The organism is Deltaproteobacteria bacterium, assembly GCA_040223695.1.
GTDB lineage: Bacteria > Desulfobacterota_D > UBA1144 > Nemesobacterales > UBA2774 > JAVKFU01.
In genome coordinates, this window is record JAVKFU010000013.1 from 57,672 (window position 1) to 115,342 (window position 57,671).

A 57,671-nucleotide genomic window follows, 5' to 3' on the forward strand; every position below is an offset into this window, starting at 1 on the left:
ATAATCTCCTCAAACCCGAGCTTTCTACGCATAATTTCAAAGTAACTCTCCCCGTAGCGTTTCTTGAAAGATTCAAGAATTTCCTGGGATATCTCACGCGGCATAAGAGCGCTTAAAGATTTGGCCAGCTTCCTCAGATTCCATAGCGCGATGGCCGGCTGATTGGAAAATGAGTATCTGCCGAAATGATCAGAGTGATTGGGTATGTAGCCGGGATCGTACTCCTCTACGAACCCGAAGGGGCCGTAGTCGATAGTGAGTCCGGTTATGGACATATTATCCGTGTTCATTACACCGTGGGTGAAACCGCAGGCCTGCCAGAGCGCGATCAGCCCGGCGGTTCTTCCGACCACTTCACCCAGAAAGAGAGCATATTTATCATCTTCTTCTACAAATCGGGGGAAATGATTTTCTATGACATAGTCAGCGAGCAGTTTTACATGCTCGTGTTTGTCCTCGTAGTAAAATGCCTCGAAAGAGCCGAAACGGACGTGGGTTTCCGCTACCCTGAGCATCATTGCCCCGGTCTCGGGAGTCTCGCGCTCCACCCTTTCGCTGCTCCCTATGATACAGAGCGCCCGCGTTGTCGGAATACCGAGACCGTGCATCGCCTGCGAGCAAAGATACTCCCTCACGGTCGATCTTAAAACCGCTCTTCCGTCAAAGACCCGTGCGTATTTCGTTCTTCCCGCACCCTTTAAATGAAGGTCCCATTTCTCCCCTTTTGAATTCCTTACCTCGCCGAGAAGTATCGCCCTTCCGTCCCCGATATCGGGATTGTATACGCCGAACTGATGCCCTGTGTAGTACATCGCTATGGGTCGTGACCCAGGGATTAATCTTTTACCGGAGAAGTAATCGACAAACTCCGGATCATACACCACCGACGGGTCGAGCCCGATTAATGACGCCGCGTCCGGATTGAAACTCACGAGATGAGGGGTCTCAAACGGCGTGGGGTTCACCGGCTGATAAAACTCTTCCGGCAGCCTGCTGTATGTATTGTCGAATTCAAGCTCGTGTAATTTTCGCATACGGTCAATTAATCCTTAGGATTAATATACATATTGAGGGCAAAAACAGTTAACGCCGCAGGACGGACAATTAGAAACCCGTCCGTAATCATTGTATATTTAAGTCCGCACGCAGGCCGTCAATGAATAAACCGCGGGCCAGGAATTGGTATCATATTCAAAAGATTAATATATGAAACACAGAAAGAATAAAATAAAACGCCAGCACAGCATAATTAAAGGGCTTCAAAATTTCCTGGAAACGAATGTTTCGCCGAATGAGTTTGTCGAGTCGGTAATTCCGGGTGAAATCAAGGTCGGAAAAACGACCGGCGAAAACCTGGTGGTTCGTTACAAGTACGCCACAGTGAGCGGGGCGAAATTAATCGCAAGAAGCGGGAATTCGGTGCAGGAGGTATTTGTTGTTACGAGTGAGCCCGAAAAGCTAAAAGAGATAATTGCGAATTCCCAGAAAAGGGGTTAAACGAATCTCAAGCAGTTTTTCCCCAACAGGCTCTCAACCTCACTAATAAAATTATCCTGGACATCTACACGCACGTCCCCTACCTCTAGAACCGCTTCACAGGTTTCCGTCGACAGGTGCAGATGGACCATGGAATCACCGGGATAGCTGTTAAAAATATCCCTCAACTGCAGGAACTTATCCTTCTTCGAGGTCTCAGATGTCAGATTTATATGAACAGTCGAGCCGTTTCTGAGCTCTCTTAATGAGAGAATCTCGGTTGCTCTCATCTTAACTCTGTCTTCACTGGGCTCGACCACGCCCTTTACAATCACAGGATCGACTTTTTCCTCCAGTATCGGAAGGGATTTCCTTAACAGGTCATTAAAAATAACTACCTCTACGGACCCTTTTAAGTCTTCGAGAACCAGATTGCCGAAAATGCCCTTACCGCTTTTCGTGTGCTTAACGGTAAGCGAGCGTACAACCCCTGCGACCGCAACTTCGCGCTTTTCTCTGATTTCGGAGAGGGACTCCGTATCGATGCTGTCAATCGACCTCCTTATTTCGGAGGCGTATTTAGCCATCGGATGGCTGGTGACATAAAAGCCGAGCACATCCATCTCATATCTGAGTAGCTGTTTTTCCTCCCACTCTTCCATTTCCTCAAGAGCGGGCATGGAAACGGAATCGTTCAGAGCGAAGAGCGAGTGCTGACCCTCTACGGAGCTCTTCTGCTTTATGGACGTAAAGCTGAGAAGCGTGTCTATGGATTCCATCAAACTCCCTCTGTTGACGCCGAGGGAATCGAACGCGCCGCTCTTTATAAGGCTCTCGAAAGTTCTCCTGTTAAGCCGTCTGGCTTCTACAAGCTCGCAGAAATTAAATATCGAATCGAAATTGCCTTTTTCGCGCCTGGCGTTAATTATTGCTTCGACCGTCCCCTCGCCTACATTTTTTATTCCCGAGAGTCCGAATCTTATGCTTCCGCCGGACGCGGTGAATCCGTCCAGGCTCACGTTTACGTCGGGGGCGAGTACCGGGATTCCCATTTGTTTGCACTCGGTGATGCTGGATATGACTTTATCCGTATTATTCGCTTCCACAGTCATAAGGGCAGCCATGAATTCGGCGGGGTAGTGTGTTTTGAGATATGCCGTTTGATAGGTTATCAACGCATAGGCGGTGCTGTGGCTTTTGTTAAATGAATATTCCGCGAATTTTTCCATGGCATCGAAAATTTCCTTTGCCTTTTTGTCCTTTATACCCTTTTGTTTAGCGCCTTTCAGGAACCTTTCCCTTTGGGCCTTCATCTCCGCGGGCTTTTTCTTGCCCATGGCGCGCCTCAAGAGATCCGCTTCTCCGAGGCTGTACTCGGCAATGGCGCTCGCCGTCTGCATTATCTGCTCCTGATATACGAAGAGACCATATGTATCCTTTAGAATTTCTTGCAGGTCCGGCAGGGGATACTGTATCTTCTTCCTCCCGTGTTTACGGTCAATGTATTCATCGACCATTCCGCTGTCGAGGGGCCCCGGGCGATAGAGGGCGAGCACGGCGATTATGTCTTCAAAGTCTGTCGGCTGAAGCTTCATCAGGAGCTCTTTCATGCCTGAAGATTCAATCTGGAATATTCCGCGCGTCCTGCCGCTAGAGAGCAGGGCGTAAACCTCGGGGTCATCGAGCGGTATTTTATTTATATCGAAATTTTTTCCGCCTTCTTTTCCGTAGTTCTCATGAATGAGCTTAATCGCCTTGTCGATCACAGTCAGGGTCTTGAGACCAAGGAAATCGAACTTAACGAAACCCAGCTCTTCGATCGTGTTCATGTCGAACTGGGTTACGATTTCATTCTTCGAGCCTTTGTACAGTGGGATGTGGTCCGCTAAAGGTTCATTGGCTATGACGATCCCGGCAGCATGGGTCGAGGAGTGCCTCACCATATTTTCGAGAGGCCGCGCAAGCTCGATCATCTCCTTTAGCCGGGGGGAGCCGTCGATTAGCTCCTTTATCTGGGGAACGCTGGAAATAGCCTTTTCGATACTGAAAACTTTACCCCTGAAGGACGGTATCAATTTAGAAATCCTGTCCACATCGGCATAAGGTATCCCCAGAACCCTGCCCACATCCTTTACCACGGCCTTTGCCGACATGGTTCCGAATGTCCCGATCTGGGCGACTTTATCGGCGCCGTACTTCTTCGTTACATATTTGATTACCTCGTCCCTTCCCTCGCCGCAGAAATCGATATCGATGTCCGGCATGCTTATACGCTCGGGATTCAGGAACCTCTCGAAAATCAGTTTATACGGGATGGGATCGACTTCGGTTATGCCGAGGGCGTAAGCGACAAGGCTCCCCGCGGCGCTTCCCCTGCCGGGACCTACGGGGATGCCGTTTGATTTCGCGTAATTGATAAAATCGGCCACGACAAGAAAATATCCGGAAAAACCCATTTTCTGTATTATCTCTATTTCGGTCTCAAGCCTTTCCTCGTAAACTCCGATTTTCTGGTCATTAATGCCGTTTTCATCGATTCTTTCCCCGAGCTTTTCTCTGGCGTGCTCAGCCAGGTACTCATCCAGAGACATATCCCCCTCAATCTCGAACTCGGGAAGCTTGTATCCGTTTCGTTCAAACTCGAAATTGCATCTATCGGCAATCTCCGCGGTTTTCTGTATAGCGTCTTCAAACCCCTCAAGGTCCCTTAGCATTTCCCCTTCGGACTTGAGATAGTACTGATCTCCCTGAAATTTGAACCGGTTTTCGTCCTCTAGGGACGACCCTGTCTGTATGCAGAGAAGGGCGTCATGGGGCCTCGAGTCCTCTTTTCTGAGAAAGTGGCAGTCGTTCGTAGCTACAATGGGGATGCCCAGCTTTTCACCGATTTCTCTTACTTTCTTGTTAACCCTTTTCTGCTCCGGAAGCCCCGTGGCCTGTACCTCCAGATAATACCTGTCGCCGAAAATTTCCCTGTACAATGAAGCTACATTGAGGGCGGCTTTGATATCCTTACTGAATATCGCTTTTGAAAGCTCGCTGTTTAGACAGCCGCTCAGCACGATGAGTCCTTCGTTGTGTTCGCCCAGGAGCTCGTGATCTACCCTGGGCCTCCTGTAAAAACCGTCGAAGTAGGCTTTTGTGACGAGTCTCGAGAGGTTCTGATAACCTGCCCTGTTCATTGATAAGACCGTAATGTGGTGTGTCTTCCCCTCGGCGGGGTTCTCAGGGTTGATTTTGGGTGTTACATACAGCTCGCAGCCGATTATAGGTTTAACGCCCGTATCCTTCGCGTTCTTGTAAAAATCGTAAGCGCCGAAGAGGTTTCCGTGATCGGTCAGCGCGACCGCCTCCATGCCGAACTCTTTTGCCTGGGGAAAGAGGTCATCGAACTTTATCGCACCGTCGAGCAGTGAGTACTGTGAGTGGAGATGGAGATGGACAAAACCTTTGGACATCGGTTTTATTATATCCAAGAAGATTCGGGCAGTTCAAGTGGCCGGAAAACATTGTTTATTTCGTGATGGTTACAATAACAATCCTAACAAATTTGTCACAATCAACTGAAAAAACGCTAAAAATTAAGATGTTGAAAAGAATTCTCTGAAAAGTATATTAACTTTATTAATCGAACATCTGCAAAATAGAGTGTATTTTATCCCGTTATGTTATCTTTATTTGTTTACGAATAATATGAAATTACAATATCATGCAAGTATAAAGTTTATTCGTTTCTCTTCGGAGTGACACAGGAGGCCTTACAAGTAATGGAAGAAATATTATCGGTATTTAACACTATTCCCAGTCCGTATTCGGACCTGGCGGCGGTAGCTGTAATATTCGCAATCATAGCTCTGATTTCTTTGGTTATCACCTTCCTGTTCGAAGAAAAACCGGCAAAAGAGGCTCCCGAGGGGGAAAAGGAACAACCGGTCCAGTACGAGGCTGAGGGGATTAAGGAAGCGGAAGAGGCTGAAGGGATTAAAGCGCCTCCGAGCGAAGAATTCCAAGCGCCGCGTGAAGAAGCAGGAATCGAGGAAATAGCGGAGCCCGAAATCAGGGAAGTTGAAACAGAAGAAATAGATGACATAACGGGGGCGGAATTACCGGAAGAGAGCCCTGCGGTTCAGGCAGCGGAAGAATTGAGAGAGGAACAGCAGCCGGTCGAAGCGGTAGTTGAGGAAATAGAAGAAACAAAAGAGGGGCTCTTCGCGAGGCTCCGGAAGGGTTTATCCAAAACCCATACGGGACTTTTCGGCAGGCTCAACGAGGTGCTTTCGAAGGGGGAAATAGACGAGAGCGTATGGGACGATTTCGAAGAGACCCTTATAATGGCCGACCTGGGAGTAAGCACGACAATGAAGCTGAGGGAAAAGATAGAATCCGATTTGGAGAAGAACTCCCTGAGCGACACAAGCTCTATTACAGGCGGGCTTAAAGGAGAAATACTCAGGATATTAAAGAATGCTGAAGGAAATCCGATCACGGCAGATGAAAAACCGTTTGTGGTAATGGTGGCCGGAGTCAACGGTGTCGGTAAAACAACCACAATAGGAAAGCTGGCAAACAAGCTTAAAAAAGAAAACAACAAGGTTATGGTGGCCGCGGGGGACACATTCAGAGCGGCAGCGACGGAACAGCTTGAAATCTGGTCCAAAAGGGTCGGAACGGATTTTATCAAGGGGCAGAGCGGAGCAGACCCTTCGTCGGTTGCTTTCGACGCCGTCAAAGCGGCTTCGGCACGGGGAATGGACATTCTAATTATAGATACCGCAGGCAGACTCCATACCAAGGGAAACCTGATGGACGAGATAAAGAAAATGAAGAGGGTCATTTCCAAAGAGCTCGAAAAAGCCCCTCACGAAACACTGCTTGTGCTGGACGCAACCACGGGTCAGAACGCAATCCAGCAGGCAAAGATGTTTAACGAAGCCCTTGATGTAACGGGAATCGTCCTCACAAAACTCGACGGAACGGCGAAAGGCGGCGTGATCGTGGCTATAGCGGACGAGCTGAACATACCCGTCAAGTATATAGGTATTGGAGAAAGCCTGAGCGACCTGAGAGAGTTTCACGCGGAGGAATTCGTGGAGGCCCTGTTTTATTCCGGGGATGAAACCCTGCATTAAAAGACTCGAGCCGAGATATCGAAATAAACAAAACTATTGAGTTTATATGCCCACGCACCAAGACGAAAAATATATGTCGATCGCCCTTAAGCTGGCCAAAAGGGCGGAAGGCATGACAAGTCCGAACCCCCTTGTGGGGGCGGTAGTGGTCAAAAAGGGGGAGATAATAGGAAAGGGGTATCACCGGAAGGCCGGTCTTCCTCACGCGGAGATAGAAGCGTTTAAAGACGCGGAAAAAAAGGGGCATAATATCAACGGTTCTACACTCTACGTATCTCTTGAGCCCTGCTGCCACAAGGGCAAAAGGACACCTCCCTGCGTTGACGCTATAATAGAAAAAGGGGTGACAAAGGTGGTGGTAGGCTCGCTCGATCCCAACCCGAAAGTAAGCGGAAAGGGGGTGAAAACGCTTGGAGAAAAAGGTATCAATACAGTAACCGGCGTTCTCGAACAAAAATCAAGGGACATAAATGAGAGCTTCAAAAAATATATAACGACAGGTAAACCGTTCGTAATCCTGAAGCTCGCGGCGACACTCGACGGAAAGATAGCCGCCCGCACCGGGGACTCGAAGTGGATAGGAAGCGAGAAACAGAGGGAGTATGCGCACAAACTGAGGAGCAAGGCTGACGCCGTAATGGTCGGCATTGGAACAGTGCTCACCGACGATCCGCGCTTGAATGTAAGGCTGCGGAAAAAAACAGTGAGACAACCCGTGCCCGTAGTGCTAGACCCGGGGCTCAGGACGCCCCCGGAATCCAGTATATTGGCGCTCCACGACTCCGTTTTTATAGCGACAGGAAAATCCTGCGACAAAAGAAAAAGAGAGAAACTCGAAAGCGCAGGGGCGAAAATAATTGAAATCAGCACGGATAGACAGGGACTCTTGAACTTAAATGAACTCCTCGTTGCGCTGGGAGACTACGAAATCACAAGCCTCCTCGTTGAAGGGGGAAGCAGGACCGCGGCACATGCGCTCAGGAGCGGGATTGTGGACAAGGTGGTTTTCTTCTATGCGCCTAAGTTAATGGGTGGAGACGGTCTCAGCATGATAGGCGACCTCGGCATCTCCAAAGTCGGAAATTCTTTGGAGATAGACGGGATTAGTATAAAAAGATACGGGAGCGAGTTTATGATAGAAGGCTATATAAAAAAGAGACAACCGGAAGGGTGATAATTTTTTAGCGGAATTATGGAGAATAACGGCAAAAAGAAAGTCGGCCTATTCGGAGGGACGTTTGATCCCGTGCATATGGGACACCTGCGGGCCGGGGAGGAAATAAGGGAAATGCTCGGACTCAGCGAGGTTTATTTCATTCCATCCGCCCTGCCACCTCACAAGGAAAGCTCGGAAGTTACCCCTTCACGTCACAGGCTCAAAATGCTCGAGCTTGCGCTCGACTCAAACCCGTTTTTCGAGATATGCGAATATGAAGTAGAGAAAAGCTCCGCTTCTTACACAATCGAAACCTTAAAATACCTGACCGGTCTTCATGCCGATCATGAATTTTACTTTATCGTGGGGAACGAGCTGTTTTCCGACATTGAAACATGGAAGGATTACAGGGAGCTGTTTAAACTGTCGAACTTCGCCGTAATCACCCGGCCGGGCTTTTCAAACGGCGAACCGCCCAAACCGCCGCTTGCCCTCGGCGCCGATTTTAGTTATGATAAAAATACAGAGAACGTGATATTTTATAGAAATAAAAATTCCAAAGTTATCGCTTTTACACAAATCCGGGGTCTTGAAGTATCCTCCACCGAAATAAGGCGTCTTATAAAGACCGAAAAGTCTATCAGATACCTGGTTCCCGGCCCGGTGGAAGAGTACATCATGTCTAACATGCTCTACCGCGGGGAGGAAGCTCAATAGAATCCAAGAAGAAAGCCTTGTCGATCGCTCAGGCGGCCTGGGAGAAAAACGCCGAAGATCCTGTAGTTATAGAGGTAAAATCTTCAAGCGATGTTACCGATTATCTCATGATCTGCAGTGCAAATTCTACGAGAGGCGTAAAAACGATCGTGGATAATATCGAGAAGAAATTGAAAGGTATGGACGAGAAAATTATCGGCATTGAAGGCCACGCTGAAGGGAAGTGGGTATTGGTGGATTCCGCGGATGTGGTCGCCCATATATTTTATGAGCCCTTGAGGGAATTTTATAATATAGAAAGCCTGTGGATAGATGCCCCGCGCGTAAAGATTTCCTTTGAAAAACAACTCCTAAAAAAAACCGATCGGTACACGCAGATTCAGGCAGCGGATTAAAGACGTCTGCCACACTCGTGTTTAGCTGAACGATAAACAAAAGCTGAAAAAAAATTTTATCGCCGGTTTATTTTTCTCTTTTTGTATCGAAAGAAAGTCCTGCCTGCCGGGTCTTATCAGCTTGACCCTGTAAATGGGAAATTAGTTAAGGCTAATTCGCTCTTTGTTCCTACTGCCCTTCTTTAACGCCGCGTCTTCTTATGAATGCGGGAATCTCAAACTCGTCTTCGCCAATGTCAGTAGGGAGCTTTGTAACTATTTTATTTATGCTCTGAGCTCTCACAGTCTGTATTCCGGTCGCAATAACGGTTAGTTGAACGGCTTCCTTGAACTCGCTATTGAACACGAGACCGAATATGAGGTTTACGTCTTCGTGAGCGCGGTCCTTTATGTAATTGCACGCTTCGTTCAGCTCCTCGATCCCGAAGTCCGGGGAAGCGGTGACGTTGAGCAATATCCCGGTCGCCCCCTCAATGGATATATCCTCGAGAAGAGGACTTGTTATAGCGGCTTCGGCGGCTTCTATCGCCCTGTTAGTGCCTTCGGCAAAGCCTGTTCCCATGAGCGCTTTCCCGCCGTTCTCACCCATAATGCTCTTTACGTCGGCGAAGTCCACATTGATGTAACCGGTGCCGGTGATGATATCGGATATTCCGCGCACTGCCTGGTGGAGCACCTCGTCAGCCCTCGTAAAAGCGTCTAGGATACTTATGTTATGCACTTCGGTGAGGCGGTCGTTCGGAATTACAATCAGTGTGTCAACTTCTTTCTCTAGATTTTCTATGCCCTCGAGCGCCTGCTTATTCCTCTTGGGGCCTTCAAACCCGAATGGTTTCGTAACCACGCCCACGGTGAGAGCGCCGACATCCTTTGAAGCCTGCGCTATGACTGGAGATGCGCCTGTTCCGGTACCTCCGCCCATCCCGGCAGTAATGAAGACCATATCCGCGCCTTCAAGAACCTCGGCAAGCTTTATCTGGTCCTCGATAGCCGCCTCTCTGCCCAACACGGGATTACCGCCCGAGCCGAGGCCTTTGGTAGTCCTGTTGCCGATCTGAATCTTGGAAGGGGCAAGTGATTTTCTGAGGTCCTGAGCGTCAGTATTGGTCACAATGAAATCGACGCCGTTTAAACCCCTTTCTATCATAGCGTTTATAGCGTTACCGCCGGCTCCGCCGGCTCCGATAACTTTTATCTTAGCCTTAAGCTCGATATTAGTGTCTTCTAGCTCAAAATTTGCCATATTTAACACCCTCCTCCATTATCGTTAATCCATTTTAACCTAAAAAAACTCTTGAAACCAGTTTTTCATACTATCAAATATTTTTTTGAAAACATTTTCATCTCTTATACGTAATTTTTTATCACCTTTGTAACCGGCGCCGTAAAGAACGAGCCCGACACCGGTCGAATAAACAGGGTTCGCGATTATGTCGCTAAGCCCGCCGACATCGGTAGGAATACCCATTCTGACAGGCATCTCCAGCACTCTTTCGGCAAGCTCAACCGTGCCGTTCATAATCACGCTTCCGCCCGTTATAACCACACCCGCAGGCGCAAGGTCTTCAAAACCCGATTTTCTTACCTCTCTTTTAACGAGAGCGAAAATTTCTTCCATCCTGGGCTCTATGACCATAGCGAGGTCTTTTCTGGATATTTTTCTGAAATTTCTTCCCCCCACGCTCGGCACCTCTATTGTCTCCTCAGGCGATACGAGCTCGGCCAGGGCCGTTCCGTATTTCTCTTTAATTTTTCTGGCTTCGGCAAGCGGAGTCGATAAACCGAGCGCAATGTCTCTGTCTATATTATCCCCACCGAGGGTAACGTTCTCCGTGTATCTGATACTGCCGCCGACGAATATAGCTATATCGGTTGTTCCGCCGCCGCAGTCGATCAGCACGACCCCGATTTCCTTCTCATCATCGGTGAGGACCGCTTCGCTTGAAGCGAGCTGCTCGAGCACGATATCCGCAACGTCCATCCCCGCCCCGTGTATGCATTTAACCAGATTCTGAGCCGCGGTAACCTGGCCTGTCACTATATGAACTTTCGTTTCGAGCTTGATCCCGTAAATACCGACGGGGTCTTTTATTCCGCTCTGACCGTCCACGACGTATTCCTGGGGTATGACGTGAATGATTTCCCTGTCCGCGGGGATTAAAACAGCGTTTGCGGACTCAATTACCCTTTCTATATCCCTTTTCGCAACTTCCCGCTCCCTGATCGTAATCATGCCGTGCCCGCTTATGCCCTTGATATGCCCTCCCGCAATTCCGACGAATACGGTTCTGATCTCACATCCCGCCATGTGCTCCGCTTCTTCGACAGCGTGCTTCACCGACTGAATCGTGTTATCTATATTCACGACCACGCCCCTCTTGAGACCGTATGAGGGATATGTGCCCACCCCTATTATCTCAACTTCCCCAGTAGAGGGATTAAAATCCCCGACGATAGCGCATATTTTTGTAGTTCCTATATCCAGGCCGATTATCAAATCCTGTTCCCTACCCATCCTTAGCTCCGGATGAAGCCGACGGTGGTTGAAAATTAACTACACCCATATTTTCCGAGCTTATATTTATATAATATTCTTTAAGTCCCAAGCTATCCGAATGCTTTAAGATTTTTTCGATCTTATCCCACTTCTCGACAATCTTGTTTCTATCGAATTCTATACGGCGGTTATCGTTCGTAAAAACCTTGATGCCGTATATAGGATCTATATGGACTTCGGAAATATCGTTCCAGTTGAGAACGATGCTGCTCTTAGACAATTCCAATATATCGAGGGCCTCTTTCAACAGATCCGGGTTCTCTATAACTTCGCCTATCAGAACGGGAAAATCAAGCCCCATATCAAAATTTCCGGACCCGAGCATGTTGCCCGACCTGCTTATATAAAAAGGCTTCCCCCCCCCGGAGATAACAATACAGTAAACCTCTTCTTCTTCTATTTCTATACGCACCTTTTTAGGGAATTCTTTATTGACCGAAACCGTCCTGATCCAGGGATTGCCGAGTATGTCCTCCTCGACCTGATTCTCGAAAAAGAAAATGCTGCTGAGACCCCGGTGCAATCCTGACCTTTTGATAATCTCTCTTTCGCTGATTCTGTTATTTCCGCTTATTTCTATCTCTTCCACCGTGAATATTCCGAGACGAAGGCTCGCGTAAGAGGCTACGCCCAAAACGGTCAGTACCGCCAGGAGGGACAAAATTATTACGAATCTACGATAAGGAAAGCCTTTATTCTCTTCCACTTTTTTCCTTTCCTATTATTTTTACCTCCGTTTCAAGGGTGATTCCCCTTTTAAGCAACGCCTCTTTTTTCGCGGTCTCTATCAGCCGAAGCACGTCGCTTGCTTTCGCGCCACCGGAGTTAACGATAAAATTCGCGTGCAGCTCGGAAAATCTCGCCCCTCCAATTCCAAATCCCTTGAGTCCGAGCTCTTCCAGGAGTCTTCCCGCCGCAATATCAGGCGGATTCTTAAAAATGGAGCCTGTATTGGACATTTTGATGGGCTGTGTCCGGTTTCTGCGCTCCATATATTCCTTTACATTCTTTTCTACTTCCTCTTTATTCCCCTTTCTGAGTCCGAAGACAGCTCTTGTGATTACGCATCCCTCGGGCAGATGACTCTTCCGGTATTCGAATTTAATTTCATTCCTGTCAATGGCAATTTCCTTACCGTCAAGCCACACCCAAACCGTCTCCAGGACATCTTTTATCTCGCCGTTATTGGCTCCCGCGTTCATGAATATCCCGCCTCCGACAGTTCCCGGAATGCCGGCGGCGAATTCAAAACCGGTAAGACCGGCTTTAACCGTTTTGTTCAGTATGGTTCCGAGCACGGCTCCCGTCTCGGCGAAAACCTTTTCGTCTTCCCCTATCTGAATATTTTTCAACTTTCTGGTAGATACAACCACGCCGTCTATACCGTCATCGTACACTACCGTGTTTGAACCCGCGCCGAGCACGACCCTGGGCGTATCGGTTTCCGACAGCAGATTCAGCACCTTTATAAACTGCTCCATGTTCCCAGGAGTGACGACAAAATCGGCACTACCCCCTACGCGGAGAGAGGTGTATTTATTCATGGGGAATTTTTGATCGACCTCGCAGCCGATAAGCTCCAATTGACACTCCAAAACACTCATGCGATTTCCTCTGCTATTTTCTCCCCTATAGTCCAGACATTTCCGGCCCCGAGGGTAATAACGACGTCGCCGGGCTTTAATAAATTCAGAACCGAGGCCTCTACGTCATTACTGCCATTTGAGTAAAACACGTTTTTGTGCCCGGCCTCCTTTACAGACCGGAACAGGGACTCTGATGTAACGCCTTCTATCGGCTCCTCTCCGGCCGCGTATATATCGAGAAGAAAGAGCACATCTATCTCGCGCAGAACACTTGTAAATTCCTTAAAGAGGCGGCTTGTTCTCGAATATCTGTGGGGCTGAAAAATCGCCACAATCCTGCCCGCCCCGGAATCCTTAAGGGCATCGATCGTGGCTTTTATCTCACTCGGGTGATGAGCGTAGTCGTCGAGCACCAGTACGTCTCCGCCCCGCCCCTTGATCTGAAGCCTTCTGTCTATACCCGTGTATTCGAGAAGACCCTGTCTCAGCTGTGCGAAATCCATGCCGAGCTCCATTCCCACGGCAATAGCGGCGAGTGCATTCTGCGCATTATGCCTGCCGGGGACTTGAAGACTGATTTCACCGAGACGGGAATTATTGAGAAATACCTCGAATTCGGTCTTAAACCCTGAGATATTTACATTTTCGGCTCTAAGCTCGGCCTCGGGGCTGAAACCGTAGGTGATCGACCTTTTTTCAAAACCTTTTGAGATTGCGCTCACGCGGGGGCAGTCCACGCAAACCACCGAAAGTCCGTAGAAAGGAATCTTATCTAAAAAGCTTGAAAACGCCTGTTCCAATTCCCTTATTCCGTTGTAATGATCCATGTGCTCTTCGTCGATATTGGTCAGAACCGATATCACCGGCGAGAGCAAAAGAAAAGAACCGTCGCTTTCGTCCGCTTCAACTACCATAAAATTTCCCTTTCCGAGCCGCGCGTTAGTGCCGAGAGCCTTAACCTTGCCGCCCACTACTATAGTCGGGTCAAGCCCGCCGTGGGAGAGTACTGCAGAGATCATAGTAGTCGTTGTTGTTTTTCCGTGACTTCCGGCGACGGCTATCCCGTATCTGAGCCTCATAAGCTCGGCGAGCATCTGAGCCCTCGGAATCACGGGGATGCCGAGACTCTCAGCCTCGATTACCTCGGGATTCCGGTTATTAACAGCCGAGGATATCACTACAACCCCGGCTCCGTGAACATTTTCAGCGCTATGTCCCACGGATACCGATGCCCCGAGATTTCTAAGCCTGTCGATAGTACCGGATTCCCTTAAATCGGAGCCCGTGACTTTATATCCCATATTGATAAGTAGCTCGGCGATACCGCTCATTCCAATACCGCCTATTCCCACAAAATGAATACGTTTAATTTTTCCGTACACTAAATCTCTCCGCCCAGTTTTGATATTTCGTCCGCTATCGCCCCTGCGGCTCCCGGTTTCCCCAGGGCAGCGGCGGCGGACGCCATGCTATTTAGTTTGTCTTTCCCAAGCGCCCCGGTCAATGCCCGGGAAAGATTTTCAGGAGTGGCCTCTTTATCCTCAATGACAATCGCCGCCCCCGCCCGCTCGAGCACCCTCGCGTTTTCCATTTGATGGTTGTTGGCCGCATGGGGATAGGGGACGAGCAGAGACGGTTTTCCAAGCGCGGTAATCTCGGATACCGTTCCGGCCCCCGCCCTTCCGATTACGAAGTCGGCGCCGGCGTAAGCGCCGGCCATGTCCTCGATGAATGTGAGAACACGGGCTTTAATGCCGAATTTCTGATAGAGATTTTTTACATAATCGTAGTCTTTCAGTCCGGTTTGATGTATTACGGAGATGTCCTCTCTGCCTAATTCGGCAAGCGCCTCGGGAACGGACGCGTTGAGTCTGTGCGCGCCCTGGCTCCCTCCGAAAACTAGAATCACGACGGCCTCAGCCTTCTTTTCACTACCGGCGTTTCGGAGGATTTCATTTCTTACGGGATTCCCGGTGAGAAGAACCTTATCACCGGGGAAATAGGACCTGCTGTCCTCGAAAGCAACAAATACCCTCTTAACCAGTTTCCCCAATATGCGGTTAGTCACTCCGGGATAGACATTTTGCTCGCAGACAGCTGTTGGGATACCGTAAAGACTCGCCGCAAGCACCATAGGGCCCGAAACGTATCCTCCCACGCCTAAAACCGCATCAGGCCTGAAATTTCTTATAACAGACAACGAGTCGAAAAGACCCGCGAGCGAGGAAAAGATTGCATTTACACTATTTAACAAGCTCCTGCCCTTTATTCCCCGCGCCCTTATGTGCTCTATCCTAAAACCCCTTTTTGAAAGCAAATCGTTCTCCAACCCTCTACTCGTACCTACAAAAAGGATGTTGTTCGAGGGATTTCTTCTCTTTATCTCCTCGGCAATCGAGATTGCCGGAAATATATGCCCCCCTGTGCCTCCCCCGGCAATTATCACCTTCATTTCAAGCCCGATTTAGATACGTTAAGTATTATTCCTACAGCTGATAGCGTAGTTATGAGAGACGTTCCTCCGTAACTGATGAACGGGAGGGTGAGGCCCTTTGTGGGGAATAATCCGACCGCAACCGCCATATTTATACCGGCCTGAAGCGCAATCAGAAGAATACAGCCGAATACCAGATAACAACCGAACAGATCCGGGGCCCTTAGCGAGACCCTCATGCTTCTTACGAACAGGACCGCGAAGCCGATTATTACGAGCGCAATACCGATAAAACCCAGCTCCTCGCCTATTATGGAAAATATGAAATCAGTATGAGCCTGCGGGAGAAAGAACAGCTTCTGAGAGCTGTCGCCGAGCCCGGAACCGTAAACCCCTCCGTGAGCGAATGCCACAAATGACTGTATGGCCTGGTAACCGGAGCCGAGAGGGTCTTGCCAGGGGTCGAGAAACGACATCACGCGGTTCATCCTGTAGCCCTTGGTTACGACGGCGAGACACAGGAATATTACCGAAACGACACCTACCGGGATCAGGTATTTCATTTTTACTTCCCCGATAAATAGCATTCCGAAAAGAACGACAAGCATCGTCGTCGCGGTGCCGAAATCGGGTTCGAGAAGCACCAGAATTACATAAACGCCCGCAATCAGTATGTGAGAAGCGAAACCGACTAAAAAGTTATCGAGCTTGTCCCTTTTCTTCGTAAGCGAATGGGCAAGATATAGAACGAGTATATATTTAGCTATCTCGGAAGGCTGGAAGGAGAAAAATCCGAGGTCTATCCATCTTCTTGCCCCGCTCACCTGCTTTCCGATTCCCGGAACCAGCACGATGATCAGCAGGACAAAGCCGATCAGGTAAGCGGGATAAACCAGCTTTCTCAGAACCCTGTAATCCAGTCTCATAAAGAAAAACATGCATATAAGTCCGATCACAAGATATATTGAATGCCGAATCAAAAAGTAATTCGCGTCGCCGTACATCTCAAGGGAGTAAACCGAGCTTGTGCTGTAGACCATAAGGAGCCCGACCGCCGTTAGAAAAACGGCGGAGATTATTACGCCCAGATCGAACGTTCTTCCTTTCGCGGAACTAAATATTTCGAACAATTTCCTTGTATCTCCTTCCTCTGTCTTGATACGACTGAAACATATCGAAGCTTGAACATGCCGGTGAAAATAAAACCGTGTCGCCGGGGTCGAGGTTCTCGAGCGTTTTATCCACGGCGTCATCAAGGGTATCCGCTAAAACCGTATTGACCGCTGACCCGAGCTCCTTTTGCATTCTGAATCTGGACTCCCCCATCAGCACCATGCACTTTACTTTTTTCATTATCACGTCCCTGAGCGGATCGAAGCTTACGCCCTTATCCTTGCCGCCTGCGATAAGAATTATCGGAGCGGGAAGGCTCTCAAGCGCCCGAAGCGTGGCCCCCGGACTCGTCGATTTGGAATCGTTATAGAACTGCGCTCCTCTTATCACTCCGAGAAACTCGTTTCTGTGGGCTAGGGGACTGAACTCAATAACGGCTTCTCTCAGAACTTCAGGGTCGCATCCGAAGACCCTTGTCGCCGCGATAGCGGCCATTATGTTTTCAATATTGTGGTAACCGATCAGCTTGACTCCCCGCATATCGTACGACTCGCTGCCGTAATTTATACTGCACCCGTCATATGAAATACCGTTTTCGTCCCGACTATCGCCGAACGGGATTTTTCTTGATTTTATCCGGGGCAGATATTTATTTATCACCTCATCGTCGGCCTTGTAAATACACCAGTCGCTCACGGACTGGTTGGAAAAAATCTTCATCTTGGATTCAACATATTCATCAAACGTCGCGTGATGATCCAGGTGATTGGGGGAGATGTTGAGAATTACGGCTACATCGGGACGGAAGGTTTTTATGCCCTGGAGCTGAAAACTGCTTAATTCAAGCACTAGTATGTCGTAACGCTCATAATCCCGGGCGATCTCAATAAGCGGCGTGCCTATGTTGGCGCCTAAGAACACCTTTTTACCGTTTTTTTCGAGGATGTGCGAAATCAATGTCGAGGTAGTGGTTTTTCCGTTCGAACCTGTAACGGCGATTACGGGCTTGTCGATGAATCTCGACGCGAGCTCGACTTCGCTGATTACCTCTATGCCTTCCTCCAGCGCATCCCGGACGGGAGGTATATTAAACGACACACCGGGGCTCAGAACGATGGTCTCGGCGGATAGAAATGTTTCCCTGATGTGCCTTCCGGCCTCGAGCCTGACTCCCCGGGAACCGAGCATCTCGGCCTGTTCCCTTATTTTTTCAATAGGCGAATTGTCGCTCACAGACACTTTCGCCCCCTTTTTCAGGAGAAATTTAACAGTCGCGATACCGGTCTTACCGACTCCCACGACAAGCACCTTTCTTCCGTTAAGTTCCATAAGAGCTTTATTTCCACCACCTTGCAAATAAGTACCTGTAATTCTAAAAACTATCTCAATTTGAGTGTCGAAAGAGCGAACAAAGAAAGAACGAGAGAAATGATCCAGAACCTTATGACCACTTTGGACTCAGGCCAGCCGCAGAGCTCAAAATGATGATGGAGAGGAGCCATCTTGAAAACCCTCCTGCCGGTGAGCTTAAACGACCCGACCTGTATAATCACCGACAGAGCCTCCATGACGAAGAGACCGCCTACGATTATTAACAGGATTTCCTGCTTTATTATAAGCGCGACAGAGCCTATAGCGGCGCCTAAGGCGAGCGACCCCACGTCTCCCATAAATACCTGGGCCGGATGGGAATTGAACCAGAGGAACCCCAGACAGGCTCCCCCGACCGCGGCCAGAAATACGGCAAGCTCTCCCCCCTCGGGGATGTATGGTATCTGAAGATACCTTGAGAACTCGACGTGACCGGAAAGATAGGCGAATACAATATAAGTCGCCGCCGCTACAACGATAGAGCCTATAGCAAGCCCGTCCAGTCCGTCCGTGAGGTTAACGCCGTTTGAAGCCCCCGCTACGACCATAATAGCGAAGGGGAGATAGAACCAGCCGAGATTAATCACGGCCTTTTTGAAAAAAGGGAAAACGACGGACGTAAAGGAATAATCAGAAAACCGGCCTGCGTTTGCAGCCATGCTAAATACGCTCACATCGCTCATAAGAACCAGAACGAATAATAATCCGAAGACCAATTGAAGCGTGAATTTAACGCGCGCCTTCATACCCTTTCCCCTTGTAAATTTTAACCAGTCATCGAGAAACCCGATGAGGGCGTAGCTAAAGGTAAAGAGGAGTACAATCCAGATAATTTCGCTCGTGAGGTTTACCCAGAGCAGCGAAGAGAACCCTATCGCTATAACGATAAAAACCCCTCCCATAGTGGGTGTGCCTGCTTTGGATTTATGGGTTTCAGGACCGTCGTCGCGTATACTCTCCCTGAACTGTCTTTTTGTGAGGAACTTAATAAAAAGCCCTCCGAGAACAATACTGATCAGGAATGCAGTAACGCCGGCTCCGAACGAGCGAAACGTTATGTACCTGAAGACATTAAAAAGTATAAAATCACCCTTAAGTAGATAGAGAAGATGAAACATTACGATATTCCCTCAACTAAAATCTTTGTAACTTCTTCCATTCTTGAGCCGCGGGAACCTTTAATTAGTACGAGATCCCCGGGTTTTGCGATGGCTTTCACTATATCGGCGGCTTCTCCGTGGGTCGCGGCCAGGGAACCTTCTACGGCATTCCCGGCCCCGTTCAGAATCGAGCTCCCGAATTTTCCACAGGCTACAACGTAGTCAACGCCCAAAGCGGACAAATATTCTCCCAGTCCCGCGTGCTCTTTCCCGCTCGCAGCTCCGAGCTCAAGCATATCACCCAGGACCGCTATCGCTCTCCCGCCCCCCTTTAACTTAACGAGCTCGTCTATGGCGCTCCGCATGGATTCGGGATTCGCGTTGTACGTGTCGTTAATAATCCTGAAACCCCTTGGGCTCTCCACGACCTCAAGCCTCATGTGCTCGGGTGTAAACGTCTCAAGCCCGGACTTAATCTCCTCTTTGCCGCAGCCAAGGGACAAGGCTATACCGGACGCGCAAAGGGCGTTCATAACGTTATGTATACCGATCCCCGTCAGTTCGACCGGGAACTCCGTTCCTTCTATGCACATCAGGAACCCGATACCGGAAAATTCATTCTGCTCGATTTTTCTTGCCGACAACATTGTGCCAGGCGATTTTAGTCCGTAAGTGATCTTGTCGCATTTCGTATTCTCGGCGATTTGGGCAATCCTCGGATCATCCGCGTTTACGACAAACGTCCTGCCCCCCTCAAAGCTTTCCACAAGCTCGCCCTTTGCTCTTGCTACCCCGTCTATTCCGCCCAGTTTTTCAAGATGCGCCCTGCCTATGTTCGTAATAGCTCCCACATCTGGATCCGCTATCTCGGCTAGCCTTCTAATTTCTCCGAAATCGTTCATTCCGAGCTCGACCACAGCGGCCCTGAAACTTTCATTAAGACCCAGGAGCGTGAGCGGCAGTCCGATGAGGTTATTAAAATTGCCTGTATTTTTAAGTGTCGGATGCTTCTGTGAAACTATGCTCCACACCATCTCCTTCGTGGTGGTCTTTCCGTTAGACCCGGTAATCGCCGCAAGCTTAAGATCGGGAAAACCCTTTCTCCAGCTCGAAGCCAGGTCCCCGAGAGCTCTCAGAGTAGAAGGCACGCCGATTAAAAGTTTGCCGTTTGCGCGTTGATGCCCCCCCGTCTCGATCACCGCAGCACCTGCCCCCTTACCGAGAGCCTCGTCCACGAATTCATGACCGTCAAAATTATCGCCCCTGAGGGCGAAAAAGATCTCCCCTCCTCGCACCTTCCTCGAATCGGTGCTGACGCCTGAGAAATTACCCTTCCCGAGGCCGGAAACGATCTTTCCATTCATTGAATCAAGTACGAAATCAAGTTCGAGCATTTTATTCCTGAAAGATTAATTCTTAATTTCTCTTACCGCCTCCCGAGCAACCTCCCTGTCATCAAACGGGTATTTTTTCGCGCCGATTATCTGATAATCCTCATGCCCCTTGCCAGCAATAAGCACCGTGTCGTTTTTTTCCGCCACTCCTATGGCCCGCCTTATCGCCTCTTTTCTGTCGGCAACCCTGTAATAGGGCCTGCCGTCGGCTTTGACCTGGAAGACACCGTGCTCTATCTCATCTATAATGGCCTCGGGAGATTCGGTCCGGGGATTGTCCGAGGTAACGATCAGCACGTCCGAGCGCTCTCTGCCGATAATCCCCATTTTGGGCCTCTTGGTCCTGTCCCTGTCCCCGCCGCATCCGAACACGAGGATTATTCTACCGCGTGTGAGGGGTTTTACAGCAAGGAGCACATTATTGAGCGCGTCCGGCGTATGGGCATAATCGACCAGTATCCGGATTCCCAGTGGGTTCTCGACCCTCTCCAGTCTTCCCGGAACCGCCGTGAATCCGGATACAGCCGCCTCTACGGCTTCAACGGATGATCCCGTGAAAAGGGCAGAAGAAAGGGCAGCCAGAATATTGGCAAGATTATGCTCGCCGAATAATTTCGAATTAATCTCTAAGTTGCCGTAAGGCGTTTTGACACGCGCGTATATACCACAATCGGTGATTCTGCTCTCCTCAACGTATACCGAAGCATTTACGTCCTTGAGGGAGTAAGTGATGAGCTCACCGGGAGCATCTTTTGCTATTTCGGCCCCCGCAGGGTCGTCTAAATTTATTATAGAGAACGTATGTTTCTTTTCACTTTTATACAAAAGCTCCGTAAAGAGCCTCTTTTTGACGTTCAGGTAATCTTCTATCGTTCCGTGGTAATCGAGGTGATCCTGAGTGAGATTTGTGAACACCGCCGCGTCGAAATGACATTCGAGTACTCTCTCTTTATCGATTGCATGAGATGACACTTCCATAGCTACATTGTCCGTGCCCGAGTCCCTCATTTCCCTTAACATTCTCATTAAATCAAGTGATTCGGGAGTTGTCATAGAGGCTTTAAATTTTTTACCGCCGAACCTGTAATCTATAGTCCCGATAATACCCGGGTTCTTGTTTTCTTCTTTCCATATCGATTCGAGAAGATACGTTACCGTAGTCTTCCCGTTTGTGCCTGTAATCCCCACGAGACAAAGCTCTTTGGTCGGGTGTCGGTAGAAATTGGCCGAGACGCCCGCAAGCGCTTCTCTCGAATCAGGCACTTCAATAATTGAAACACCCGGAAAATCTTTTTGCGGATGTTCTTCTAAAATTACCGCCTTTGCACCCTGCTCTACGGCGGACTCGACGTATTCATGGCCGTCTGTTTTCTCTCCTCTTAAGGCCACAAAGAGATAAGAGTCTCTAATCTGTTGAGAGTCGAACGAAATTCCTGAAATTTCTAAGCTGTCATGTCCATGTAGGTTTTTTATCTTTAGTCCTTTTATAATATCGCTGAGTATCATATATTCTGTTTAAGCTCTATAGAGCAAACCATGCCTTCTTTGATCGTATCACCCGGCGGAGGCTGTTGTCCGGTAACGTAGCCGCTGCCTTTGACCTCTACCTTGATACCCTCCTCCTCCGACCATTTAAGAATATCCCTCACGCTCTTTCCGCTTAGATCCGGCATTATCCTTGTCCCGACCATTTCCTTGTTAGGAGATGCGCCTAAATGGAACAGGACCTTCTCCGCAACCTGTCTGAATATAGGGGCCGCTACCGAACCGCCGTGCGTCATTTTCTTGGGGGCCTCGACAACTACCGCAAGCACTATTTTGGGATCGTCGGTAGGAGCGAATCCGATAAACGACGCAATAAAGCGGTCATTGTAGTATCCCCCGTTTACGGGGTCGGGTATCTGTGCCGTACCGGTTTTTCCCCCGACGGTAAATCCGGGTATTGCGGCCTTTTTACCTGTGCCCTCTTCGACCACACGCTCCAGTATGCGGGTCATTTTAACTGAGGTGTCGTAGGATAAAACCCTGTTGACAACCTCAGGCTTCTTTTCACGAATCACCGTTCCGTCGGAACTTATAATTCTCTTTACTATATGGGGCTTCATGAGATACCCGCCGTTGGCTATCGCGGAGAGGGCGGATACGAGCTGAAGCGAGGTTACCGAAACCCCCTGGCCGAATGATATGGTAGCAAGCTCTATCTTTCCCCATTTTTTGGGGCTCAACAGCTTGCCGCTCGATTCCCCCGGAAGGTCGATCCCGCTTTTTTCGCCGAAACCGAATTTTTTTAAATATTGATAATATGTCTCTTTTCCAAGCAACTCGCCTACTTTTGAAGCCCCGATATTACTCGAAACCCTGACGATATCCGCCAGTGTAAGGGTCCCGTAGGGTTTTACGTCCCTGATAACCCTGGCCCCCACCTTTCTCCTGCCGTTTTCGCAGAAGAATTGAGATTCGGGACTCGCTTTTTTATCCTGAATAGCGCTTGCGACAAGGAACACCTTCATCGTTGAGCCCGGCTCGTAGGTGTACCAGATGGGAAGGTTTCTCCTGTTTTCCTGGGGGTACTCTCCGTAATTATTCGGGTCTAAAAAGGGGTAGGAGGCCATAGCAAGCACTTCTCCGGATTCAGGATCCATGAGAATCGCCATGCCTTTCTCGCCGCTCATTTTCTCAATGCCGTCCTTGAGCTCCCTTTCCACTATGTGCTGTATCTGCGAGTCTATAGTAAGCACAATACTGTGACCGGATGTCTTTTCCTCGCCGAAAGACTCCACAATATCGGGGTTATTAATAATTCTTCGCCCGTAAGCATCCCTCTTGAGAATTATCTTCCCCGGCTTCCCTATTAATAGGCTGTCGTAACGGTATTCAAGTCCCTCTATACCCGTAGAGTCTATATTGGTAAACCCTAGTACCTGTCCCATGAGAGGACCGTTCGGATAAACCCTCTTCGGCTCCTCTATATATCCCAGGCCTTCGATATCCATGGACTCGAGCTCGGAAGTTACCGCGGGATCGACCAGTCTTTTGAGCCAGACAAACGAGCTCTTCGAAGACGCCCGCTTCAATAATTTCTTTTCCGGTATTTCCAGTTTTCCGGACAAGGCTTTGGAAAATTCTTCAGGATTTTTTATATTGTAGGGATTCACGAAGACCGACTTTATCTCGACGTTTACGGCCAGTTCCTTCATATTTCTGTCGAGGATTTTACCCCGGCGGGGAAGAAGCGTCGAGCTCCCGTGGTGCTGTTTTCTGGCAACCTTGAACGCGCGGTCGCGGTCGATCACCTGAAGCTCAAAGGCTTTGAAGCATACCAGGGCAAAGAGTACGAGGACAAAAGCCCCGATTACCGACATCTTCCATTTCGGCCTATCGAGGTCTCTGCCCAGGGAAATCCTTTTTTTGCCTCTCTTGGGTTTCATCTCCTGGTACCTACGTAGGGTTTTTCTTCAAGAAATATAATATCTTCCTGTGTCGGATACTTGAATCCGAGCTCGAGGGCAAGCTTTTCAAGCTTGTCCGGCGATTTTGCTCTCATGAACTCGGAGCTCAGAAGTCGCTGCTCCTTCAAAAGCTCTTTTGTCTGTTTATTATTTCTGGAAATTTCATAGCCTATTCTAAGCTCTTCGACCTTGAATCTGACATAAAATAAAGCAAGGGCAACGGCTATCAGAACGATAATCACAAACCCCGTCGATACGACAGTTTTTTCGGATCTCACTTTCTGCCTGGAGCCCAAAGCCTTTGCCTGTCCCATTCCTAGACCCTCTCCCCCACCCTCATTTTAGCGCTTCTGGCCCTCGCGTTATTGAGAACTTCCTCATCGTCCGGAACAACCGGGGTGCGGGTTAGAATATCGAGGACTTTCTTCTTGCCGCAGCCGCACTCCGGGAGATCAGGCGGACAAATACACGGGGACGACATTTGCCTAAATACATTCTTTACAATCCTGTCCTCGAGTGAATGAAAAGATATAATGACCAGTCTGCCGCCCGGTCTCAGGCGTTTTACCGCTTTTTCTATGAATTCTCCGATATTTTCAAGCTCGTTATTAACCGCAATCCTCAAAGCCTGGAATGTCTTGGTCGCGGGGTGTATTTTAACGGGATGAAATTTTCTGGGAATAGCGTCCGAAACAAGCTCGGCTAGCTCGGCAGACGTTTCAATAGGCTTGTCCTTTCTCGTTTCCACTATTCTCTTGGCGATTCTTCGGGCCCATTTCTCCTCCCCGTACATTTTCAATACTCTTGAGATCTCATCCACATTCATCTCGTTAACAAGATCGTAGGCGGTAAACCTGAGTCTGGCATCCATTCGCATATCAAGAGGCTCGTCCCTCTTAAAGCTGAACCCTCTCTCGCTGGAATCAATCTGATAAGAGGACATTCCGAGATCGGCGATAATTCCGTCAACCTCCTTTATATCAAGGCTCTCCAGAACCTTGTCTATATCAGAAAAATTGCTGTTGCGGAAGATCACATGCCCGTTGTATTCAGAAAGTGTTTCTCTTGAAATGGAAATAGCCTCTTCATCAACGTCCAGGCCTATTACAATGGACTTGCTGTCGGTCTGTTCCAGAATCGCCTTTGTATGGCCGCCCATTCCCAAAGTCGCATCGACGTATATACCTTCAGGACGCGTAACAAGGAATTTTATTACTTCTTCGGCCAATACCGATTGGTGAACCGGTTTCATGTAATCCTTTACAGCGCTTTCCATGATTTTATAGTCCTTGTCCGGCAAGTATGTCCCTGCTCTTTTTAAATTCGTCATAGGCGCGGGCCGCTTCTTCCTGCTCCCACACCTCTTTGGACCAGATCTCAATCCTCGTAAGCATACCTATCATGACGAGTTCCCTGTCGATACGGGCATGGTTTCTCAGAGACTGGGGAATAAGAACCCTGCCCTGCCCGTCAAGAGGGCAGTCCACGGCTCCTCCCATCAGGTATCTCAGAAATGAAATTACCTCATGCTTAAACTGCGGAAGCTCGGAAACTTTCCTCTCGATCTCATTCCATTCCTTTAAAGGATAGGCAACCAGGCATTTGTCAAAATTTGTAATGACAAATGTCTCGTCTCCATACTTTTCTCTGCACACCTCACGGAATTTGGCCGGAATGCTGACACGGCCCTTATCCGTCATCGTATGCTCGTATCGTCCTCGAAACATATCATACCATCTTATGCCACTTTATGCCACTCAAAACCACTATATAATCATGTATTAAGTTTGTCAAGTAAGTTAATGATATTTATTAATTTTTTGATAAAATACGCAGTCAGTAATAATCAAATCCTTCAGCCATTTATTTTCGGTACGCAAATAAATATACTTTTTAACCCAATCGGTCAAGAAACTTTAAGAATGCATGTTAACTGTCCCTAACGAAACAATATTTCAGCAAGGGGAAATCCGCCTGCCCACAATTCGCTTATGCCAATTTAAACCACATCAGAAATGCGGCAATTACCGAAGCCTGGGGAAACTCCAAAAATATCTTTGCCCACAATCGGAAAAAACAATAAATTGAGATATAATCTTGTACCCTCATCTTCTATAATCGATTGAATGCCGACAATATACATCAAGCTAAAGAATAACAGCGAAACGGTGTACTTCCAGTCCATACTGGGCACCTATTCTCATATTGCCTGGGTAAGAACAGAGAACCCGGCCTCAGGAATCATTAAAGTGATACCGACCCCTGACTCCGCCGGAGAAACCAGAGAAATCCTTGAGAAGCTGAAAAAAGAGATTGAATTCGAGGAGGTTGATTCAACGGGTCTCCGGAGCCTGACCCCATCGGACGGATAGCTTATGAGGGAAAAAGAACAAATAGCACGATCCGCAGGCATGATCGGCTCTCTTACATTTATCAGCCGCATCGCGGGATATGTAAGAGATATGGTCATAGCCTATTTCTTCGGCGCAACCGCTTATACGGACGCCTTCTGGATAGCGTTCAGGATTCCGAACCTTTTGAGAAGGCTCTTTGCCGAGGGATCACTCACGATCTCGTTTATTCCGGTCTTTACGGAGACTCTGGAAAAGAAGAATAAGGAAGAAGCGAAAAAGGTTTCGGACATTATCTTCAGCATTCTGTTAATCCTCCTTACAACAGTGTCTTTACTGGGGGTGCTCTTTTCTCCCTATATAGTCAAGCTCTTTGCCTACGGTTTCGACCAAGACACTTTCGAACTCGCCGTAACACTCAACCGAATTATGTTCCCGTATATATTTTTCATATCGCTGACAGCTCTATGTATGGGGATTTTGAATTCACTCAGGCATTTCTTCGCGCCTGCCTTCTCGCCCGTGGTTTTTAACATTTGCATCATAACTTCAATACTTCTGGTCCACAGGAGCTTCGATCTGCCCATATATTCGGCTGCGGCAGGTGTGATTCTGGGGGGCATTCTTCAGTTTTTTATTCAGCTGCCGTTTGTGAAGGCCAAAGGGTTTATGTTCAGTTTCACGCGGAATTTCAGGCATCCCGCCGTGAAGCGGATAGGACTGCTCCTGCTGCCGCAGCTTTTCGGGCTCGCCGTATATAACCTGAATATAATAGTCAGCTCTCAATACGCTTCGTTCATGCAGTCAGGAACTATTTCCTACCTGTATTTCGCCGAGAGGTTGATAGAATTCCCGCTCGGCATCATAGCCGTTTCCATAGCTACGGTGCTTCTTCCGAACCTCGCAAGCTATATAAGCAAAGGTGAATACGGTAAGTTCCGCGACACGTATTCCTACACCCTGAAGCTAATGCTTTTTATCCTTATTCCCGCGCTTGCGGGACTGATAGCCCTTAGAATACCGATATGCAACCTGCTCTACCAGAGAGGTGAATTTACATACGAGGCAACAGTATTTACCTCCCAGGCCCTGCTCGGATATTCATTCGGACTGTGGGCTGTGGGCGGCTTAAGGGTTACCGCCCCCGCGTTCTATGCCATGCAGGACACGAAGACCCCGGTTATCGTGGCCTTCGTTGCGTTTCTGGCAAACGCCGTCCTTGGCTACATACTGGGTTTCACGCTCAAGCTCAATCATACGGGGCTAGCAGTCGCAAGCTCGATCTCATCCATAATCAATTTCATAACGCTCGTTTATTTGCTTGAGAAAAGGACGGGCGACATCAAAATGAAACCTATCCTTGTTTTCTGTCTCAAGATAGTCCTATTATCGACAATCATGGCGGCGGCGGCGTGGAAAGTCTCTACCTTTGCCGACTGGACCGAATCGGCTTTCTCGATAGAGAAAATCGGGATACTACTACTGTCTATAGGCACAGCAGGTGTAGTATATTTCGTATTGGTAAAGATTTTACGGATAGAGGAACTGGAATATATCCTCAACATGCTCGGGAGGAAAATGCCGGGGGACAAATAAGCCACTTCTTGCCCCCGGCTCGAATCTTTATGAATTACCTGTTCGCGCAGAATCCGAAATTAACGGAACTGTTCCCGTTAACGATATTATTCCACGACACTCCCTCAGCCGTGACCGTATTTCCGTTCTGCCGGTAAACGGCGTTCCACAGGTTTCTGACGGTTCCCTCTATCGTGAACGAAACCACCCAGTCAACGCCTCCGAAGCCTGAATTGACAACAAAGACCTCGGCGCAGTAGCCCGTGCCCCAGTCGTCGTTTATAACGACATCGGCTGTAATTCCGCCTCCCGGCCGCTCATTAAACTCATCGTTATCCTCCGCGTTATCACATCCCGGGTCTTCGGGATAATCGATGAGCCCGTCGCCGTCATTATCAACCCCGTCCGAGCATGCGTAAACAGGCGCTGGCGGCGGGGGAGAAGTAGGCTCCGGTGGAGGAGGGGGGCTGTTCCTGTCCGCGCAGAATCCGAAACCAACCGAACTCCCTCCCTGAACGATGTCGTTCCACGAAACGCCCTCGGCAGTTACGGAACTCCCGTTTTGAGTATAGGCAGCACTCCATAGATCCCTTATAGCGCCGTACACGTCGAACGTAACCATCCAGTCAACAGGCGATGAGCCGCTATTCGTGACCGTTACCTGAGCGCAATAACCCGTACCCCAGTCGTCGCTAATGTTAACGGCGGTGGTAATCACTTCGCCATCAGGCTGCTCGTTAAACTCGTCGTTATCAAGCTCGTTTTCACAGCCCGGGTCATCCGGATAATCGATGAGACCGTCGCCGTCATTATCCACTCCGTCCGAGCATTCGGTGCTGTCCGGAGGCTCAGGCTGTGAGCCCTCCATAAGCCTTTGCAGTAATGCGACCTTGTCCTGCCACACATTTTGCCAGTCGTCCTTCAGAATACCGCCCGTGTCGCCGCTGTTGGGATTCCACGACCAGTAGAAAAAATCCGTCATTCCCTTGCCGTCCATGTACTCCACAAGAGCGTCCTGCAAAACCCTGTCCCTCGGATCGCCCCCGTGCCCGTACCTGCCGCCGAATTCCCCGATTATGACAGAGTATCCCCTGTCGACCAGATAGCCGAAATGCGTCTCCCATATCCCGGGCATATTGTCCGGAAAGTCAGGCTCGCCGAAATAGGGCTGATCAAAAACATCGGGACCGTAGACATGGGGGCTCAGCACCAGCTTGTCGGCTGGAATATCGAGCGGAAAACAGTCGAAAGGCTCGAGGTTGCCGCCCCACCAGTGACTGAGCGAGCCGCTGCACACGGGGTTATCCTGAATTCCCTGAACGAAAATTAAGATATCCGGATTGACAGAGAGAACTTCCTCCGCCGCCCGCTCGGCAGCAGTGTTCCAGTCCGTGAATTCGTTCCCCGTACCCCACGTGGCGGCGCCGTGGGGCTCGTTTTTTATATCGATACCTATAAAACGTTCAATATCCCGGTACCTGTCGGCGAGAAAGGCCAGATCATTTATCCAGTCCTCCTCGGAATAGAAGCCTGAATACCAGAGTTCATTTATCGACTGACAGTCGTAGTTATGATTGTCGATAAGTATGTACATTCCATTCCGGTCAAGCTCCTGAACGACTTCGTCAAGCACTTCGAGGGACCCGAGGCCCTGGAGATCGGGATTAAGGAAGTAATTTATACTGGACGTGCCGGTATTTGAAAGTGTTTCAGGGCAGAAGGGAAGCCTGACTGCGGTAAAGCCGAGTCCCTTTATCTGAGCAATCATATCCTTCCAGTTGCGGGCCCAAAGCCCGTGGACCACATGGTCTCCCGTCTCGAAACCGAACCAGTTGACTCCGTAGAGATTTACTTCCCGACCGTCGTCATCATATACAATGCCGTTTTCCACATAATAGGCCCACGATGGAGCCTGCAGAGAACAGATTACCAGGAAAGCAATAAACGCTGACCGCATCCTTTTTCCTCCTTAAAAATTCTGATGTTGTGCTTTGGAACCGCCAAATAAAATTATAACCGCGATTATTTCGTCCGTTGTCCTGACAGCCTTATTTTAGAAGCGCCGGATATTGGGAAAGAGACGGAACTCTTCATAAGATGAATTCGCAAATGACGTGCCATGAACCCGGAGCAAATAATTGCCTATGACGGCAAGGCGTTACTGACTTAATAACGGCAATTGGCTTAGAATTCAAGGATTTATGGTGCATTATGGCTCTTACGGATTTTGTAAAATAGCACTATAAGCGGGATATTATCGAGTCTTGTAAGCCGTTTAAATTATCCCGGCCTTCTTGACTAGTATTTTGGATATAAAGTAATATCAAAATTGCGATGACGGATGAGAACTCGGCGACCGAGGACGAACTCAGAAAATTCGAGGAAAAATACGAAAAAATCTTACTTGACGACCCTTCCTCGGTTACGTTTATCTTCCTTGCCCAGGTTCTGTACAAGCAGGGAAAAGTGGATAAGGCGATTAATGTATTAATCAAGGGATTGAGATATAATAAGAAAAGTGTCACGGGAAGATTTTTACTGGGAAGAATATACTACGACAGATGGATGATTGAGCAGGCCAAGAAGGAATTTCAGACAGTAGTTAAGCTGGCGCCGGACAATCTGGCGGCATGCAGAATGCTGGTTCAAATTTACAAAAGCGAGGAAAATTACAGCAAAGCTCTCGAACTTATAAAGTCCGCACATGCCTATCATCCTCAGGACTCCGGCATACCCGCTGAGATAAAAGAGCTGGAAGACGAGTTCTACGCGAAGGAAAAGAGAGAAGGGGAATTTGCGGCTGCAAAGGAAGAAATCAGATCGTCCGTCGAGGCAAAAAGCGTCGAGGAGCTGGCGTCGAGGATAACAAAATATGATAAACAGCTTTTATCTGATACCATATCCGATATTTATCTCGACCAGGGTCTTTACGAAAAAGCCTGCTCGGTTCTGGAAAGTATTCTCGACAGTGACCCGGAAAATGATGAAATACGGATAAAGCTTGAAAAAATAAGGCTCTATTTACTGAATAAAACTGCAGGATTCTATACGGGAGAGTAATATTACGGCATGAAAATTCTAGTTATTCACGGCCCTAACCTAAACATGCTCGGAAAAAGGGAGCCTGAAATATACGGCTCGAAAACGCTTGAGGACATAAATTCCACTCTGAGCGAAGAAGCAAAAAAACTGGATGTGGAGATTGAACTCTTCCAATCCAATTCCGAGGGAGCAATAGTCGGTAAAATTCAGAACGCCATGAACGAATTCGACGGTCTTCTGATAAACCCTGGGGCCTACACACATACGAGTATCGCAATCAGGGACGCCATTCTTTCGACGGGTCTGCCCGTGGTTGAGGCCCACATATCAAATGTCCACAAAAGAGAGGAATTCAGACATAAGTCATTTATATCCGGAGTTGCTCTCGGGGTTATATCGGGTTTCGGGATGGACAGTTATTTTCTGGGACTGAGCGGACTGGTAAGGTATTTAAAAGCCGTGGACTCCGATTGAATCCGTACAACGATTAATAGTTCAAAATAAATACCCCCGGATTTCAATAACCGGATACTGATTGTCTCATAATATTTTTAAGGAACTTCCAGTCAGGTAATAATGAAGAAACTCTGGAGCGTTAAAAAAGAAAACCCCAAATTGAGAGATAAGCTCTCGAAAAACCTCGGCATTTCCCCTATTACGGCCCAGATTCTAATAAACAGGGGAATAGATAATGAGGCGGAGGTGAACCTTTTTCTAAACAGCACGCTTTTCGACCTCCCTTCCCCGTACCTGATGAAAGGCATGGAAAAAGCGGTCGAGAGAATAAAGAGAGCCATTACGAAAGGGGAGAAGATAGCGATCTACGGAGACTACGATGTAGACGGGGTCACTTCTACCGCTCTCCTTTACACATTCCTTAAAAAATTGGGCGGAGACGTGACGTATTATAATCCCGACAGGCTTAAAGAGGGTTACGGGGTGAATATCGATGCCGTGAAAAAACTTGTCGGGGAAGGCGTGTCTCTTATAATTTCAGGGGACTGCGGCATTACCGCTGTGAGGGAAGTCGAGGAAGCAAAGAGACTCGGAGCCGATTTCATAGTCACGGATCACCACAAACCGCCCGAGGAGCTCCCGGACGCTGTAGCGGTGCTTAACCCTCAACTCTCCGACTGCAAGTACCCGGGGAAGGGGATTGCCGGCGTGGGCGTGATATTTAACCTCGCTGTGGCGCTAAGAAGAGCGCTCAGAGAAGACGGATTCTTTAAAGACGGCGAGCCCAATCTGGCCGACTACCTCGATCTGGTGGCCCTCGGGACAGTAGCCGATTGCGCCCCCCTTATGGACGTTAACCGCATACTTGTAAAAGAAGGAATAAAAAGGATGCACTCTCCCAAGAGAATCGGCGTGATTGCGCTTAAAGAGGCAAGCAGCGTAAAATCCGAGGTCAGCTCATACGACCTCGGATTTAAGCTCGGACCGAGGATAAACGCTTCCGGAAGATTAAGCACGGCCGGAAAAGCGGTCGAACTCTTCGTATCGGAAGACCTCGAAGCCGCCAGGGAAATTGCCAAAACGCTCAGCAGGGAGAACTCCGACAGGCAAAATATAGAGGGCGACATACTTATCGATGCGATAACGCAAATCGAATCGGACCCGGGTTTCGAGGAGGCAAATTCAATCGTGCTGGCCTCCCCGGACTGGCATCCCGGTATAATAGGAATAGTCGCCTCCAGAATTGTAGAGAGATACGATAAACCCGTGATACTGATAGCGATAGACGGCGCCGGCGTCGGAAAGGGCTCAGGCAGGAGTGTGGAGGGAATTAATATTTACGCGGCGCTCACGGAGTGCCGGGATCTTTTCGAACAGTTCGGGGGACATGAACAGGCAGCCGGACTTTCTATCAGAAAAGAGAATATAGAGCGGTTCAAAGAGATGTTCGAAAGAGCGGTCGAGGGCGCAGGGAGTAAATTTCAGCCTGAACTTAAGATTGACTGCCGTGTCGAGCTCGATGATGTAACGGATTCATTAATTACAGAATTCGGACTGCTCGAGCCGTTTGGAATAGGGAATCCGGAGCCCGTACTTCTTTCCAGGTCAGTTCAGGTGGTCTCCCAGCGTTTTTTCAAAGACAAGCACCTGGGGCTTAAGATCAGGCAGGGAAACGGAACTCTCGATGCCATATGGTTCAATATGACCGAGCCGTCGTTACTACCGGATACAATAGACGTGGTATTCACGCCCGAATTCAACAAATGGAACGGGAGAAAAGAAGTCAGATTAAGGATTCTGGACGCAAGGTGAAGACGGTTAAGAAATAATACCCGCAGATAAAATCAAATAAGCCCGGCTATATTTATAATAATGGTTAAATAGACGGATACGGAGGTTTTGCAATGGCTTTAAAATCAAGACTGGAGAATCTGAGTTTTATTTATCCGATAGCGATTATAGTTATAATTATTCTCGCTACCAGCGCATTCGTAATAGTGGACAGCGGTCACGTGGGAGTCGTAAGGACTCTTGGGGCGGTTCAGCCTAACCCGCTTCCCGAAGGCTTTCACTTCAAAAAACCTTTCATCGATAAAGTCGAGTCTATAGACATCAGGCTTACTAAAGCACAATCAAAATCGACGGCCGCCTCCAAGGACCTTCAGACAGTAGAGACGCAGGTTACGGTTCAGTATTCCCTAATGGGCCCGGTAGCTCCGAAGACATATCAGAAAATCGGAACGCGCGATGTGGTTGCCGCAACCGTGATCGAACCGGCCATACAGGAATCGGTTAAGGCCATTACGGCCCAGTACACCGCCGAGCAGCTCGTCACGAAAAGGGCCGAGGTTAAACTCCAGATTCAGGAAGCAATCGACAACTTCATTACCGTGACCCTGAAAGACAAGGACGTTCCCACGGCGCTTAAAATAGCGAACGTCGCGATAACAGATTTTGAATTTTCCGACGAATTCAATAAAGCTATCGAACTCAAGGTAAAAGCCGAGCAGGAAGCGCTTCAGGCTATAAATGAAAAAACGAGACGCGTAACTCAGGCTGAAGCTTCTTACCAGGAACAAAAGCTGGCAGCCGATGCGGCGGCTTATAACATTGAAGCCAGATCAAAGGCAAAAGCGGATGCAATCGCAAGAGAAGCAAAAGCGCTTAAGAGCAACCCGGAACTGATACAGCTCAGAATATCGGAGAAATGGGACGGCACGCTGCCGAAATTCACCGGAGGGGAAACAGTTCCCTTTATTAATGTCGATTCGGTACTGAAGGACAATCAGTAAAAACAAAGCTACCCGCTTAGACTAACAAGCGAAAGAATCTCCTAATCCTCGTAGGATTCAGGGTCCGGGCAGGAGCAGACCAGGTTTCGGTCCCCGTAGGGGTTGTTTATACGCCCGACGGGGGGCCAGAATTTATTCTCCTCGACATATGGAAGGGGGAATACGGCTTTCTTCCTCGGATACGGGTGACTCCATTCATCACTCGTGGCCATGGAAGCCGTATGAGGGGCGTTCCCGAGCACGTTGTCCCCGGCGTCGGCACGGCCTTCGGAAATCTCCTGAATCTCTTCTCTTATGGAGACTAAAGCGTCACAGAACCTGTCGAGCTCGTCCTTATCTTCACTTTCCGTGGGCTCTACCATCATCGTCCCCGCAACGGGCCAGGATATTGTAGGAGCATGAAAACCGTAATCCATTAGTCTCTTCGCGATATCCTCCACCTCCACACCAGCGTCCCGCTTAAAACGTCTCAAATCCAGAATGAATTCATGCGCGACTCTTCCTCCGCTACCGGTAAAAAGCACATCATAGTACTTTTCAAGTCTCGACTTTAAATAATTCGCGTTTAGAATGGCGTACTTTGTCGAGTCCGTAACCCCTTCCCTGCCGAGCATTTTAATATAGGCATAAGAAACCAGCAGTATGCTTGCGCTCCCCCAGGGAGTGGATGATACGGCATGAATCGCTTTATCACCGCCCGTCTTCAGGAGAGGATGGCCCGGAAGGAAAGGCGCCAGGTGCTCCGCCGCACAGATAGGCCCCATTCCCGGACCGCCTCCCCCGTGGGGTATGCTGAAAGTCTTGTGCAGATTGAGGTGACAGACGTCAGCGCCTATCACGGACGGGCTCGTAATTCCGACCTGGGCGTTCATATTCGCTCCGTCCATGTAGATTTGACCGCCGTACTCGTGGACAATCGAGCATATTTCTTTAATACCCGCCTCAAATACCCCGTGCGTAGAGGGATAGGTAACCATTAACACAGCAAGTGTGTCCCTGTGCTCCTCCGCTTTTTTCTTTAAATCTTCGACATCTATATTCCCCTCGGCGTCACACTTTACGACAACCACCTTCATGCCCGCCATAGAAGCGCTCGCCGGGTTCGTTCCGTGAGCGGAGGAGGGAATCAAGGCCACATTTCTGTGCCCTTCGCCTCTGCCGTTGTAATAAGCCCTTATAACCAGGAGACCTGCGTATTCTCCCTGGGCGCCTGAATTGGGCTGGAGCGATACGGAGTGGAGTCCCGTAATTCGTGAAAGATAACCCTCAAGCTCTTCAAAAATTTCAATATATCCACGGGCCTGCTCCTTCGGAACAAACGGATGCATCCTGGAGAATTCGGGCCACGTCACAGGCACCATCTCGGCAGTCGCGTTAAGCTTCATGGTGCATGAGCCGAGCGGAATCATGGATGACGTAAGAGACAGGTCTTTGTGCTCAAGCCGTTTTATGTACCTCAGCATATTTGTCTCGGAACGGTGGCTGTTAAAAACCGGATGTGTGAGGAAAGGGCTTTTTCTAGCCAGCTCCGGCGGATAGTTAATCTTAACTTCGCTCATGTCGGGGGTAGTGTTACGAGCCTTCTTACCGGACTCGCCCAGGGATCTGAAGACATCGATTATTCTTTCCGTATCGTGAAGCTCCGTCGTTTCGTCAAGCGAGATGCCGATATGTAGATCATCGATATATCTGAAGTTTATTCCGGAGTCTTCAGAAACGGTTCTTAATTTTTCGATAAGGCTGCCTGAATCATTACCGAGGTCGATTTTCAGGGTGTCGAAAAAATACTCATTCTTCTGAAGAAAACCCAATTTCAAAAGCTCACTTTCGAGGAGCCGGGCAAGGGTATGAATCCTTTTTGCTATCGCCTTCAGGCCTTCAGGACCGTGATAAACGGCGTACATACCGGCCATAATTGCGAGTAATGCCTGTGCCGTGCAGATATTGGAAGTTGCCTTTTCCCGCCTTATATGCTGCTCCCGGGTTTGAAGAGCCATCCTGTAGGCGGGATTACCCTGAGAATCGATAGAGACGCCTATGATCCTGCCGGGAACCTGGCGGGTAAATTTTTCGTGGGTGGCGAAATACGCGGCGTGAGGTCCGCCGTAACCGAGCGGAACTCCAAACCTCTGTGTTGAGCCCAGAACGACATCGGCACCGAACTCACCCGGCGCCCTGAGCAGAGTGAGACTCAGCAAATCGGCCGCCACAGCCACCATTATTCCGTTTTCATGCGCATTTTCGACGAAACCCGAGTAGTCAAAAACACCTCCGTCCGAATCCGGGTACTGAAGAAGCACGCCGAATACATTTTCACCGAATTCAAATTGATTATGATCTCCGATCGCAAGCTCGATCCCGAGAGGCTCCGCACGCGTCTTAAGAATGTCGATGGTCTGGGGAAAGCATTTTTCGGAGACAAAAAAAACGTCCCGTCTGTCACGCCCCGGCTTTTTATCCGCGACCCTGTGCAGCATGGTCATCGCCTCTGCAGCGGCGGTGCCTTCATCGAGGAGCGAAGCATTTGCGACATCCATCTTGGTTAAATCCATAACCATTGTCTGAAAGTTGATAAGGGCTTCGAGGCGGCCCTGCGAGATCTCCGCCTGATACGGGGTGTATTGTGTATACCAGCCCGGGTTCTCCATTATATTGCGCTGAATAACTCCCGGAGTGATACAATCGTAATAACCAAGCCCGATACAGGATTTGAATATACGATTTTTTTTCGCTGTGTCCTTTAATTGCTCAAGAAGTTGATATTCATTTACTCCTTCGGGCAAGTCCAGAGGGTTCTTTAGCTTTATTGAAGAAGGAACAATCTCATCGATAAGCTTATCGAGAGAGGAAGCGCCAACTACCTCAAGCATGGCGTTGAGCTCGGTTTCATCCGGGCCTATATGCCTGCTGGCAAATGTTTCGTAACTGTTCTGGGCAGATTTCATTAAATTGCCGAACTCACAGAGATTGTAAAATTATTAACAGAAGGATATTTATGCCGGTTTAATAGATTCGAGCTGCGTTAATCAAATTTAAACCAGATGCAAATCTATACCGAGGTCTACTCGTCAACTTCTTTCTCAACATATTCCGTGTAATCCTCAACATTCATCAAGTCGTCAAGCTCTTCCGGATCGTAAGGCTTGACCTTTATCATCCACCCTTCACCGTAAGGGTCCTCATTCAGGGTCTCCGGGGAATCCAGCAGAACCTCATTTACCTCAACCACGTCGCCGCTTACAGGCGCGTAAAGATCGGACACGGCCTTGGTGGATTCGACAGCCCCGAACGGATCCCCTTTCGTTATCTCATCCCCTTCACTGGGAAGTTCTATATACACTATTTCACCCAGAGCGTCTTGCGCGAAGTCGGTAATTCCTATCACCAGGAATTCGTCCTCTTCCCTGGCCCATTCATGATCTGTCGTATATTTCAGCTCATCCGGTATTTGCACCATAGCTTGATCTCCTTCTCTAATTAATATTCTTTCTGTAAAACGGAATATTAACCGTCTCCGCCTCCCTCATTTTATTTCTAATTTCTACCTGAATATTGTCATTAATACCTACTTCGCTTTTTAAGTAACCCAAACCGATCGGCTTTTCAAGGCTGGGAGAAAATGTCCCGCTCGTAACATTGCCTAGAGAATCGCCGTTTTTGAATATACCATATCCCTGTCTCGGGACGCCGCGGCCGATCATCTCAAATCCGACGATTTGATTTTTAAGGCCGTCTTGAAGCGCCTTTGCCAACGCAACTTTACCGAGAAAATCTCCGTTATCCATCTTTACGTACCTGCCGAGCCCGGCTTCGAGAGGACTTATATCCTCGTCAATTTCATGTCCGTAAAGAGAATATCCCATTTCGATCCTCAACGTATCGCGGGCACCCAAACCGCAGGGTTTTATTCCGTAAGGCTTCCCCGTATCCATTATGCTGTTCCAAAGCTCCGCTCCACGCTCCCAGGGCAGAAATATCTCAAACCCGTCTTCTCCGGTATAGCCCGTTCTCGCTACCAGCAACCCGGCCCCTTTCCATTCGATCTCGATGAAACGGAATTTTTTTAATTTACTGAAATCCTCGCCCAGGGTTTCCGATAAAATACGCTCGGAATGAGGCCCCTGCAGAGCAATCTGTGAGAACTCACCGCTTCTGTCCGCAACCTCAACATTATAATCACCCTTTGCGTTCACTATCCATTCGAGGTCTTTCGCCGTATTCGAAGCGTTTACGCAAAAAAGAAATTTTTCATCCGAGAGTTTATATAAAATTACGTCATCGACGACTCCGCCGCCGTGGTTGCACAGGATAGTGTACTGGGCCTGGAAAATATCCACGCTGAGGACGTCGTTAGTGCTTATCCATTGACAAAAAACGGATGCGTCTTTTCCGCTTACCTCGATTTCTCCCATATGGCTTACGTCGAAAAGACCTGCCGCAGCCCTTACAGCGAAATGCTCCTCTCTAACGCCTTCGTACTGGACGGGCATCTCCCATCCTGCAAACTCGACGATCCGCGCACCCAGCTTCTTATGAATTTCATACAGCGCCGTCCTCTTCATGTACCCTAATTGTTTAACAACTCAATGTGGGATTGTCAATAAGGCGGATAGCAATTATTTAAAAGCCGGGTCAAATGACGCCGGGCTTTATGCCGCCTGCGGGACAAGGCGATTTTAATTAATAAAATCGATAAGTTCTTAAGGGAATAACAGGGCTAAAGGGGCGGGACTTCAGGGGACCGCTTCTTTACTCTTCTCCTACGATCCGGACGTCGTCCCGGTATTGGAGCGGGACCAGGTCAAGATCGTTTACGTAATTCTCAACGCCGTTTTCATCAACCCATATATATATGACCTGTTCTTCGCCGGGGGGAAGTGTGTAGTATCCCGGAGGCGGCTCATCATCGTATTGGTAATACTGCTCATAACTCTCCCGGTTCGGGGAATTATTATATTGATTAACCTCTACATTACTCGGTCTCTCAATCACCGTCCCTAAAGTGGTTCCGTACCCGTAGGGATAAAGCGGATCATAGTAGACGTAGTAATCCTGAGAGGGGAAATAACCGTAATAATTAGGATAGTATTTTTTATAGTGTTTCCCGTGTTTGTAATTGTTTCCCTTGCCGTAATATTTGTGTGAGTGTCCTTTATTGTTTTTGTTATAGCTCGTTCCGGGATGATGTCTGTAGTAATTATTATGGAAGGACTTATGCGCATCGAAATGGTTAACGTTATTATTCGTGTGTGCGGAATGCTTATTGTTGGAAGTCTTCTGAGATTTATATTGTTTTGACTGACCCGAGCTTTGTCCGAGCCTGACTCTATCTTGGCCCGATTCCTGACCCTCTGCCCAGGATGAAAACACAAACAGCATCAAAACGGAAGTGAAGATAAATTTAATATTCATGATATAACCCCATATACATCCTCTATATAATATAACTCCATTAACGGGATTTGAACATCAAGTTATATAATCCGGGTTTATTTCGCCGTAAAGAAAAGCTCATTGGGAATTGAACAAGGCGGCTACTTCGGGCTTTACCACCTTGCCCATCTGGTTATGGGGCAGCTCATCCACAAACAGTATTGCTGACGGGACCTTATAAGAAGCCATCCTCTCTTTTGACCATTTCCTTAAGGAAGCAAGATTGATTTTTTTCTTTCCTCCAAGCACAAGCGCGGCGCAGACCCTCTCACCCCACTCCTCGTCCTCCACTCCGACAACGGCGCATTCCTCAATTTGGGGGTGCTCTCTCAGAACTTCCTCCACCTCGAGCGCTGAAACCTTGTACCCCCCGCTCTTAATAATATCGACCGAGCTTCTTCCCATAATCCTGTAAACACCGTCTTTGTTCCGCCGTGCGATATCGCCCGTCCTGAACCATTCTCCATTGATAAACGCCTCTTTGGTGGCATCGGGCTTCCGCCAGTACTCAAAAAAAACATTCGGTCCTTTAATTATAATCTCGCCCTCGCCCGCACCACGAATGACGGTTTCATTCTCATCTATGAGTTTTACTTCCACTCCTGGCAGAGGCTTGCATACATGACCCGGCATTCTCTCGCCGTGGAGAGGATTGGAAAGCGCCATTCCAGTTTCGGTCATGCCGTATCTTTCAAGCAGCACGTGACCGCTTATCTCCTTCCATTTTTCGAGAGTGCTTACAGGTAAAGCGGCCGAGCCCGAAACCATTAAACGCATACGTCCGCAGGCACCGCTCATTTCCTCCCTTTTCTCAGGAGGAGCATTTTGCCACACGCGGATAAGCCGCGAATATATGGTCGGCACGGCCATAAAAAGCGTGTAGCTTCCGTCCGTAAATTTCCCCCATACCCTTCCGGCATCGAATCCGGGCATCAATTCGCACGAGGCGCCCGACCACAGAGCGCAAAACAGCGCGTTTATTATTCCGTGAAGGTGGTGAAGGGGAAGGACATTGAGAATAAAATCGCCCGAAGTCCACTCCCACGCCTTGACCAGCGAAGCAATCTGCGCTCTTATGCTGGCATGTGTGCTTACAACTCCTTTGGGTGTGCTCGTAGTTCCACTCGTATAGATAATCATCGCCCTTCGGTCTTCACTCACGAGCGGCAATGAAATTTTTTTGCACTGCACGGCCTCTTCGACAGTTGAAAAATCCGTCCCCGTTTTTTCGGCAAGTTTTCCAAGCCTGTCGTTGAATTGCGGAGCGGCGAGCAAAAGCTCGGCGCCGCTGTCCTTGACGACGTATTCGAGCTCCGGGTCCGGATGAGACACGGAGAGCGGCACGGCTATCCCTCCGGCGCGCCATATGCCGAGCATCACGGCGACATATTCAAATCCCGGGGGGACAAAAAACGAAACCCCGGCCTCGTCTAAATCCTCCCTGTCCTTAAGTAGATATGACGCCACACGATGTGAAGCATCCAGCAGGTCGGGGTATGAATACTCCCCTTCGCTATCTATAATCGCTGTCTGTTTATAGCGGGAAAGATTCTTTAATATCGTTAATCCGGACATATTAGTATTGAAAGGATTTCTCTTATTATCAGCAAAGTCCCCTCTGTCGAGACACATGAATTATAATTTGATACCATTATTTGGTAAAATTATTTTTTTAAACAGCTTATGTGATTAAAAGAGATAGACGCACATGGGGAACATTTTGGAAATAACGGAGTTAGGCGATCCCGTACTCAGGGAGAAAGCTTCCGGAGTTGAGAACATACATGACGACTCCATACAGAATTTCATTGACGATCTGATCGAAACGGGACTTCACGCGAATGGGGTCGGGATAGCCGCGCCGCAGGTCAATGAATCAAAACGCATTTTTATAATCTCGTCACACCCGAGCGTACGGTATCCGAACGCGCCCGAAATGAAACCCGTGGCCATAATCAATCCGGAAATCATTTCCACCTCGGAGGAATTAGTAAAGGACTGGGAGGGATGTCTAAGTATCCCGGGGATAAGGGGGATGGTGCCTCGCCATAAATCAATACACGCCAGATACTTTTTAAGGAACGGCAGCACCGAAGAGAGGGAGTTTACCGGTTTTATAGCCAGAATATTTCAGCACGAGTACGATCATATAAACGGGATTCTTTTCCCGGACCGACTAGAATCAAATAAGGACCTGATTACGGAGAAGGAATACAGGAAAATCATCTCCGCTGAGGACGGGAAGGATTGATGTTAAAAATAAACAATCATCAATATGCGCTGGCGGCGGTACTTAGCCTGATTGCTATACTATATTCCGAGGCCCAAGAGGGCAAGGACTACATTTTCCAGACCTCTACAATAGGAGCGCTCATGCAGGGGGATTACAACGGAATTTTAACCTTCGGAGAGCTAAAAAAACACGGGGACTTCGGGCTAGGGACCTTTAACGATCTGGATGGTGAGATGGTCGGTCTCGACGGGATTTTCTATCAGGTGAATTCCGACGGCGAAGTCAGCACTGTGCCGGACTCGGCCCTCACACCCTTTGCCGCAGTCACGTTCTTTGAAACTGACCAAACCCTGACTCTGAGCGAACCGCTCGAGTGCAAAGAGCTCGAGGGCTACCTGGAAAAGCTGTTCCCGACAAAGAATATATTCTATGCGATAAAGGTAGAGGGAAGCTTTGATTCCCTGAAGGCTCGGAGCGTGCCCAGACAGAAAAGGCCCTACCCTCCGCTTGCGGAAGTAGTAAAACGGGAATCGATATTCGAATTTAACGGAATAAACGGAACTATGGTGGGCTTTCGACTTCCGGAGTATCTTGGTAGCATAAACGCTACCGGCTTTCACTTTCATTTTATTTCGGAGGGTAAAGACTCAGGCGGGCACGTGCTCGACTGTAAACTAAATAATGTAAGTGTTGAAATCGATCAAATAAGCGATATTCGAATATCGCTGCCGGATACAGGCGACTTCTACAGAGCAGAACTGAGCAAAACGGGGAAAAGTAAATTAGAAAATGCGGATGCCGGAGAAAAAAGTGAAGAGTAATATAACGGCCTATGTAATTATTACGGTACTGGCACTGATATTCGGTGTTGGGGATAGAGTGTACGCCGAGAGTGAAACAGCCAAGTTCCCCGAGGGCAAATGGATCGACCTTACCCACGACTTCTCCACTGAAACCGTTTACTGGCCCACCGGAGAGGGGTTCAAGTTAGAGAAGGTATACGAGGGGCATACCGAAAAAGGCTACTTTTACACCGCCAATAAATACGAGGGCGAGGAGCACGGAGGCACGCACATAGACGCTCCGATTCATTTTGCCGAGGGCAGACAAACTGTAGACGAGATCCCGATTGAGAAAGTTACCGGCACGGCAGTGGTCATAGACATTTCCGGGAAAGCCCTTTCAGACCCGGACTATCAGGTAAGCGCGGCCGACTTTACCGCGTGGGAAAAGGAAAATGGCAGAATTCCGGAGAACTCGATCGTGCTGCTCAATACGGGTTATGCGCGATACTGGCCGGACAGAGTCAAATATATGGGGACGGATAAAAAAGGCCGGGAGGCCGTCAAGGAGCTTCACTTTCCGGGTCTCGATCCCGAAGCGGCTAAATGGCTTGTTCGCAACAGAAAAATAAACGCGATCGGACTCGATACCCCCAGCATAGACTACGGTCAATCGGAATTGTTCGAGAGCCATCAAATATTGTTTGAAGAAAATATTCCCGCGTTTGAGAATGTTGCGAATTTGGATAAATTGCCGGCAACAGGCGCGTATGTGATCGCCCTTCCGATGAAAATCAAGGGAGGCAGCGGCGGCCCGCTTCGCATTATAGCCCTCGTGCCGTAAAATAATTTACCGGGAGAGAAAAGCAGATGAGCAATCCAAAGCAGACTAGAAAACAGGCTGTCGATGAGGGAAAACTGAGGGATGTATCAGAAGTGGCAAAAGAGGCGGGGGTTTTGATTCCGGTTTATATAACATCGACTGTCTGGGACAGCTGGATAACCCCTGACCAGGAAGGGATGAAGAAGGGGGAGGACGAGAACACGAGACTCAGAAACACAATGGACAAGCTTTTGTATTATATAAGAGTCCACCGCCAGACAAACAGATCGAATTTAATATATTTTCCCGTTCCACTTACTAAAAAGGGAGAAATCGAGAACGTTCAGCTGCTGTCTTATCTGGGTCCGGTCGAGAAAACCGATCACAGGCCCTGTATCACAATAATGACTCCTGAAGAGTACGATCAGAGAACGACAAACTGAATGTTTTTCTTATCGAACCTCATCGGCCCTCTCAGAATCCTGAAAACTTCTTCAAACCGCGCGATAGATATTAAAATGGCTCAAAATTTCACAAAGTGACCCGGTATAGGGATTGTGAAATAAGCGCTTGAAATAATGTTATAATATTCAGGTATCAGGGTCCGGTAATGGAAAAAAACGAAATTTATCTTGACAACAACGCGACCACGAAACCGCTTCCCGAGGTAAGGGAAGTAGTGATGAGGCTAATGGGCGATGGATTCGGAAACCCTTCAAGCGCCCATTCCACAGGTGAAAGGGCACGGAAACACCTGTCTGTAGCAAGAAACCAGGTAGCAGCCCTATTGGGCGTATCACCTTCCAGAATCACGTTTACAAGCTCAGGCACCGAATCCAACAACATGGCGTTTTACTCCCGCGCCAGAGACAAGGGGAGGAAATGCCGTATTATCACAACCACGGTTGAACACTCATCGATCAGGAAAATGTGCAGCTACCTCTGCATCAATGGCGTCGAAATAAAGCTTATTGGAGTTGACCGGGAAGGGCTCATTGACCTTAAGGAACTGGAAAAAAACATCAATGACAACACCACTTTGGTGTCGGTGCAGTGGGTTAATAATGAAACCGGGGTCATGCAGCCTATCGTTGAAATTGGGGAAATCTGCCGCCGCAGGGGCGTGCCGCTTCATACAGACGCGGCGCAGGCCCTCGGAAAAATCGAGATGAAGGTGGATGAGCTGCCGATAGATTTTCTGTCCGTCACCGGGCACAAAATTCACGGACCCCAGGGTGCGGCAGTGATATACAGCAGAGACAGGTTTATGCTCGCGCCCATACTGTTCGGCGGATTCCAGGAAGAAGGCTTCCGTCCCGGCACTGAAAACCTGCCCGGAATAGCGGGACTCGGCAAGGCAGCGGAGATAAGAAAAAACAACCTCAAAGAAATCATCACCGGGATGAAGGAGCTGAGAGACAGGTTCGAGGCGATGATTCTCGATTTCATCCCCGGTACCAGAGTTAACGGGGATATAAAGAAAAGAGTGTGCAACACGACAAATATATTTTTCGGAGGGATTGACGGGAGAAGATTAGTAATGGAACTTGACCGGGCCGGTGTGAGATGCTCGCAAAGTTCTGCGTGCACCAATTTCGAGATTTCACCCTCGTATGTCCTCTGCGCTATGGGCTTATCCGAAGAAGAGGCCTATTCGAGTATTCGTTTCAGTTTTTCCGTGGAGAATACGTTTGAGGAAGTTGACAGCTCGGTACGGATAATCAGGGATCTGTGCGATAAGCTGAGCGGCTAAACTGATAGAATCCGATCTTTTCAGTCTCACATACGACCGCCTTTAGACAATTCCAAATCATTCTGACTCATTCAAAGTAATTCCTCGATGACACCGTTCAAAAAAAACGCCTGATAAAGACAACGCAATATGGAAAGGAATCAAAAGAATATACTGATTACAGGTCTTCCGGGCATTGGTAAAACAACTCTTGTAAAGCAGCTCCGATACAGGCTTGAGAAATATAATCCTGAGGGATTCTATACCGAGGAGATAAGGCATGAAGGAGAGAGAAAGGGGTTTCAGCTCATAGGCCTGAACGGGATAAAATCCATACTCGCACACGTATTGATAGAGAGACCCTATCAGGTCGGCAAATACAAAGTCGATATTAACAGTCTCGATTCTTTTCTCGATTTATTAAACCTGAGCGAAAGTAAAGCCGGAATCGTCATAATAGACGAAATAGGAAAGATGGAATGCCTTTCAAATAAATTTGTCAGGACAGTATCGGAAATCCTGGATTCAAATAAGATAGTAATCGCCACAATAGCCCACACGGACGGAGGCATAAAGGGAAAGATTAAGGCAAGGGAGGACGTGAAACTGTTTAAAATGAATCTGGAAAACAGGGGCGGGCTTGAGGATGAAATCCTGGGATTCCTGGAGAGCCTTCCTCAATTCGATAAATAAGCTTACGGAGATTCGGGGGGATCAGATTATTGCTTCAGATGAAACAACTGGCGGCGCTCAGGTAAACATTCACTTCTCCGCAACCGGTCAGTCGTTGCAGGTCTCAATACAATCATTTTCAATATTATTGCAGCTCATTATGCACTCCTCCCTTTTCCCGCCTTCAGCGCCTCCATCGGTGTAAATACTGCAAGACTCCTCGCAATCGATGCGGTTATTTGCGCATGCCGAGGCGCAGGAATTATTTTTATGGAGTCCGCGATCTATCCGAGGACGCGGCGCGGGATTAACGCAGCGGTCTTCGCATTGATCAAGCTTTTCACCGCACTCTTCTACACACGCATTACGCTTTGCGCTCTTGGCGCCGCCTCCGACGTATTTGGTGCAATTCTCGTTGCAGTCCTTATTCCTGTATACGCAGGCGTCCCTGCATGTCTTGTCATGATAAGCCTCGGGTTCGACAGTAGGGCGGGGAGTCGGGTCAGCGCATCTGATCCTGCAATCTTCAAGTTCGTCTCCGCACGCGTAAATGCATTCCCTCCGTTTCTCGCTCTTGGCCCCGCCCCCCACAATCTGAGTGCAGGAAAGCTCGCAGTTCTTTCGAGCCGATTCGCAGCTTTCCGGGCAGGTCATCTCCTGGACGCCCTCCGGTTTCTCATCCCCGAAAGAAGGGATATTGAATACCGTAAGAGCGATCACGGGCATTAAAACGTATATTAAAACCAGTCTCTTCATCCCAAGTTCCGTTTTCAATTTTACTGAAAATGTACCAGCGTTTATAAAAATGATGAAATCAGCCCTGATCTCCCCGCGGAGCAGGCTCTCTGTCGATAATTTCCACGCATGTTAAAGCACACGAGCTGAAAGCCCGTGCTTTCAGGCTACTATATACATTCTATGCTGTATCGCGCCCGCGGGCTTGTTACAAACGGGGGCGCTCGTTATAATTTGAGGCTATGAACCTGAACAAGCTCAGAGACGATGCGGTATCGATATTTCACGCGGGCCTGAAAGCGGTTGATCCGGTTAACGCCGTGAAGGCACATCTGAGACGTGAGGACGAAACATTAATCCTTCAGGGCCGAGAATACGACCTCCCGGCGTTCGAGAACGTTTACGTGGTGGGAATGGGAAAAGCCGCTGCTTCGATGGCAAAGGCCGTGGAGGATATTCTGGGAGACAGATTAACGGCGGGGGTCGTAAACGTAAAATACGGGCACACAGTTCCCCTCGGAACTATCAAGGTTAACGAAGCGGGGCACCCCGTACCCGACGAAGGGGGCATCAGGGGAACGAGGGAAATCATAGACCTCCTTGAGAAGACAGGAAAAAACGATCTGGTAATCTGTCTGATATCGGGCGGAGGGTCGGCGCTGCTACCCTTTCCGGCGGAGGGGTTAACCCTCGAAGACAAACAGCACCTTACCAAATCACTTCTGGAGTGCGGCGCTTCGATACACGAGATAAACGCTCTCCGGAAACAGGTCTCACAGGTAAAGGGGGGCCGTCTCGCGAGGCTTGCCCATCCGTCAACCATGATTTCGCTCATACTTTCGGATGTAATAGGGGACGATCTTGATGTGATCGCCTCAGGGCCAACTGTGCCCGACACACATACTTTTCATGACTGCAGGCAAATACTTGGAAAATACAGGCTTGAGGGCAAGGTCCCGGAAAGCCTGGTCAATTACATTGAAAGGGGCTGCCGCGGGGAGATGGAGGAAACACCGAAGCCGGACGACCCGATATTTCACAGCACTCATAACGCGATTGTCGGCAGCAATATTCTGGCTGTTCAGGCGGCTAAGGAAAAGGCGATCGAGCTCGGCTACAACAGCCTTGTGCTCTCGACGTTCATTCACGGTGAAACCGAGGAGGTCGCCAAAGTGCATACAGCCATAGCCAAGGAGATAATCTCTTCCGGCAACCCCGTTCAGAGACCGGCATGTATCGTATCGGGCGGGGAAACAACGGTGACAATAGAGGGCAAGGGAGCAGGGGGCAGGAATCAGGAGTTTGTGCTGGCCGCGGCAATCGATATAGACGGAATCGATGACGTCGTGGTATTGAGCGCGGGAACCGACGGAAATGACGGTCCGACCGATGCCGCGGGCGCCCTTGCGGACGGTACAACGGTCCGGAGAGCGCGGGAGCTGGAACTAAACGCTTATGAGCACCTCTGTGAAAATAATTCGTACTACTTTTTCAAGCCCCTGAACGACCTTCTCATAACCGGACCCACAAATACCAACGTTATGGACTTGAGGCTGGTTTTGGTCGCCTGATTTCCGTAAAATCAAATCGGGACGGGCGATAACATCATTATTGATAATAAGAGAATTTTGATAAACCCCAATAAATAACTGTAACCTTATAAACTCTTCTGCTATAATTTATCTAATCGAGCCTGAAGGTTAAATTAATTGAATCCCGTCCAAATCATAAAAGAAATACTGAATGAAATAGGTGTACCCGGTCTCTTCGACATCGCCTTTATGTCTCTTCTCATATACACGGTGCTCGTTTTATTCAATAAAACAAAAGCCAGGTTCGTTCTTACAGGAATTATCATCATAAGCGTTGCCTACCTGCTCGCGCGGCAATTTAATCTTGTTCTGACAACCTCTGTGCTTCAGACGTTTTTCGCGGTCATACTGATAGCGCTTATCATAATATTCCAGGAGGAGATAAGGCAATTCCTTGAACAGATAGCTCTCTGGAGCCTTAATCCGCAATTGGCCATTGAAAGATCGCGCGGGTCTTCGCGTGAGGAAATTGAAATACTGGTAAATACGATTTCCGACATGGCCAAGGAAAAAATCGGCGTGCTAATAGTACTGCCCGGAAAAACATCGATTGAGGCGTACATAGAAGGCGGTAAGAGCCTGAACGGAAAATTAAGCGAGCCTCTTTTGAAAAGCCTGCTCGACCCTCATTCTATAGGACATGACGGGGCAATAATTATTGAGAATGGAGATGTTACCAAATTTTCCTGCCACCTGCCTCTTTCCAAGAATTTTTCCCAGCTTGTAAACAAGGGGACGCGGCATGCTGCGGCCCTGGGATTATCCGAGCAAAACGACGCATTATGTCTAGTGGTGTCTGAAGAAAAGGGGACAATATCCGTCGCCAGGAACGGTGAATTGAGACAGGTGGGGACCGAGCAGCTAAACCTGATCCTGGAAAAATTTTACAGCGAGATAAGTCCGATTAAGAAGAGAAGGCCATGGTTTAGTTTCTTTACAAAAAATTACAGAGAAAAAGCGATTGCGATTTTTATGGCAATCGCACTCTGGTTTGTCTTCGTGCATGAATCGAAACTTGTTTACAGGACGTATAACATTCCGGTCAAATATACAACTCTGCCTTCGAACCTGAAGGTAGATGACATCAAGCCCGAGAAAGTCAAAGTAACTTTTCTGGGACCGAGAAGGGCATTTTATTTCTTTAACGAAAATGAAGTTGAGCTGTTTTTGAAAATACCCGAGGCTAAAAAGGGTATCAAAACCTTAAATATATCAGAATCCAGCTTGAAGTTTCCGAAGGACATTTCGCTTGAAAATATAGAACCCCGCAGGGTGCTCGTCCGAATTGACAATACAGGAGCCGAGAAAGATCAATAATAGCGGACAGAATCAATCACATCCGGAATTGTAATTATTGAGTTCGAGCCTCTTAATTAGTTATTACTCAAGACCACTTAAAAATTAAAGCTGTTTTTGCATATTAAACGCCGAGCGAACCTCTTGCATACCTTGAAAATTCGCAGGAGAAAAACCCGTTTCCGGAAAACAGTCTATAGATGGATGCTCCGTTCCGCTTTCCGCAAATTCGTCAAGCCAGGTCCAGCGCGAATCTTTTTAAATCCTCGAGTGATATTATTTCAAGCACCGACTCGTGCGTCGAGGCCAAAACTACAGGCGGCGCATACCCTTTGCCCATGGCTTCTTTCCACCTAAGCGCGCAAACGCACCACCTGTCGCCGGGTTTCAGACCCGGGAAATCATAATCGGGATTCGGAGTGGTCAGGTCATTTCCCTGTGATTTTGAAAATTCCAGAAATTCCTCTGTCACTTCGGTGCAAACAACGTGCATCCCTAGGTCCTCGGGCCCGGTTCGGCAGCAGCCGTCCCGGTAAAACCCCGTCATAGGCGACAAGGAGCATGTTTCGAGCTCCTCTCCGAATACATTTTTTTCCTGCGGCATTATTTATCTCCAAATGATGAATTACAATCCGGCGGCCCCTTTGGATGATTTAATACGAGGCGGATTTAAAGTAATTATAACTCAGTGAGGAAATAAATCATTTTTATGTCAAACGATATGTTAACCCCTACTTCAGGTCAAGAATCCACTCTATGCCAGGCTCTCAAATATGCGATTCAGTATTAATATCGAGAAGACCTAACGACAAAGTATTTACGTTCATATTCAAAAGGGAATCCTGTTGACAAGCTCGCGAAGCTCCCCCGAGCAAACCCTAAAAGCGTCCTTCCATTCGTCAGCAATGTACGTCGTGTCGAATGAATCGGAAATCAACTCAAAGTAAGACTCTATTATATGTACAATGCCCAAGGATATTTGCCTGAACATAGAATTTCTTTCTTTGCCGTCTCCGGTCCAGCCTTTGTACAGATTAACGGCTGTCTGCGGTGAAATCCGGTTATTCTCCACATGCAGTAAATTAATGTTTGTATAGCTGCCCGCAGCCCTCTCAAGCTCTTCGGCAAGAAAACCTTCTTCGGGATCTGCTTTTAGTACACCCTCTGAAAACTCGGCCATCCTGTTGACGATATCGGACAATGCTTTAAGAACCCCGACAGGCCGGTTATCACTAGCTCCGTCTATTTCGTCCATTGATTGCGCTGTTTCAGATAGTAGGAGAATAAGATTATTCTCAATAATTCTGTCACGCGTAATCCTGTGCTCGGAAACGGGCCCGGCCTTGCCGGCAGACCCGCTATCTCCACTCCCTTGACCAACAACCATAAATTTACGATTCATGTCCGTTTCTCAGTAGTATTGACATAATAATTTATCCGATTCCATGCGCAGCTAACCGATATGCTTTACGGCGGTCTCAACCAGGGAGCCGGAGTCGAAAGGCTTGGCTATACAGGCCATTGCCCCCGCTCTCTTCCATTTCATTTTATCCAGGATTCGGGTCTTCCCAGTCAGCATTACGACCGGGATATTTTTTGTGAGACCGTGATTTTTTATTATCTTGCAAAGCTGGTAGCCGTCCATGTGAGGCATATTAACATCAACAAAAATAAGATCTGGGATTACTTCATTGAGCATGGAGAGGGCCTGCATTCCATCTCCTGCGGTGTAAACTGTATAACCCTGTCTTTTGAGCGCGATAGAAACTATTTTCTGAACCGTGAGACTATGATCCACAATCAGAACCGAGCCTCGCGACTGTTTTTCAATTGCTTCACCGTCAATTCTTTCGCTGCTATTTGTCACGGTTTCCTCCTTCTCAAACGATCCATCATTGTGTTTATGGCCTTTATGACGGAAATCGATTTTAGCGGCGTCGATTTCTTTTTGAGAATCGTTCTCACCATGTGAAGAAAAGTCCGTTTCTTTCCGACCCCTATTTTCTGTTTCCGTATTGCCTGGATTGAGATAATCCAACCCTGCAGTCTTTGGCTCTTCTTCCCCATCCGTAAAGAAAACACCGTCGGTTTCTTGTACAACTCCTGATTCCGGGGAGGCTGGGTTAAATTCGGTGTCGCCGCCGGTTTCCTCCTCCGTATGAACGGAATCCCCGCTCCCCCGGAAGCCAGAATCAGCTTTTGTCCCCGGCCGATGTAATGAAGATCTGAAATCGTGCGCCCTGTTTTGCATATTCCGCTCCTCAGCCGAAATTTCTTCCCCCTTCTCCAGGGTTGCGGCAGACACGGATATATCCGCTTCACCCGCAGCGTCTTCAACCTGAAACGCATTAAATACCGCATGACTTGTAATATGCTTATTTTCTTCCCTGTCTTTTTCTACGGAGGTGAAATCGTCCGCTTCTTCTGCGTGCGAGCTTAAAACAACTTCCTCCGGAGACAGGGCAAAATCCGCCCCGTCCCTCTCTTCTTCTCCCGATATAAACTCGGAGTGATATTCATCACTCTTAAGCGGGGTCTCTCCCTTATCCGATTTGAGATCGAATCCGATGAGACGTTCGGCGTCTTTGTCTTCTAGGGGTTCATCAAAATCAGCCGCAGCCTCCTCCGCAACCGGTGACTGCCCTTCTATTTCTGAGTCCGGCTTCAGGGGGGGAGCGGAACCATGCGCGCCGTTTTCCGAATCGTTGTCTTCGTCACTACTCGAATATCCGGTTTGCTCTATTTCCCACCCGGATTCGTAATCGGATAGGCCCGCAGCGGTTTTTTCTTCCCTATAATAATCTAGGTCAAATTCGTTACCGGTAGCGTCGGTTTCGGTATCGTTGCCGCCGGGAGCCATTTCATCGGAAATAGGCTTATCCTCCTTCCGATAAGCAAAGCCGTCTTCTATAAGCGGTCCGGCCAACCCTTCCTCCTCCAGGACAAGATCATTTCGAGGGATATAATCATCCTTGTACTGCTCGAGCTCGTTTATTATTTCGTCTATCGGACGTCTATCTTCATCGCTCATCGATGAAACAGTTGATAAATGTCCCGATCTCGACTGCGCCGGGTTTTCTTTAGCCGGCAAATCGGAGCCGGCTTCATCCGAGCTGTAATATTCCGCAAGTTTAACCCTTATGGAGCGCTCGGAAGCAACCACAGGTTTTATATTCTTGCCCGTAAGGAAACCCAGATCGTCTAGCAGTAAAATATTAGAAGGATCGGACATGGCTACCGTAAGGTTCGAACCGCTGAGTTCGACGGGAATCAGATATTTACCGCGTGCGGTATCGTTTGGAATCAGGCGGATGATATCCCGGTCTATTTCACGATCATCTATACCCATTACCGGAACCCCGTATTGCTTGCCGAGAAACTCGACCAAACCGGATTCGGAGATGAATCCCAGGTCGCTTAAAGATTCGCACAATCCGCAATTTAGCTCTCTTTGCCTTTCAATAGCTTCCCTCATCTGATCGACGCTGATCAGACCTTTCCTGACAAGCAGCTTTGCCAGATGCATTCTCATCAAATTAGTTTTTTGCAAATATCATGCCACACCTGCAGAGAGCTGCTCATTCGTCGTAATATCCCAATATCATTACAAATAATATGTAAATAGTTCTCCTAAATCATGCGTATGAAGTGACAAAAAACGTCAAAATAAGGTAATCGGTGCACAGTCCCCGGGACAGAAAAACAGAATTCATAATTAAAAAATTTCAATATTGAGACCTAAACCCAAAGCGCTCTCTCACCGAGTGAGCTCTTTACGCTCAAGCACAATCAGCATGAAGCCTTATTGAATCAACATGCCGGACGGACAGGGCGTTCAGCCGAAACGGGGCATTTGGGACGGAGAAAAAATTCTTGAAAACATTCATCTACCCCCCCAAAGTATGATAGGATCAACAGAGGATTTTTTAAACTATATTTAATCATTCAGTCATAAATACAAAAACGGACCGGTGAATAATCAGGCGAATGTTCAATTTTTAGGATGCATTGCTTAACTTTTGGGCACTTTCTTCATGAACCTTCCAGATAAACCCCTATTATTATTGATTGAAAAGCTTTTTGATAAGTGGTATGTTGTTTGCAACTATTAAGTGGGAAGGAGGAAAATCCCATGAAAAAAGTAGAAGCTATTATTAAGCCGTTCAAACTTGACGATGTAAAGGAATCCTTAAAAGAAATAGGGGTTCAGGGTCTGACCGTTACTGAAGTCAAAGGATTCGGAAGGCAGAAAGGACATACCGAGCTTTACAGAGGTGCAGAATACGTAATAGACTTCCTGCCCAAAATCAAGCTTGAGATAATAGTATCCGACGACCTAGTCAGCAAAGTAATCGATTCAATAATGGAGAGCGCCAAGACCGGGAAGATCGGTGACGGTAAGATATTCATACTCCCTATGGAGGAAGTAATCAGGATCAGAACTGGAGAGAGAGGAGAAGACGCCTTATAATGTTGAGAACTTTATTTTAATTTAAATTGAGAAGGAGGATCTGTAAGACCATGCCCACAACTAGAAAGACCAAGAGCAAAGGAGGATCACAGGATATGAGTCCTAAGAAGCCCTCAGACGTTTTAAAAATGATTAAAGATCACGACGTAAAGATCGTTGATCTGAGATTTCTGGATTTCATCGGAATGTGGCAGCATTTCAGCTTCCCCATACACATGCTTGACGCAGAGAGGTTCGAGGAGGGATTCGGATTTGACGGATCGAGCATCAGGGGCTGGCAGTCAATACATGCAAGCGACATGCTTGTGATACCTGATCCGGAAACCGCAAGACTTGATCCGTTTATGGCCGATACAACTATGGCAATAATATGTGATATAGTCGACCCGATTACGCGTGAGCCGTATTCACGTGATCCGCGAAATATCGCAAAAAAAGCGGCTGCGTATTTAAAGAGCACTGGAATTGGCGATGCGGCATATTTCGGGCCGGAACTCGAGTTCTTTATTTTCGATGACGTCAGATACGACCAGACTTCGAACTCGGGTTACTACTTCGTAGATTCCATGGAAGGCATCTGGAACTCCGGAAGGGATGAAAACCCGAACCTAGGGTATAAACCAAGGCACAAGGAGGGATATTTCCCCACACCACCGGCGGATTCTTTCCAGGATATGCGTACTGAAATGGTGCTTGAGCTTGAGAAGCTGGGTGTATCGATAGAGGCACACCATCATGAAGTCGCTACGGCAGGACAGGCTGAAATCGATATGAGATACGCCCCTATAGTACAGATGGGCGATCAGATGATGTGGTACAAGTACGTAATCAGAAACGTTGCAAAAAGGTACGGAAGGACCGTTACGTTTATGCCCAAGCCCCTCTTTGAAGACAACGGCTCGGGCATGCACGTTCATCAGTCTATCTGGAAAAAAGACAAACCTCTTTTCGCTGGAAACGGTTATGCGGGGATGAGCGATCTGGCTATGAACTATATAGGCGGAATATTGAAGCACGCAAGAGCGATATGCGCCTTCTCCAACCCTATTACTAACTCTTACAGACGACTCGTCCCGGGATTTGAAGCCCCGGTTAACCTCGCCTATTCCGCAAGAAACCGGAGCGCCGCCGTAAGGATTCCAATGTATTCCCCGAGTCCGAAAGCAAAGAGGCTCGAATGCAGATTCCCGGATCCGTCGTGCAACGGTTATCTCGCGTTCTCTGCGATGCTGATGGCGGGACTCGACGGTATCGAGAAAAAAATCGATCCGGGAGAGCCTCTCGATAAAGACATTTACGCATTGGGCCCGGAGGAGCTGGCCGGAATTCCCAATGTGCCGGGGTCGCTCGAATCGGCTCTTGAAGCGCTCGAGAGTGACCATGAATTCCTTCTGAAAGGGGATGTCTTCACAGAGGACGTAATTGAAACCTGGATAGAATATAAAACAGACAACGAGGTCAATCCAATAAAATTGAGACCTGTGCCTTATGAATTCATGCTTTATTTCGACGTGTAGGAAAAGCTAACCATAAGGCCTGTAAAAATTAAAAAAAGGCGGCTGTTCATGAACAGCCGCCTTTTTTTATAATCACCCTCCAAAAATCAAATACAAGGCACTCACGCAAGACTTGACAAACAAAAAAGCCGCCAAAGCTTTGTTGTAACCCTCAATCGATTCAAATTTTATGTGGGGGGACAAATTATAATGAGTATTGATTTGAATTTGCAGTCTTGTTTAATGAGAGGAGTGCTTTTTTCTCAGCCCCGGTTTTAAAAACCCTGCCAGATTATAATGAAAATCAATATAGCGGCGGCCCCAATTGCCATAAGAGTAGCATAGCCGCGTAAAATGCCGGTTTGGGCGGCTTGTAAGGTCAAAGCCATTTCTTTTAATATTTCCGCGACACCGTTTACCGACCCGTCAATATATTTCTGATCGAACCTGTAAGCCACATCCGACAGGTACCTGAAGGGCTGAACAAATATATAGTCGTAAAGCTCCTCGATATACCACTTGTTGAAAGACCCGCTGTAAACGGGTTCGACATTTTTGTTTTCGGCAATTTTATCCGGAAGCGACGGTCTTACGTAATACAGATAATAGGCTATGATAATTCCGAGCAGAGCGGCTGCGATCGAAAAAAGCACAAGCTCCCAGTGGCCGAGCAAATGATGGCCGGCTTGGGCGGCTGAATCCATAAAAATTGAGGATGAGACGAATCTTTCAAATAAATTGGTGTCATGGAAACCCAACAGTTCCCCCATAAACTCGGGCACACCGATGTAGCCTCCGATTATGGATAGAAATGCAAGAACGAGAAGGGGTATTAACATCGTTGAAGGAGACTCATGTATATGGTCCCTTATTTTGTCCGGCACCCTGATTTTCCCCTCAAACGCAAGCAGGTACAGTCTCACCATGTAGAGGGCCGTGAGAACTACGGTGACAAGGGCGAATAACCATTGTATGGAATATCCCCTCTCGTAAACGGATCCCAGTATTTCATCTTTACTGAAAAAACCCGACAAAAACGGAACCCCGGCAATCGCGAGCGTGCCGATAAGAAACGTTATAGCCGTAACAGGAATAAATTTCCTTAGACCGCCCATTTTTCTTATATCCTGCTCACCGCCCAGCGCATGTATTACGCTTCCCGAACCCAAAAACAGGAGAGCCTTAAAGAAAGCATGGGTAACCAGATGGAATAAACCGGCTGCATAAGCGCCTACGCCTATGCCCATGAACATATAGCCGAGCTGGCTTATGGTTGAATACGCCAGAACCTTCTTAATATCATTTTGAGTAAGGGCGATTGTAGCCGCGAAAAACGCTGTAAACGCCGCTATGGAAACGACGATCATCTGCGCCGTGGGAGACTGGGAATAGATCACATTACACCTGGCCACCATATAAGCACCCGCAGTAACCATCGTAGCGGCATGTATAAGTGCGCTCACGGGGGTCGGACCGGCCATGGCGTCGGGAAGCCAGACGTAGAGAGGAATCTGGGCCGATTTTCCGACGGCGCCTACAAAAAGAAGAAGCGCAATAACCGTCATGACAGACGCGGGAATAGCGCTCATGAAAACCGGATCCATAGCCTTGCCGAACACATCCTGATAATTCACTGAGCCGAAAACGAAAAAGATGAGAAATATCCCGAGAATAAAACCGAAGTCCCCTATCCTGTTTACGACAAATGCCTTTCTTCCCGCACTGGCGTTCTCGGGATTTTCATACCAGAAACCTATAAGCAGATAAGAGGCAAGCCCTACACCTTCCCATCCGACGAACATAAGGGGAAAGCTGTTTCCCAGAACCAGGATGAGCATGAAGAAAATGAATATATTCAGATACGCAAAATATTTTGCATAACTTTTATCCCCGTGCATGTAGCCGATCGAGTACACGTGAATCAGAAAACCTATCCACGTGATTATGAGCGCCATTACGCAGGACAGGGTATCGAACAATAATTCAAAACTAACCGTAAACTCGCCGGAAGGAATCCACACGAACAGAGTCTGAACGATTTGCCTCTCGGAAGGCTCCATAGATAAGAGTTTGAAGAATAAAACGGATGAAATTAGTGCGGATACGAGTACGACTCCGCACCCCGCTATGTTCACTACTTTATGCTCGGTATGGCCGTCGCCGCCGAGGAACTTTTTCCAGAATCCGGTCGCGAAAACAAGCCCGTTGATCAGGGCGCCTAAAAGCGGGATGAGAATTATCCAAACGATCATAGTGTCATTAACCTTTGAGAATTTTTAAAATATCTATATTAAGGGACTCCCTGTGCGAGTA

Annotated in this window: 50 protein-coding genes (2 of these 50 cut by a window edge); 21 read left to right on the plus strand and 29 right to left on the minus strand. The window is 48.2% G+C overall.

Annotated features, from left to right (window positions below):
- Positions 1-1,034: the 5' portion of a YdiU family protein gene (locus tag RIG61_03270; protein MEQ9618176.1), read on the minus strand. The gene continues 436 nt to the left of window position 1, outside the view; the window shows 1,034 of its 1,470 coding nt (coding positions 1-1,034); its start codon is at positions 1,032-1,034; the stop codon falls past the left edge of the window.
- A 172-nt stretch (positions 1,035-1,206) separates the two neighbouring features.
- On the opposite strand from RIG61_03270, the gene RIG61_03275 reads away from it, so the two are divergent.
- Positions 1,207-1,497: a DUF2103 domain-containing protein gene (locus tag RIG61_03275; GenBank protein MEQ9618177.1), complete on the plus strand. Its 291-nt coding sequence runs from the start codon at positions 1,207-1,209 to the stop codon at positions 1,495-1,497.
- On the opposite strand, the gene dnaE is transcribed toward RIG61_03275, so the two are convergent.
- Positions 1,494-4,934 carry a DNA polymerase III subunit alpha gene (gene dnaE, locus RIG61_03280; GenBank protein MEQ9618178.1) on the minus strand — a complete coding sequence of 1,147 codons (3,441 nt, stop codon included), beginning with the start codon at positions 4,932-4,934 and terminating at the stop codon, positions 1,494-1,496. The genes RIG61_03275 and dnaE overlap by 4 nt on opposite strands.
- Before the next feature lie 309 nt (positions 4,935-5,243).
- Here dnaE and ftsY point away from each other — a divergent pair, with 309 nt between their 5' ends.
- Genes ftsY through rsfS form a run of 4 tightly spaced genes read left to right on the plus strand, consistent with a single transcriptional unit; the run spans position 5,244 to position 8,873 of the window.
- On the plus strand, positions 5,244-6,605 hold the full coding sequence (ftsY, locus tag RIG61_03285; protein ID MEQ9618179.1) for a signal recognition particle-docking protein FtsY: 1,362 nt from the start codon (positions 5,244-5,246) through the stop codon (positions 6,603-6,605).
- A gap of 46 nt (positions 6,606-6,651) precedes the next feature.
- Positions 6,652-7,779 carry a bifunctional diaminohydroxyphosphoribosylaminopyrimidine deaminase/5-amino-6-(5-phosphoribosylamino)uracil reductase RibD gene (ribD, locus tag RIG61_03290; protein ID MEQ9618180.1) on the plus strand — a complete coding sequence of 376 codons (1,128 nt, stop codon included), beginning with the start codon at positions 6,652-6,654 and terminating at the stop codon, positions 7,777-7,779.
- An 18-nt stretch (positions 7,780-7,797) separates the two neighbouring features.
- Positions 7,798-8,478, plus strand: coding sequence for a nicotinate-nucleotide adenylyltransferase (gene nadD, locus RIG61_03295; protein ID MEQ9618181.1), 681 nt, complete (start codon positions 7,798-7,800; stop codon positions 8,476-8,478).
- Between the two features lie 17 nt (positions 8,479-8,495).
- Positions 8,496-8,873 carry a ribosome silencing factor gene (gene rsfS, locus RIG61_03300; protein ID MEQ9618182.1) on the plus strand — a complete coding sequence of 126 codons (378 nt, stop codon included), beginning with the start codon at positions 8,496-8,498 and terminating at the stop codon, positions 8,871-8,873.
- A 169-nt stretch (positions 8,874-9,042) separates the two neighbouring features.
- Here the strand turns inward: rsfS and ftsZ are convergent, their stop codons facing one another.
- Genes ftsZ through mraZ form a run of 15 tightly spaced genes read right to left on the minus strand, consistent with a single transcriptional unit; the run spans position 9,043 to position 25,604 of the window.
- On the minus strand, positions 9,043-10,116 hold the full coding sequence (gene ftsZ / locus RIG61_03305) for a cell division protein FtsZ (GenBank protein ID MEQ9618183.1): 1,074 nt from the start codon (positions 10,114-10,116) through the stop codon (positions 9,043-9,045).
- 39 nt (positions 10,117-10,155) lie between these two features.
- Positions 10,156-11,388, minus strand: a complete 1,233-nt coding sequence (gene ftsA, locus RIG61_03310) for a cell division protein FtsA (protein ID MEQ9618184.1) — start codon at positions 11,386-11,388, stop codon at positions 10,156-10,158.
- Positions 11,381-12,136 (minus strand): FtsQ-type POTRA domain-containing protein, encoded by a 756-nt coding sequence (locus tag RIG61_03315; GenBank protein MEQ9618185.1) that lies wholly within the window; start codon positions 12,134-12,136, stop codon positions 11,381-11,383. The genes ftsA and RIG61_03315 overlap by 8 nt, the downstream gene beginning before the upstream one ends.
- On the minus strand, positions 12,123-13,034 hold the full coding sequence (gene murB, locus RIG61_03320) for a UDP-N-acetylmuramate dehydrogenase (protein MEQ9618186.1): 912 nt from the start codon (positions 13,032-13,034) through the stop codon (positions 12,123-12,125). The genes RIG61_03315 and murB overlap by 14 nt, the downstream gene beginning before the upstream one ends.
- Complete coding sequence (gene murC, locus RIG61_03325) at positions 13,031-14,398, minus strand: UDP-N-acetylmuramate--L-alanine ligase (GenBank protein MEQ9618187.1); 1,368 nt, start codon at positions 14,396-14,398, stop codon at positions 13,031-13,033. Before murC ends, murB begins: the two co-directional genes overlap by 4 nt.
- Positions 14,398-15,468 carry an undecaprenyldiphospho-muramoylpentapeptide beta-N-acetylglucosaminyltransferase gene (gene murG, locus RIG61_03330; protein ID MEQ9618188.1) on the minus strand — a complete coding sequence of 357 codons (1,071 nt, stop codon included), beginning with the start codon at positions 15,466-15,468 and terminating at the stop codon, positions 14,398-14,400. Before murG ends, murC begins: the two co-directional genes overlap by 1 nt.
- Positions 15,465-16,580: a putative lipid II flippase FtsW gene (gene ftsW, locus RIG61_03335; protein ID MEQ9618189.1), complete on the minus strand. Its 1,116-nt coding sequence runs from the start codon at positions 16,578-16,580 to the stop codon at positions 15,465-15,467. Before ftsW ends, murG begins: the two co-directional genes overlap by 4 nt.
- Complete coding sequence (gene murD, locus RIG61_03340) at positions 16,564-17,892, minus strand: UDP-N-acetylmuramoyl-L-alanine--D-glutamate ligase (protein MEQ9618190.1); 1,329 nt, start codon at positions 17,890-17,892, stop codon at positions 16,564-16,566. The genes ftsW and murD overlap by 17 nt, the downstream gene beginning before the upstream one ends.
- Positions 17,893-17,942: 50 nt before the next feature.
- Positions 17,943-19,052, minus strand: a complete 1,110-nt coding sequence (gene mraY, locus RIG61_03345) for a phospho-N-acetylmuramoyl-pentapeptide-transferase (GenBank protein ID MEQ9618191.1) — start codon at positions 19,050-19,052, stop codon at positions 17,943-17,945.
- Positions 19,052-20,428, minus strand: a complete 1,377-nt coding sequence (gene murF, locus RIG61_03350; GenBank protein ID MEQ9618192.1) for a UDP-N-acetylmuramoyl-tripeptide--D-alanyl-D-alanine ligase — start codon at positions 20,426-20,428, stop codon at positions 19,052-19,054. The genes mraY and murF overlap by 1 nt, the downstream gene beginning before the upstream one ends.
- Positions 20,429-20,443: 15 nt before the next feature.
- Entirely contained in the window at positions 20,444-21,934 is a 1,491-nt protein-coding gene (locus RIG61_03355; GenBank protein ID MEQ9618193.1) for a UDP-N-acetylmuramoyl-L-alanyl-D-glutamate--2,6-diaminopimelate ligase, read from the minus strand.
- The gene (locus RIG61_03360) at positions 21,931-23,856 is read right to left on the minus strand and encodes a penicillin-binding transpeptidase domain-containing protein (protein MEQ9618194.1); all 1,926 of its coding nucleotides are present in this window, start codon (positions 23,854-23,856) and stop codon (positions 21,931-21,933) included. The genes RIG61_03355 and RIG61_03360 overlap by 4 nt, the downstream gene beginning before the upstream one ends.
- Positions 23,853-24,191: a hypothetical protein gene (locus tag RIG61_03365; protein ID MEQ9618195.1), complete on the minus strand. Its 339-nt coding sequence runs from the start codon at positions 24,189-24,191 to the stop codon at positions 23,853-23,855. The genes RIG61_03360 and RIG61_03365 overlap by 4 nt, the downstream gene beginning before the upstream one ends.
- A gap of 2 nt (positions 24,192-24,193) precedes the next feature.
- Positions 24,194-25,207 (minus strand): 16S rRNA (cytosine(1402)-N(4))-methyltransferase RsmH, encoded by a 1,014-nt coding sequence (gene rsmH, locus RIG61_03370; GenBank protein ID MEQ9618196.1) that lies wholly within the window; start codon positions 25,205-25,207, stop codon positions 24,194-24,196.
- Complete coding sequence (gene mraZ, locus RIG61_03375) at positions 25,158-25,604, minus strand: division/cell wall cluster transcriptional repressor MraZ (GenBank protein MEQ9618197.1); 447 nt, start codon at positions 25,602-25,604, stop codon at positions 25,158-25,160. The genes rsmH and mraZ overlap by 50 nt, the downstream gene beginning before the upstream one ends.
- Positions 25,605-26,003: 399 nt before the next feature.
- On the opposite strand from mraZ, the gene RIG61_03380 reads away from it, so the two are divergent.
- Both RIG61_03380 and murJ read left to right on the plus strand, forming a co-directional pair.
- A complete protein-coding gene (locus tag RIG61_03380; protein ID MEQ9618198.1) occupies positions 26,004-26,249 on the plus strand; it encodes a DUF4911 domain-containing protein in 246 nt (81 codons plus the stop codon).
- Positions 26,250-26,252: 3 nt separating this feature from the next.
- Complete coding sequence (gene murJ / locus RIG61_03385) at positions 26,253-27,824, plus strand: murein biosynthesis integral membrane protein MurJ (protein ID MEQ9618199.1); 1,572 nt, start codon at positions 26,253-26,255, stop codon at positions 27,822-27,824.
- Positions 27,825-27,858: 34 nt separating this feature from the next.
- Here murJ and RIG61_03390 read toward each other — a convergent pair whose 3' ends face one another.
- Positions 27,859-29,760: a cellulase family glycosylhydrolase gene (locus RIG61_03390; GenBank protein MEQ9618200.1), complete on the minus strand. Its 1,902-nt coding sequence runs from the start codon at positions 29,758-29,760 to the stop codon at positions 27,859-27,861.
- 377 nt (positions 29,761-30,137) lie between these two features.
- Between RIG61_03390 and RIG61_03395 the strand changes: the two genes are divergently transcribed.
- The 4 genes from RIG61_03395 to RIG61_03410 all read left to right on the plus strand — a co-directional run bounded on the left by RIG61_03395 (position 30,138) and on the right by RIG61_03410 (position 34,093).
- Positions 30,138-30,863 carry a tetratricopeptide repeat protein gene (locus RIG61_03395; GenBank protein ID MEQ9618201.1) on the plus strand — a complete coding sequence of 242 codons (726 nt, stop codon included), beginning with the start codon at positions 30,138-30,140 and terminating at the stop codon, positions 30,861-30,863.
- A 9-nt stretch (positions 30,864-30,872) separates the two neighbouring features.
- Complete coding sequence (gene aroQ / locus RIG61_03400) at positions 30,873-31,319, plus strand: type II 3-dehydroquinate dehydratase (protein MEQ9618202.1); 447 nt, start codon at positions 30,873-30,875, stop codon at positions 31,317-31,319.
- 102 nt (positions 31,320-31,421) lie between these two features.
- A complete protein-coding gene (gene recJ, locus RIG61_03405) occupies positions 31,422-33,113 on the plus strand; it encodes a single-stranded-DNA-specific exonuclease RecJ (protein MEQ9618203.1) in 1,692 nt (563 codons plus the stop codon).
- A 92-nt stretch (positions 33,114-33,205) separates the two neighbouring features.
- Complete coding sequence (locus RIG61_03410) at positions 33,206-34,093, plus strand: prohibitin family protein (protein MEQ9618204.1); 888 nt, start codon at positions 33,206-33,208, stop codon at positions 34,091-34,093.
- A 41-nt stretch (positions 34,094-34,134) separates the two neighbouring features.
- Here the strand turns inward: RIG61_03410 and gcvP are convergent, their stop codons facing one another.
- From gcvP to RIG61_03435, 5 genes are all read right to left on the minus strand, one after another.
- The gene (gcvP, locus tag RIG61_03415) at positions 34,135-37,038 is read right to left on the minus strand and encodes an aminomethyl-transferring glycine dehydrogenase (GenBank protein ID MEQ9618205.1); all 2,904 of its coding nucleotides are present in this window, start codon (positions 37,036-37,038) and stop codon (positions 34,135-34,137) included.
- Between the two features lie 116 nt (positions 37,039-37,154).
- A complete protein-coding gene (gene gcvH / locus RIG61_03420; protein ID MEQ9618206.1) occupies positions 37,155-37,550 on the minus strand; it encodes a glycine cleavage system protein GcvH in 396 nt (131 codons plus the stop codon).
- Positions 37,551-37,566: 16 nt separating this feature from the next.
- Positions 37,567-38,655 carry a glycine cleavage system aminomethyltransferase GcvT gene (gene gcvT / locus RIG61_03425; GenBank protein ID MEQ9618207.1) on the minus strand — a complete coding sequence of 363 codons (1,089 nt, stop codon included), beginning with the start codon at positions 38,653-38,655 and terminating at the stop codon, positions 37,567-37,569.
- Between the two features lie 187 nt (positions 38,656-38,842).
- The gene (locus RIG61_03430) at positions 38,843-39,505 is read right to left on the minus strand and encodes a hypothetical protein (GenBank protein MEQ9618208.1); all 663 of its coding nucleotides are present in this window, start codon (positions 39,503-39,505) and stop codon (positions 38,843-38,845) included.
- A 99-nt stretch (positions 39,506-39,604) separates the two neighbouring features.
- Positions 39,605-41,101 carry an acyl-CoA synthetase gene (locus RIG61_03435; protein MEQ9618209.1) on the minus strand — a complete coding sequence of 499 codons (1,497 nt, stop codon included), beginning with the start codon at positions 41,099-41,101 and terminating at the stop codon, positions 39,605-39,607.
- 133 nt (positions 41,102-41,234) lie between these two features.
- On the opposite strand from RIG61_03435, the gene def reads away from it, so the two are divergent.
- The 6 genes from def to RIG61_03465 all read left to right on the plus strand — a co-directional run bounded on the left by def (position 41,235) and on the right by RIG61_03465 (position 45,789).
- Entirely contained in the window at positions 41,235-41,777 is a 543-nt protein-coding gene (gene def, locus RIG61_03440) for a peptide deformylase (protein MEQ9618210.1), read from the plus strand.
- Positions 41,777-42,580, plus strand: a complete 804-nt coding sequence (budA, locus tag RIG61_03445) for an acetolactate decarboxylase (GenBank protein MEQ9618211.1) — start codon at positions 41,777-41,779, stop codon at positions 42,578-42,580. Before def ends, budA begins: the two co-directional genes overlap by 1 nt.
- Complete coding sequence (locus RIG61_03450; protein ID MEQ9618212.1) at positions 42,570-43,385, plus strand: cyclase family protein; 816 nt, start codon at positions 42,570-42,572, stop codon at positions 43,383-43,385. The genes budA and RIG61_03450 overlap by 11 nt, the downstream gene beginning before the upstream one ends.
- A 26-nt stretch (positions 43,386-43,411) precedes the next feature.
- A complete protein-coding gene (locus tag RIG61_03455; GenBank protein ID MEQ9618213.1) occupies positions 43,412-43,807 on the plus strand; it encodes a hypothetical protein in 396 nt (131 codons plus the stop codon).
- A 167-nt stretch (positions 43,808-43,974) separates the two neighbouring features.
- On the plus strand, positions 43,975-45,117 hold the full coding sequence (locus RIG61_03460; GenBank protein MEQ9618214.1) for a cysteine desulfurase family protein: 1,143 nt from the start codon (positions 43,975-43,977) through the stop codon (positions 45,115-45,117).
- Positions 45,118-45,246: 129 nt separating this feature from the next.
- The gene (locus RIG61_03465; GenBank protein MEQ9618215.1) at positions 45,247-45,789 is read left to right on the plus strand and encodes an NTPase; all 543 of its coding nucleotides are present in this window, start codon (positions 45,247-45,249) and stop codon (positions 45,787-45,789) included.
- 87 nt (positions 45,790-45,876) lie between these two features.
- Here the strand turns inward: RIG61_03465 and RIG61_03470 are convergent, their stop codons facing one another.
- Entirely contained in the window at positions 45,877-46,524 is a 648-nt protein-coding gene (locus RIG61_03470) for a hypothetical protein (GenBank protein ID MEQ9618216.1), read from the minus strand.
- 221 nt (positions 46,525-46,745) lie between these two features.
- Here RIG61_03470 and RIG61_03475 point away from each other — a divergent pair, with 221 nt between their 5' ends.
- Positions 46,746-48,074, plus strand: coding sequence for a glycerate kinase (locus RIG61_03475; protein MEQ9618217.1), 1,329 nt, complete (start codon positions 46,746-46,748; stop codon positions 48,072-48,074).
- A gap of 138 nt (positions 48,075-48,212) precedes the next feature.
- On the plus strand, positions 48,213-49,412 hold the full coding sequence (locus tag RIG61_03480) for a diadenylate cyclase (protein ID MEQ9618218.1): 1,200 nt from the start codon (positions 48,213-48,215) through the stop codon (positions 49,410-49,412).
- A gap of 211 nt (positions 49,413-49,623) precedes the next feature.
- Here RIG61_03480 and RIG61_03485 read toward each other — a convergent pair whose 3' ends face one another.
- The 3 genes from RIG61_03485 to RIG61_03495 form a co-directional block, all read right to left on the minus strand.
- Positions 49,624-49,995: a DUF2237 domain-containing protein gene (locus RIG61_03485; GenBank protein ID MEQ9618219.1), complete on the minus strand. Its 372-nt coding sequence runs from the start codon at positions 49,993-49,995 to the stop codon at positions 49,624-49,626.
- 225 nt (positions 49,996-50,220) lie between these two features.
- The gene (locus RIG61_03490) at positions 50,221-50,793 is read right to left on the minus strand and encodes a hypothetical protein (protein MEQ9618220.1); all 573 of its coding nucleotides are present in this window, start codon (positions 50,791-50,793) and stop codon (positions 50,221-50,223) included.
- Between the two features lie 51 nt (positions 50,794-50,844).
- Positions 50,845-52,917 (minus strand): response regulator, encoded by a 2,073-nt coding sequence (locus tag RIG61_03495; protein ID MEQ9618221.1) that lies wholly within the window; start codon positions 52,915-52,917, stop codon positions 50,845-50,847.
- Positions 52,918-53,523: 606 nt separating this feature from the next.
- On the opposite strand from RIG61_03495, the gene RIG61_03500 reads away from it, so the two are divergent.
- A complete protein-coding gene (locus tag RIG61_03500) occupies positions 53,524-53,862 on the plus strand; it encodes a P-II family nitrogen regulator (protein MEQ9618222.1) in 339 nt (112 codons plus the stop codon).
- A gap of 95 nt (positions 53,863-53,957) precedes the next feature.
- Positions 53,958-55,379, plus strand: a complete 1,422-nt coding sequence (glnA, locus tag RIG61_03505; GenBank protein MEQ9618223.1) for a type I glutamate--ammonia ligase — start codon at positions 53,958-53,960, stop codon at positions 55,377-55,379.
- Between the two features lie 254 nt (positions 55,380-55,633).
- On the opposite strand, the gene nuoL is transcribed toward glnA, so the two are convergent.
- A complete protein-coding gene (gene nuoL / locus RIG61_03510) occupies positions 55,634-57,610 on the minus strand; it encodes an NADH-quinone oxidoreductase subunit L (protein MEQ9618224.1) in 1,977 nt (658 codons plus the stop codon).
- A gap of 7 nt (positions 57,611-57,617) precedes the next feature.
- Positions 57,618-57,671 carry the final stretch of an NADH-quinone oxidoreductase subunit NuoK gene (nuoK, locus tag RIG61_03515; GenBank protein MEQ9618225.1) on the minus strand. Its footprint extends 252 nt past the window's final position, so the window shows 54 of its 306 coding nt (coding positions 253-306); its start codon lies off the right edge, out of view; the stop codon is at positions 57,618-57,620.

Excerpts from the sequence above, each read along its gene's own strand:
- RIG61_03275 (MEQ9618177.1), top strand. The coding sequence starts at position 1,207 with ATGAAACACAGAAAGAATAAAATAAAACGCCAGCACAGCATAATTAAA.
- dnaE (MEQ9618178.1), bottom strand. The coding sequence starts at position 4,934 with ATGTCCAAAGGTTTTGTCCATCTCCATCTCCACTCACAGTACTCACTG.
- ftsY (MEQ9618179.1), top strand. The coding sequence starts at position 5,244 with ATGGAAGAAATATTATCGGTATTTAACACTATTCCCAGTCCGTATTCG.
- ribD (MEQ9618180.1), top strand. The coding sequence starts at position 6,652 with ATGCCCACGCACCAAGACGAAAAATATATGTCGATCGCCCTTAAGCTG.
- nadD (MEQ9618181.1), top strand. The coding sequence starts at position 7,798 with ATGGAGAATAACGGCAAAAAGAAAGTCGGCCTATTCGGAGGGACGTTT.
- ftsZ (MEQ9618183.1), bottom strand. The coding sequence starts at position 10,116 with ATGGCAAATTTTGAGCTAGAAGACACTAATATCGAGCTTAAGGCTAAG.
- ftsA (MEQ9618184.1), bottom strand. The coding sequence starts at position 11,388 with ATGGGTAGGGAACAGGATTTGATAATCGGCCTGGATATAGGAACTACA.
- murB (MEQ9618186.1), bottom strand. The coding sequence starts at position 13,034 with ATGAGTGTTTTGGAGTGTCAATTGGAGCTTATCGGCTGCGAGGTCGAT.
- murG (MEQ9618188.1), bottom strand. The coding sequence starts at position 15,468 with ATGAAGGTGATAATTGCCGGGGGAGGCACAGGGGGGCATATATTTCCG.
- murD (MEQ9618190.1), bottom strand. The coding sequence starts at position 17,892 with ATGGAACTTAACGGAAGAAAGGTGCTTGTCGTGGGAGTCGGTAAGACC.
- mraY (MEQ9618191.1), bottom strand. The coding sequence starts at position 19,052 with ATGTTTCATCTTCTCTATCTACTTAAGGGTGATTTTATACTTTTTAAT.
- murF (MEQ9618192.1), bottom strand. The coding sequence starts at position 20,428 with ATGCTCGAACTTGATTTCGTACTTGATTCAATGAATGGAAAGATCGTT.
- RIG61_03355 (MEQ9618193.1), bottom strand. The coding sequence starts at position 21,934 with ATGATACTCAGCGATATTATAAAAGGACTAAAGATAAAAAACCTACAT.
- RIG61_03360 (MEQ9618194.1), bottom strand. The coding sequence starts at position 23,856 with ATGAAACCCAAGAGAGGCAAAAAAAGGATTTCCCTGGGCAGAGACCTC.
- RIG61_03365 (MEQ9618195.1), bottom strand. The coding sequence starts at position 24,191 with ATGGGACAGGCAAAGGCTTTGGGCTCCAGGCAGAAAGTGAGATCCGAA.
- rsmH (MEQ9618196.1), bottom strand. The coding sequence starts at position 25,207 with ATGACGAATTTAAAAAGAGCAGGGACATACTTGCCGGACAAGGACTAT.
- mraZ (MEQ9618197.1), bottom strand. The coding sequence starts at position 25,604 with ATGTTTCGAGGACGATACGAGCATACGATGACGGATAAGGGCCGTGTC.
- RIG61_03380 (MEQ9618198.1), top strand. The coding sequence starts at position 26,004 with ATGCCGACAATATACATCAAGCTAAAGAATAACAGCGAAACGGTGTAC.
- murJ (MEQ9618199.1), top strand. The coding sequence starts at position 26,253 with ATGAGGGAAAAAGAACAAATAGCACGATCCGCAGGCATGATCGGCTCT.
- RIG61_03390 (MEQ9618200.1), bottom strand. The coding sequence starts at position 29,760 with ATGCGGTCAGCGTTTATTGCTTTCCTGGTAATCTGTTCTCTGCAGGCT.
- RIG61_03395 (MEQ9618201.1), top strand. The coding sequence starts at position 30,138 with ATGACGGATGAGAACTCGGCGACCGAGGACGAACTCAGAAAATTCGAG.
- aroQ (MEQ9618202.1), top strand. The coding sequence starts at position 30,873 with ATGAAAATTCTAGTTATTCACGGCCCTAACCTAAACATGCTCGGAAAA.
- recJ (MEQ9618203.1), top strand. The coding sequence starts at position 31,422 with ATGAAGAAACTCTGGAGCGTTAAAAAAGAAAACCCCAAATTGAGAGAT.
- RIG61_03410 (MEQ9618204.1), top strand. The coding sequence starts at position 33,206 with ATGGCTTTAAAATCAAGACTGGAGAATCTGAGTTTTATTTATCCGATA.
- gcvP (MEQ9618205.1), bottom strand. The coding sequence starts at position 37,038 with ATGAAATCTGCCCAGAACAGTTACGAAACATTTGCCAGCAGGCATATA.
- gcvH (MEQ9618206.1), bottom strand. The coding sequence starts at position 37,550 with ATGGTGCAAATACCGGATGAGCTGAAATATACGACAGATCATGAATGG.
- gcvT (MEQ9618207.1), bottom strand. The coding sequence starts at position 38,655 with ATGAAGAGGACGGCGCTGTATGAAATTCATAAGAAGCTGGGTGCGCGG.
- RIG61_03430 (MEQ9618208.1), bottom strand. The coding sequence starts at position 39,505 with ATGAATATTAAATTTATCTTCACTTCCGTTTTGATGCTGTTTGTGTTT.
- RIG61_03435 (MEQ9618209.1), bottom strand. The coding sequence starts at position 41,101 with ATGTCCGGATTAACGATATTAAAGAATCTTTCCCGCTATAAACAGACA.
- def (MEQ9618210.1), top strand. The coding sequence starts at position 41,235 with ATGGGGAACATTTTGGAAATAACGGAGTTAGGCGATCCCGTACTCAGG.
- budA (MEQ9618211.1), top strand. The coding sequence starts at position 41,777 with ATGTTAAAAATAAACAATCATCAATATGCGCTGGCGGCGGTACTTAGC.
- RIG61_03455 (MEQ9618213.1), top strand. The coding sequence starts at position 43,412 with ATGAGCAATCCAAAGCAGACTAGAAAACAGGCTGTCGATGAGGGAAAA.
- RIG61_03460 (MEQ9618214.1), top strand. The coding sequence starts at position 43,975 with ATGGAAAAAAACGAAATTTATCTTGACAACAACGCGACCACGAAACCG.
- RIG61_03465 (MEQ9618215.1), top strand. The coding sequence starts at position 45,247 with ATGGAAAGGAATCAAAAGAATATACTGATTACAGGTCTTCCGGGCATT.
- RIG61_03470 (MEQ9618216.1), bottom strand. The coding sequence starts at position 46,524 with ATGAAGAGACTGGTTTTAATATACGTTTTAATGCCCGTGATCGCTCTT.
- RIG61_03475 (MEQ9618217.1), top strand. The coding sequence starts at position 46,746 with ATGAACCTGAACAAGCTCAGAGACGATGCGGTATCGATATTTCACGCG.
- RIG61_03485 (MEQ9618219.1), bottom strand. The coding sequence starts at position 49,995 with ATGCCGCAGGAAAAAAATGTATTCGGAGAGGAGCTCGAAACATGCTCC.
- RIG61_03490 (MEQ9618220.1), bottom strand. The coding sequence starts at position 50,793 with ATGAATCGTAAATTTATGGTTGTTGGTCAAGGGAGTGGAGATAGCGGG.
- RIG61_03495 (MEQ9618221.1), bottom strand. The coding sequence starts at position 52,917 with ATGCATCTGGCAAAGCTGCTTGTCAGGAAAGGTCTGATCAGCGTCGAT.
- RIG61_03500 (MEQ9618222.1), top strand. The coding sequence starts at position 53,524 with ATGAAAAAAGTAGAAGCTATTATTAAGCCGTTCAAACTTGACGATGTA.
- glnA (MEQ9618223.1), top strand. The coding sequence starts at position 53,958 with ATGAGTCCTAAGAAGCCCTCAGACGTTTTAAAAATGATTAAAGATCAC.
- nuoL (MEQ9618224.1), bottom strand. The coding sequence starts at position 57,610 with ATGATCGTTTGGATAATTCTCATCCCGCTTTTAGGCGCCCTGATCAAC.